The sequence below is a fragment of the Spirosoma flavum genome (genome assembly GCF_042686045.1).
GTDB lineage: Bacteria > Bacteroidota > Bacteroidia > Cytophagales > Spirosomataceae > Spirosoma > Spirosoma flavum.
Window position 1 is genome coordinate 115343 of sequence record NZ_JBHUOM010000023.1, and the last position, 57116, is coordinate 172458.

The following is a 57116-nucleotide window of genomic DNA, read 5'->3' on the forward strand; positions in this document are numbered from 1 at the left end:
TCCGCTTTTTTGAAACGGTTTACCGCCTACTGGCACAAAACCGGCAAAAAAGATGCTCTCGCGGTCTCGATTATAATTATCGCCTTTTTCGCGACGCTCAAAGTGTTTTGCTGGCTTCATGCGCACGGGTTTAACAACATCAGCCGATGAGCCTCATCAATCAGGTTTACGAGATTCACCTGGGGGATTTGTTCGGCCCTAACGCCACGGTGACCGACGTGGAATACGACATGGGGATGATCAATTTCAGCCTCCCCATCCGCGAATCACAGGATTTTATCATGCCGGTCAATTGTCAGATTTCGGGCATTTACGACGGCAAACTAGAATGCCTGATCACCGAATCGGAACTGGAGGCTCAACTCCAATTTAGGACTAAACTCAAGATCTACGCCAAGGATTTTTTCAAAAAACTCGATGAGCAGGACAGCAAAAGCAGCGGAGATCAAGGCTGAACTTATACGACAGCGTCTGATTCGTCAGGAAATTAAAGACTGGTATTTACGCGAAAAAGCAAGAATTTCTAAAGAGGTATAACCCCATGCACAATCCTAAAACTGACCCCAACGCTGAGACCGGCGTGCTACTAACGCTTGGCCTGATTTTAATATCTGGCGGCCTCATGCTGGCCTTAGTGGTCAGCATCCTATGGCCCCGAATTCACGCCCTATTCTGCTAACCTCCCATTATGAGTGAATTCACCGGCATCTGGCTCCCGGCCGAAATCTTGGCTATAGACAAACTCAATCTGACCGAGAGAGTACTGGCTGCGCAGGTAGTCATGCTTTCCCGATCGGGTGAGTGCACCGCGCAGAATGAATACATAGCCAGTCAAATTCAGATGACCGAAACATGTGTCAGCCTTAAGCTAAAAGCGCTTAAAGACAAGGGCTGGATTGAGATTGATCCCGGTAAGGACGAAGGTAATAAACGCCGTATGTACCCCTCTTTAAAAATGTTACAGACCCTCTTTAAAAATATTAAAGAGGGGGTCTCTCACCTTAACCCCTTCTCTTTAAAAATATTAAAGAGCCTATTTAAATATTTTAAAGAGCCTACCCAAGATTTTGAAAGAGGCTATTTAAAAATATTAAAGACCCTCTTTAAAGATTTTAAAGAGTCATATATAAGGAATGAGAATAAAGATGAAAGTAAAGAAGAGAATAAAGATGAAAGTGTTTTACCGGTCGGTACCGCGTCCGAAAAAAATACTGATTCGGTAGACGAAGAAAATCCTAAGGGTTCGCCCCCACCCCCTACCCCCGCCCCCGAATTCCCCAGCTATGGGGATGGCGAATTACAGCAGCAGTGCCTGTTTCATTTTGGCGATAATCCCGGCCTGTATCCGCTGGCCATGTACGCCGGCTTTCTCAAATACTGGACCGAGCCTCAGCCACCGGATGGAAAAGAAAAGTGGCGGCTCGATCGAGGCTGGCCACTGCAAACCCGCCTTGCCAACTGGCATACCAACTACCTCAAAGATTTAGAACGTGAACGCAATGGAACCTCAAAAAAACATGGCAACCGAACCCAAACCGATTTCCTCACTCGTCAGCGCGCAGCCGAACCTCAAAGCATCGACGACTACGGCGACCTCTAAGCAGGTTGAGGAGGTTGAGTTGACACCTGAGGAGATAGACGACGTGTTGCGGGCCGGTCGTCAGGCTAAAGCAAACCGGCAGAAAAACGACGCTTACTGGCAACGGGTGCTGAATCCCGGATCGGCCTGGTCCCCCAGCGATTTAGGCAGCTGGATACTGACCGAATCCAAGCGAAAGGATCCGCAGAATCTGAACCCCCGCTATCTGGGCAAAAAAGGCTACGTGCTGGATGAACACAGCCAGGCCGTGTTTGATCTGCTTTGCATGTACTTCACGGGTCACCCTGATTTTGAAAAGGCGGGTCAGCATTACGATCAGTTCAAGGAGGGCCGATTTTCGCTCGACAAAGGGATTATGATGGTCGGGCCGACGGGCATCGGCAAAACGGCCCTTCTTTTTCTGTTCTGCGATAATCCCCGTCAGAGCTTCACCATTACTCCCTGCAAGGTGGCGGTCGATACCTATGAAGGAGCCGAAACCAGTCAACAGGGCAAAGCGATTTACGACCGCTTCACGGTAAAGTCGGATGTCTACGGTGGTCGCTTCCGGCATGGCCAGGGGGGACGGGCCTTTGATGATCTGGGCAACGAAACCGTACCCGCCGTGCTCTTCAACAAAAAGCGAAACCTGTTGCTCGATATTCTGGAACGTCGCTACGAAATCGGCTCAGAAGATTCAGGACTTACGCACCTGACGACGAACCTGACCTCTCAACAAATAGAGGATCTGTACGGCAAACGAATCCGGAGCCGAATGCGCGAAATGTTCAATCTCATCAAGTTCGACCCCAAAACACCCGACCGTCGTGAGTAATAACGAAATGTCACGCGATGAATACCTACGGTTCATCAAACAAAAGACTGGGCCCGGTGCCCCGGCCAAAATTCAGACGCGGGTCAAATCGCCCAAAAAATCTCAGCCTACTATCCTATCAGCGGCACAGTTCAGAGCCGAACACGTCGATCAGGATGAGCATGACTTACAATCGCTGGGAATCGAATGGTTTGGACTAGCCTATCCCCAGCTGCTCATGTATGCCATTCCCAATGCGGCCAAACGATCCATTATCCTGGCCGCTAAAATGAAAGCAGAGGGATTGGTATCGGGCGTGCCTGATCTGCATCTAGCCTTTCCTCATCACGGCAAACCCGGTCTGTATATCGAAACGAAAACGATCAATGGAAGCGTCTCGGATGCCCAGGCTATCATTCATGCCTACCTGCGAGGCGTCGGCTATACCGTCTCGGTGCCGATCACCTTCGAGGAGTTTCAGGAGGCAGTTATTGACTACTTAAAACCTTAATTCTTACACGTTAACCCCTTACAACTATGTGGTTTCATTCCAAAATTAAGTATGGTGTTCAAGATGCGCTGGGTAAATGGAAAACCTATAGCGAACAGTTTCTACATGATGCCATTACTTACGCAGAGGTCGAACAACAATTAGCTGAATTTCTTCAGGGCCGGGTGTCGGACTATGAATACACAATAACAAAAATCTCCTTTGATGCTGTCTATGATACGTTTATTCAGGGTAGTTTCTACAAAGTCACTTTTGAAGAAAAGACCACCAATGACGCGGGTGCTGACAAAATAACCGTTAAGGCGCATCTGGTAGCCGCTGCGGACGTGACCGACGCGGAACGCCGGGCTACGGATTACATGAAAAATTGGATTACCGATACGACCATTATCGGCTCTGATCGAACCAAGATTCTTGGTGTCTGGCATCCTAAATCAGAGGATTGGAAAAATGACTTTAAAGAACGGATGCTTCGCCTTGCCGAAGTGGGTCAGGAGTCAAACGATTCCAATCAAACGACCCTGTTCAACCGGGACGGAACCGTTAAGAAACCCGGTGATTCAAACCAAGACACTGACGCTCCAGCCAATGAAGAATCCGATTTTTCGAAATGGACTAAGAGTGCTGAAGGTACCCTGACCAAAAAAGCGAAGGGTAAGAAAATTACCTTCCTAAAGAAAAACGGTGAACCGGTCGAGGCATGACCGCTTATCACCCTCTGCGCGGGCCTCCAGCGTCCGGCCTGCCAGCATCAATGAGATTCAAGGCGTCTTACAAAATGGGAGTTGATGCTGGCTTGTTTTTTTCTGCTTCTAAATAATCCCGAAACTGTCCCAGTCGCATTTGTGCCGATTTGTTACCCGCTTTGCCTGCTTCAATCTGAGATTCTATAAAGTGGGCCCCAATCTCCATATAGCCGTTGATCTTGATCGGATAGGCCGGTATCACGGCACTCTCGAAATAGCGTATCAATTCATCCATAAGACAAATTTATCAACTATAACCTAAAACACGATGGGAATTCTCAACACGGTATTAGCCGAAAAGAAAGCAGACCGTAAGCGGCATTTGGCGGCTGCGGAGGTACTGGCTAAGCAGATCAACGATCTGGAAAAAGAACTGGCACCCAAAGCCGTCCCCGCTATACCAGCCGCGAAATCGACAACTAAAAAAATGGCTCGAAAGAGCGTAAAGAAATCATGAGAATCTGGGGCATACACAAAAAATATCCATCTCTCAGCTGGTGGACAAATTTCATGGGGCACTTTGTTACCATTGGCCCACTCACCATTTACGGCGCAAACGCTATGAATTGGACCGCTCAACTGCGTACCAAACGATGGGGCTATGTCTGTTTTACGCTTCCCGTTTTAGCTAGGTGGCAGAAGTGGCGGCATGATGATAAACCCGTTCACCGGTGGCATTGGTATTGCTCTCCAAATGGTACGCCGTGGGCTTGTACTTTTTACATCGGAAATGATAAAAACTAACACATTCGGGCCAAAATCAGAAAGTTGATTTTCGGGCATGGATTTAATGCTGATCAACATTATGATGAGCTATGTGCCATTAATGACAAGTTTGACCGGTTTACGCCTACGGAGGAGGAGGTAGAAAGTAACATGTTGTACAGACTACATTATAACGACTGATAAATGAAGAACCTAATCACAACTATTCCCAAAGGACGCTTCAAAACGTGGGAACTCGCTGAGCGGATCTTACTTCGCTGTGATGGCGAAACCGACTGGGATGAGGTAGATCGGTCCGGCACAAATCAGGGGAAGGAGTGGCTGTGGTTTATTCGGACCTCCCATCCGCCTAAAGACGCGCTGACGGACAGTGTTTGTTACATGATTTACGACGGGGTTGTTCGCGGTTATTTTCATGTAATCGAAAAGGCCGAATCGCAAAAGTGGGTTGACTTAGGCTATCTACTGGAAGACAGGCCATCCCCTTATGTAATCGTATTGGCGCATTGGCATCCGGTAAATAATGGCGTAGAAATGACCGGCTTTCAAGGCTGGCGATATACAGCACTTAGACCATGAAACGATACAGATACATAGGTGATCGCATGACTGATCCCACGCTAAAAGGTCAACGCTGCACAGCAGTACTGCAACTCAATGGCAAGTGCATTCGTGGGCGAAACGGATCCATGCTCGTCGAATTTGAAAGCGGGCGCATCGCCAACGTCATCGGTCGATTACTGAGAAAAGTTGCACCAGAATTGCAGAAAACGGGATAGAAATTGCAAAAAACGTGTCAAACGTTGCAAACCAGTAGAGTTTTTATATGACCTACTTACTCTTTAGCATGTCAAACCAATTATAAGTATGGAAGAGTCATATGAATTAAGTGAAAATGAATTAAGTGATATAACAAAGTATTTAGGTGAACTTCAAAATGGCGCTTACACACAACAATTAATCTCGCAAAGTTTTACATCTGAAGAAACCGATCATCTATTCCCTTTGATTACCAGATTGCTGAATTATGGTCACCAAACGGAAGGGTCTGGAAGTGATCAAAGTGATTCGCCTAATTATAAGGGTATCATTGATGCTATTAGTCTTAATATGGATTATGCTCGCAAGTTGGCATCACAACGACCATTTATATTAACAACATTGATCAGCAAGTATCGAAAAGTCACAAAGGAAAAAAAGCGAAATGATTTGTTAAGTATGAAGATCGTAGATATGACTGGTTATCAATTTCAGAATTACCTTAAAGAGATTGGTTTAATAAAATAAAAAAACGCCGGTCTAACAGCCGGTTTTTTTTGTGCAAAAATCATGAAAAATACTTGCTTAAATACTTGTTTCGTAGCGTAACAAAACCTATCTTTACAGAGTAATTAATCACAACAACATGACACGAAAACAAATTGAAAGTCTCCTTGAAAATTCAATCCTTCAACGAGACAGAGCCCAAAAGATGCTCCGAGAGCACTTTGACGATCTCGAAAAGAGAAATCAACACATCTTCTGGACGAACCTCTACTTAAGCCACAAATCACAAGTAGAATGGCTTAAGAAACAAAAACCAGACGACGAATAAACAAAGGGGGCCTAACCAGCCCCCACAATCTATATAACTAGATATATTTATGGTACAGGAAACGATTGATTTCGACAAGGAGTTAGCGAACGCCCAGCGCGAACATGACGAATCGGTAAAGATTTTAACTCAGCATGGCTACGTCGTAGACATGACCCAGTGGATGACGATTAAAGACTACGCCAAGAAGTACAACGTCAGTACGCAGGTTATTAGCAACTGGATAAGCCGGGAAATTATACCCGCCGATAGTACGATGGTCTTACCTGAACTTAATGATATCAGACTGGTCAAAGATCAGGTCTATAAGTAAACAGTGCTTGTCACTGTTGTTGTGATAATGCCAAAAGCCTGACTGTTCTACGGTCAGGCTTTTTTGTTACTTGTTGACAAAAATGTCCGGTTTCATCACGAACCGGGCATTTTGCTTCAATCCATTTGAGAATTAATGTGCCGTAATGAGTACTAAGAAAGAGTAGATGGCAGGTCAGCTGTAACTTTATAGGCTTTGTTATTTTTAATAAAGTCGAGCCTTTTCATTCTTAATTATTTTATTCACCCTCAAATCTATAAACATGGCTGAACCAAACACGAGCATATCTTCGGATGCTCACGAATTGGAGAAAACTTTTAATGAGTTCAAAAGACACGGACAGGATTGCAATGGCTTTAAGATTAAGGGTGTTAGCGTTACAGATTTTCATGACCCTTTCCTTTTATTTGAGGTTAATTTTACTTTTTTTACGATTCAGGTTCGCCGTAGTATACAGCACGCCCAACCCACTATACACCCTAAATTGCATCTGCAAATTGGCTACACCTATACCGATACCGATCTGTATGGTATGACAGATGCCAAGTTGAAGGAGTTGGCATTCGATACCGTTAAGTTTTTTTCAACAACGTATTTCAGTAATGACCCAACGTACGACCCAGACGTAGTGGATGGGCCAGTAGGAAATTAGGGTTCTCATTACAGCAACGAAACCCGACTATCTACCATTTTGATAAAAAAACCGGCCGTAAAACAGCCGGTTTTTCCTCTATACAACCTAATTAAACTCTACTGTAATCCAGAAAGCCGACTAAAATTGAATCCGTTAGTTTTCGTCGATCCAATCGAAATACGCCGATTCCTTCGCGTGAGCCGCCGTTGTTGCTGTTGCCCTCAATTGTCGTCAATCGAAGGCCGCTAATTTTTTCGACGATGAATGTATGACCCGCGCCCGTATGCGCATCGAGGAGTAAAATTCCGATGCAACCTGGCTTAACCAGGTCAGGCGATTTTCGAGCCTGAGCCGCCGTTATTTTGGCCTTGGCCGGTGCTCTCCTCCAGTGATCGATCACACCACCCGTTTTAATTGCTGGATTTTTAATTTCCAAATCAGTAGCTGCTTTCTGGAAACACCAGTACAAAAACGAAGCACACCACGAATAGCCGGAACCGAGCCCCACCGATTTTAAATACTGCTCCACACTATAGCCCCGATTAGAGCCGGGTGGATCTTCAGTCACACCGATCTGCGTTGTTGCAATGCTGATAACTTTGGTAAGTAAGTCCATGATTTTTTAGAGAATAGTGACTATTTAATAAATCGTTGATCTAAAATGCATTAGAGCATACTGTTGATACGATCACTTGGATACAGTCGGAAATAAGCCTGGATAATCCGGGCTTATTTTTTTTTACCATTTCGCCCTGGCTAAGTGAGTCGTATCCATTTCCTCCAGATCAAAATCAAACCCTACGCCTTTGCCCCGACGACGAGGTTTGGCATCGACAGGAACCGCCTTCACGTCGGGCATGTGGAACTGCGACTGGGGTAAACCTTTGGGGGCGGGGGCGATGTAGAAGCGGGGCCGGGAGTCGATTTTCGGCTTATCGCCCGCGCCACTTCTGAAATTGCGGTCCAGTTTTTTTTCCAGTTGCCTTCGTCCCTCTTTTCCCTCCTGAGCGGCTGTTTGTGCCACTTCAGCGGCTACTTTGGCGCTGGTTTTGGCCTCCTGCGCCATCCCGCTTAGCGTATCGGTAGCCGCCTGAACAGCCCCCACAACCTGGTTGGTAACGGCCTTGATCCCGGATTTAACGACCTGCTGGGTGTAGGTCTGCGATTGTCGGATTGCCTCGGTTTTCGCCCGGTCAGCTTCGGCGATGTAATGCACAACGCGGGTGAAGCCAAACAGCAGGGCGATGGGTAAAAGTATTGCCCCCGCAATGGCCGCATTGCGCCAGCTCATCCACTCCTGCCGGGTAGGGGGCGACTGACCCGTCAGGTACCGGGCCAGTAGAGAGTCGCGCCAGAAAAGCCCGGCCGTGGGCATGTTTTTGGTAAGCGCAGCCTGAAATTGCTGAATGTCCGGAAACAGCCAGTTATCATACCCAAACCAAAGGGCCAGTGAGAACGTAAAGATCGGATTAAACAGATACGCATATTCCTGCGCCCAGGCCAGTACCAACCAAAGGGCAATGGCCGAGAAAACAGCTATTTCACCCAGAATCGAGTGCCCTTTGCTGATCTGACGTGTACGCAGCCAGCGCCAAACCAGAGAAGCGGTCAGGCACCACATGCCCACTACCCGCACCCAGTACCAGAGTTCGACCACAAATGTTTTCATACGTTTTGGCCGGTTTCCGGCGGTTTAGATTCATCTTTATTTTCGGTTTCCTTGCCATTCAAATACTTGCGGGCTGCCAAAAAGCCCCCCAATCCCGACACGTAATTACTCATGCTCTGGGAGGCAAACGCGTTACTCACTAAGGAGCCGCCAAATATGCCCGTCATCCAGCCGACAAAGAGCTGACCCAGCATCCGGCGCGTGGTGACTGGCTTTTCGCTGAATAGCGACAGGACGATAGAGGCCGACAGCGCCCCGAGCCCGGCAATGATGATGCTTTTGAGCAGGGGCGGGAAATTGACCAATGTTGATTCGATTTGATTAAGAAAGTCCTGCACGTTGGTACGGGTTTACTCCGGTTTTAATCTTTTTATTGGTTCAATTCCTCTTCCAGTTCGCTCGCCTTGTCAGCTTTGGCCTTGCTTCGATCGGCACTGTCGGCAACCGCCCGCAGCTGCATTCGTCGTCGATGTCGAATGATGGGTATCCCTCCTTTCATAGCTTCCCTCGCCTGCTGACTAAGCGCCCCAAATCCCTTTCCGGCATCGACCAGGCCGGTTCGCATCCGTTCGGTTCGAGCCGTTAGTAGACCCATAGCCAACGTTTGTTCTTTCAAAGCCTCAGCCGAGGAAGCCTCCCGATCCGCCGTTTTCAGACCTGCCGTAATAACTTTTGGATTGGATGGCTTAAGCTCAATGACCGGACCCAGATTCACCGGTGAGAGCGTTCCGTTATTTAACAGCCTGGCGTAATATTCTAATTCACGCTCCCGATCTGTCAACCGATCCGTTAACGAATCCTTTATGGCCACGCCCCGCATGAACTTGGTTTGCCACTGCGTTCCGTAGGCAATGGCTTTCTGCCACTCAGTTTTTTGCGTACGAATCACCGTATCCCGATTCGCAATCACGCTGTCTTTTTTGGCGATGATGCTGTCTTTTTTAGCCACGACTACCTGCCACCTGGCTACGGCCTTGGTTAGATCAGCCACTTGGTTATGGTAGCCTTCGGCAACATCGTTCCACTTTTCGGGCGTGTAGACAATGTAGTTATACAGCCAAATCAGGAAAGCAATCACGGCAAAACCGCCAGCAACTTTTAGAGCTAGTCTCCACATGGCTATATGGGCGTTTGAGGTTCGGTTGGTTCTTCAGGCGTTGGATTCGGTGGCGATGATTGATTCGTCGTCTTAATTGGATCTTTGGCCTGCGCGTAATCGGTGATGGCTGAGAGTCCCTCCCGAAGCGTCAAAAAGACGATGGCTCCACGAGTAGTACCGTCCAAGATCTGCCCCACCGTTAGGGCGAACATCATGCGTTTGACCACCCAAATCCAACCCAGTATGTTACGATTCCACAGAAAAAACGTGAGTTGCGTTTGTAATTTTTCCATTGATTTGGAGATTAACAGTTGCGCCCGATGAGGGTCTAATAAGGTTCTCTATGTACACGGCCACGGCCTCACCATACGTGAGGTACCGTGTCGTATGCGTATAATCGCCATCTTGCAGAGCGACCTGAAAGGGGTAAGGGGCGTTCCACATAGCCGCTTAGTTCAAGTTTGTAGTTCGCAGACTGTTGCCAATACTGCGCAGGTTATCATTCTGGCCGCTGGTTACATTATATTGAAAATAGTTTTGCTTCAAGATCATCTGATCATTGCCGGAATTGGTATTCAGGGCGTTATCAAGGTTGACCCCGACGTTTCCCCAAAGGGTAGTCCCTAAAATGGCCGGTTGGGTAGCCACATATCCAGACGAGGGGGGGAAGTGATAGCTCAGGAAGCCGTTCGGATAAAAGTCATCTATCTGGGTTGTGAAATTTGGAATACCTCCCGTGACTTTGTTGCCTATGATTTGTGTATTGATCGCCAGATAACCCGTTAAAGCGCCCGCTGATGTTTGGCTTGTATGAACGCCGATGAAGTTTCCGTTGCGCGGGTCAGTCAGGCTCGATAGTTCGTTTCCCTTGACACGAAAATCGTATTGCGGGTTGACCTGAATAAAGCCGGTTCGCTGAATGTGCGCCGGGTTCAGATCAATCGCCCCGGAGTTATTAAGGGTGTTATACTCAAAATTTACGTTTTCTGCCGCACTGAAATACATCGTGAAGCCCCGTTGCATGCGCTCCATGACGTTGAACGTAAACGATACGTCTTTGATCGTCCAGTTGAATACGCTGTATTTCGATGTGGCATCAGGAACTACAGACCAGGCCGAACCCACGGTCAGAGTATTGGCCGTTCGTGACGTAATTGGTTTTGTTTGACCCGCGCCGGTCCCGCCGTAAATCGTTACGACCGGATTCATCTGAAAGGCACCGCTCCACGACTTTGAGTTGTCGGTTAGGGTTGTGGGTGTAGCCGAGGAAACACTGCCCTGGTCCTGATCGATCAGGTCGGGATCTTCCGAAATGACTGCCTCTAAATCGTTTATCCAGAAAGGAGGATTAGCCGGTTTATTACCAGATACAGTCTCGAACGTGTTTTTATGAACCAGGGCGAATTGCGTAAAATCCGCTGTCATAACGTGGTACGTCTTGACGTTGGGGCTGGTTACGTGGCCAAATGATACGTCTTTTAACAGCCGGTTTTGCTCCCAAAGGACATACTTCGTCTGATCAATACCCGGCCCGCCAACGAATCGAAATACGTTACGCTTGGCGACCACGTAGGTAGCACCCGTCAGGGACAAAGGACCGTGAATGTCTTTATTGAGTGTTTGGGTGATCTCGCAGTCAAGTAAGGCTAGCTTAACGGCTCCCCAAAACGCAATGTTATCCGCCTTATACATGTTAAAGCGGACATTCTTCCAGAACATCTCACTACCCCGCATCACGCCGGTATACCAAGCCTCACTAGCAGGGTCAACATTCTGAATCGTAAAATTCATAATGCCATTGGTATTTACGCCATCATCCCGCTTAAAGAGGTCGAACGTTTGTGTGCCGCTGTAGCCAAAGGAAAGGATGGTACTATCCTTGCTTGTGCCCATCAAAACGACCTTAGATTTGAAGGTGATCCCTACGCCACCCGAGCCGCTGCCGGCAATAATTATTTTGTAGGTACCATTCGGAAACAGCAACACACCGCCATTTGTCGAGGCATTTATGATGGTTATAGCGGCATCAATCGCGGGTTTATCGTTTGTGACACCATCCCCCACAGCATGTAGGGTCAGGCGCGGATCATTCATAATATTATAGACGTTCCCAAACAGCAGGGCGTATTTTGCCCCCCACGCCTGACCAATATTGAATACGTCCAATCCCGGCGTTATGGCCGTGACGGTCGTACCAACAAGGGATTCGCCCAGTGCTCCACCCGCCCCATTGCTGACTAAAGCCTGATACGCCTGTCCAACGGTTAAGCCAAGTGGGGCACGAAAGTTGATCCGCTTATCAAAGCTATTCGTTTGATCGAAGGCGGCATACAGGCTGGCACCTCCGCCAACCGGCTGAAAACGAATCGTTGGACGAAAACCGGGCAATAGTAAGTTTGTGCCGCAGAGTTCCATTGGAGCGCCTGAATACACATCGGGCGACGTCGTAAAATGACCCTCCGCCCGGTTGATATACCGGGTCAGACTCTTGGCTCCATTGGCTACAACCGAAATCCCGTAGAGACCCATCGGGTACGATTCGGGTATAAACGTATTCAGGCTGTTGAGTTGCTGATTGGGTCCAATCGTTAGTGAATACGTGGGTGTAGCCTCATTGATCGTCAGGTTAACCGTTGCATTAGCCGGAAATGCGCCTTGCAGAAAAAGAGGTTGCCCAGGGTCAGCCGTTTTAGCAATATGAAAAATATGCAAATCCGTCGATACGGGGAGAACGGTCGAACTCCCCCCCGGTGGCACCGGCACATTGACCAGCACAGATAGCGAGGTCGGCCCGGCGGCTCCTACGCGAACCGTTTTTGCATTTTGCCCCAGCAAGAGCGAGGGCACTAACAGTAGAAGGCTTAGTATCTTTTTCATGGATTAGTAGGAGGATATAACGACCCAACTAGTCGCTGTTAATGCTTTGATGATCATTCCATTCGTGACATTTAGCGTAGCCGCACCCTTGATGGTTTCGCTTCCAGCCGGGTCTATGGTAATGGCATTGGTACCTGCGTCAACCCGCACGAATTCGTAGACTCGACCGATCCGGCCAGCTGCTGTTAACAACGCGATCGTTTTTACTCCAGAGCTGGCATCAATAGCGATTGTATTATCCGTTTCGCTGGCCGTGTAATTGGCGGTTACGCTGACAATTGACGAACTAATTGAGCCTAAAACATTCAGGGTACTGATGCTAGCCGTTGCTCCAGTTCCAATCCCTAGGTTTGTATTCGACTGAAAATTTGAGATTCCCGCTGCCGATTGAATGACGACCGCCGATTGGAAATTATACGTAGGACCTTTCATGTATGTTCCCCCCGCAGTGGCTTCCATAAACGTCGATCCAGCGCGTTGAAACTGAATACTGGCGGCATTACCCCCGATGTAGTTAACGCCAGCCCCGATATATAAGGGGTCACCTACGTTCGTTGTATAGCTGAGAACACCCGACGGACTGACGATGATGTTGGCACTACCGGTAAAGGCCGCTCGAACATCCGTTAGTAATGTTCCAAGTGTATTGTCCCCTTTTCGATACTGCGTTGCATTACCCGTTGTTAGTAGAGGTTGATACAAGGCTAGCAATGAAGGTCTGATGCGCAAGGGACTGGCTGAGGAAAAATCTCCCAGAAAATTCGTTGAGTCAATCGTTAAATTTACGCCTACACCAGCAATGGCCCCCTGCACAAATGAGGTACTAGCCGCCTGACTTGTATTCGTGCCGCTAGTTGCTGTTGGAACTGTAGGCACACCCGTAAAGGCAGGTGAAGCCAGTGGAGCCTTACCCGCAACCGTCGCCTGATCAGTCGTCCTGTTGGTGTTGTAAGTAGTAGTTGAGACAGCCGCGTTCGCTGTATTCTGTGCCGCCGTCGTAGCGGCCTGGTCTGTTGCCCGGTTAGTATTGTAGGTAGCCGTTGGCAGGGCTGCATTCGCGGTTGTTTGAGCCGCCGATGTTGCGGCCTGATCAGTTGTCCTATTTGAATTGTAGGTCGCTGTTGGCACAGCTGCATTGGCCGTATTTTGCGCGGCTGTGGTTGCGGCCTGATCAGTAGTCCGATTGGCAGTATACGTTGTCGTTAATAACCGAGCCGCAAGGTCCGCTGTATGCTGTGTGATACTGGTCGCCAGTGGCCCGGTTACTACATTGATGGCCGAGTTAACCTGCGAACTGTTCAGAAGATTTAAATCATTCGTGAAGCTACTAAGGTTAGTCGGTACGGTTGGAATGGTCAGGTTAACCACTCCAGACTGTCCATTGACTGAACTAACCCCTGCCACCCCGCCAGATCCACCACCTAAGCCAGGTACATTCAGTAAATAAGCGGTCATTGCCAAGGGTACAGTGGATCCGTAAGGGACACCACTCTGCGTTTGAAACTGTGCTGGCGCCAGTTGGAACAGTGGCACATTATCCTGTAAAATATAGATCGACGAACCGAAGCCCCGAACGGCTATCGATGATGATGGATAAGACGTTTGTCCGCCCGGCCCATCCAAGACAATTTGATCGCCAACACGGTACACCTTCAGTGCACCCTGCGCGAAGCCTACCAGCGTAGACAGGAAAAAGAAAGAAATTAGAAGATAGCGTTTCATTTCAGATCTGGTTAAATGCCGTTTTGTTGTGGCGTATTTGTAAGGGTATTCCCCGTTCCTGAATTGGCGTATATGTAGCCATAGTAGGTTCCATTGCTCTGTTTTCCTTGGATCAGCGTCGAGTTTTGAATCGTATTATTCGACCCTTTGACGACTAAGACTTCGTGGGCATACAGACCGCCATTCCCAATCGTGTTGGATGAGGAAATCGTGACGTTATCGAAGAGGTTATTACTAGCGGCTACATCAACCTGCCAGGCGAAGCTGGTACCACCTCCACCAGTACTGACCTTATCCCATACATTCACGGTGAAATTTTTGAACGTACAATTGCTGGAGGTCATGTCTACGCCGTACCTGCCAGTATATGTACCCCCGTTTTGAAAGGTGATGTAGGAAGCCCCGTAGATATAGGCCGGCCGGCCCGTTACGTTCATCGTATTATTTTCGACGTAGATATACTTCGTGCTATTAACTCCGTCGTCGCTGATCCCAATACCTGTAACCACATTGGCTGTATTGACCAGGTAGGTACTGTTCATCGTGATAGCGTACTGAACATTGACTAGCTCATTACAGATGTTACGACAGTTAGTATAAACGTTGCCCAGAAGCAGCACACCCTTGATCAGACCAGATAAGGAGGCTCCAAATCCGTGCTGATCATTCAGGCCCATGTTGGTGAACCTTGAGTTGGTAATAGCTAATCCGAGAATTCGCGCATAATCATAGCCCTGGCTTAACCACTCATTGGACCGACCGACATCGTGTGTATTGATACGGCTCCACCACACGTGCTTAATAAGGGCACCTGAACTTGATCCCGTACTATACTGCGACATTCCGATCGCATTGTAAACACCATTGCCATCTGAGGTAACGTCTAGGTCTGCGATCTCCAGTCCATCCCCACCAACGAGCTCATTGCTGAAAAACATCGGATAGGACGTGCCCGTATAATGGCTGACTATCTTAAAGCCTCCTACTTTGACCCGATTAACTGTGTGCGTATTGGTGAAAACAAAAACGATGCTACCCCCGTCATACCTGAACGTAGTACCTCCTATGGTCTGAGAATGGAAATAAACGTTGTTCCAAATACCCGTCTGTTGCAGTGAGCTGCTTAAAACTAGGTTTTGATCAAGTACCGTTGCATTAACATTCGTCTGATTTGTGGTCAGAAAGCTTCGTATTTGGGCTTCAGTCGTTAGCGTCAGACTTGTCATCGTCGCCAGCGTTATCCTGCCCATCGTCGTATCAGCGTAGAACAGGGCCGTATCACGCGGAGATACCTGAGCATTTCCCCCGCCCGTTGTCGTTGTTCCTGAACTAATCGATGCAACAACCCATTTGAAAGTTGTTCCAGTCGTTGATAACACTTTACTTACGGCAGCGTCCCAACCATCGTATGACTTTAGCCGGTTGTCAACAAGCGTATTTATGTACGTGTTGTTGATGGAAAAGATACCTTCCGACACAGAGTAATTCACGCCCGATGCGCCTGAAACAGCGGATCGAATCGTGCCCGTACTTACTGCAGCAGCCTGGGTCGGAAACAGGATTTTTACAAATCCCGCCGAATCGATCATGTTATTACCCAATCGGATAACCCCGTAATTAAACCGGCTGGCAACCTGAGCGTTAGTAACAAGGCTAACCAATAGCCCTGTTACCAGTAAGAGAATTTTTCTCATTTACTGTTTGATTAAAGAGAATTTGAAGGTTGCCCCGGTGTCATCCTTGCCGTACCACTGATTTGTATTGTAGGGGGCCGCCTGCGTTTCATCGCTGGCGACTTTAACAAAGTAGGTGTTACCCGTTGGCACAGTGAGCGCTGTCAGAGCCGCAAACGTGGCCACATTGACCCGGTAAATACTTGAGGTTAAATTAGCCTTCAAATCAAGCCCCCCTTGTTGAGCAATAGAAATCGGCTTGTTAGCATCGCTGGTATTGTTGATATTACCTAACTGTACATCACCCGGCGCACCGGCGAAAGTGATCGCGCCGGTTGATGAATTCACCGAAAGCGGACCGACACCTGTTAGCGCGGCCCGTGCTCGTGCGCTTGTGAAATACAGGTTCACATTTTCCCCCACATCAGACGTTTGCAGGGTAATAGCCGAACCCGTTTTACTATTCACTGAGGTTACTCCTCCAGCTGTGGCGGCCGTCACCTCGTCGACAAAGGCAAAGCGCCTAAAATAGCCACTAGTCCCTTTTTGCCCTCCCCGACCATCGGCAGCGGCCCCGATATTAACCCGGTTGGGCACTAAGGGACCTAGCGTATCCCCTCTGAACGTTTGCAACTGAGCAAAGGCGCTTACTGATACTAAAGACAAAATGAGTACTCGAAACAGGCTTTTCATTGGATTCGATTAGTTAGAAATTGTTTGAATTGGAAAAAGCAACAGCAGGCGGCCAGGAAAGACCTCTCCAGGCGGACCAAACACATCAACGGCATTGTCGGTGACGATTTGAATCCGCCAAAGCGTATCGATCTGCCCAGTATCATCACGAAAAAAGACACCTTGCACCAGGCGCGTTCCTTTATTGTGGGTGACTCGAAAGCCGGTTGATGGGACATTATTCAGCGTAAAAACCTTGCCGGTAGATCCCGTTTCTGAGAGTTCAGCGACGGGGTTGGCTACGGTAAACGTGCCTGGCTGAGTCACCTTGATTGGGAATTTGCTCACCGTCACAAATGCGCCCTGTTTGACAACTGCTCCAGCTTTTATTTCCAGCCAAAGCCGCTGGCCACCTGGTAGCGATTTCGTTTGTGCAGCACTCCAGCTGATAGTTACCAATCGTCCGGATCGGCTAACTATCGGCTGATTGGGTTGCTCGACAGGTGGGCCGTTTGTGCCGTAATTCAGCACGGACGTAGCTGTGGCCGACGAGTCTACCCGGGTGATGACGATGTTGAGCGCGAAGGGATTGCCCGGATAAATCGTCTGATCAGGGAGGGGCACTACCTGGCCAATTGCTTGAGCTAAGGCCAGCACAACGGCCGCAAACATTAAGAATGCTTTCATTACGAGACTTTTTGTTTGATGGATGGAACGGGTTTTGAGCGCCGAACGCCGAGCGATCGTTTGCGACGTTTGGCTAGACCTCCAGCCAGCAGAGAAGCCATGAGCAGAAGCGACACATCGTTGGTAGCAGGATTGACATTGCCGATGTATGATGGCACAAATGTTTCTGAGCCTGAACTAAAATCAGTCGGGCTATTGGGCTTTAAATCGATATTAGAGATAATACCATCCCAGCCCGAAACACCCGACATATTCACTGCATAGGTATGTTCCGCGCCGTCCGCAATTACGGGAATGGCACCAGTCGAATAGGTGGTATTATTGCCTGAACCCGGCTTTTTGAACTCGATCCGAATGTTTGAAATGTTACCACCGACGAACGTACCCTTGATATAAATCACCGGAATGCTCGACGCCTGCCAGGCACCGAACGGACTACCAAAATGACCTTTCATTTGTGGCTGCTCACCTTGTACGTTGGGATCGGCTCCACGCTTGCCGATATTCCACTCGTAGCGATTACTGCCGTTCAGCCGCGCATACGAGTTTCCACTATGCCACTGATTCGTTTTGCCTGCCGTGAAATTCCAGTTGAACGGAGTCGTTACAAAGTTCTGGCTGTTATAGTAGTTTCTATAATCTGACGTGTTGCCCGTCCAGATTGCGCCCGAAAACGCCCGTATAGATGGCCGGTCGAAATTCTCCAGGATAGCGGAATTGATGTAGCTCGTCGCATTGCTAGATTCATTTCCACCGAATCCCTGTTCCTGTTTGCCACGAAATCTTGTGTTGAAAGGGGTAATTGAGGCAACGATTTTCGAACCGTCTGCACTCATCGCTCCTCCCCAGTACTCCGAGCCCAGCCAATCACCTGTATCGTTGGCGTTAGGGCAACCGGGAGAACCCGCACCCTCGCAAGGCTGGGCTGAGGTAAATTCCGACAATGCCCCCCCTGTCTTCGGAGACGTTCCGGTGTAGGCCATTTTCCTGAAATACGTACCGATGGGAAAAATGAACGGGTTTTCCTGCTCGCGTTCTACATCAAGCGCCTGGTTGTCGGTTCTAAAGTTTTCGACAATGGAGAACCACTTCAATGCCTGTCCATCAATCCAAGAGTACGTGTGTAAATACTGCTCAGCGAGAACATTCTCCATGCCCCATTGATAAGGCTGGACCTTCGTGTATAGCACCTCACCATACCCGGCCACCGTCCGACGTTCGTAAAACAGGATCGGGCTGCGGTGAGAATTACCCATCTGCCCACCGGGAACAGCATTCCAGCCAATTGAACTAGACAGGACATACTGGCCATCTCTATTGGTAGTCCCGAACCTGCCATTGGTTCCCCCATTAAACCCGTCAGGATTGCCGTAACTTGACTTGGCGGCTGCTGACCGACCATTGTCTGGAAACCAAACGCCATTGAAGTTACTGCCCTGATCAGCGTTGGTGTTGATCAGGTTCTCACCCCCATTGAGGCTTAAGTGCGTCCAGCTTGCGCCAATACCAAAGTTTATCCCAACCTTGAGCCCCGATGTTGAGCCGATATACTGGGTTGGATTAAATACGGTCCATGTCGAAACCTGATTATTTGTCGGCACAAAAGGCGCGTAGGCCATCATCTCCGCTAATGTCCCCTCCCCAAATCCGGCCACGAACGATCCGTTCTGAGCGACGGTATTGGTCGTTGGCGGAGTAACCGTCGTCGTCGTTGGCGGTGTCGTCAGCGGCTTATTTGTCCCGACAACAGGCGTAAATGTTACGGCATCAGTCAGCCCATTTTTGGCGAATGTTAACCGAATTGGCACCTGTGGAACGCCCCACAATGTCCAGTCGAGAGGATAAGCACCGTCTCCCGATGGGCCAAAACCCAGCAACGTATTATAGGGAATACTCGAATTGTCCAGGTTGGAAAGCGTCAGGTTTTGGCCAGATACAGTTTCGATTTTCATCTGAAACGTACCCGATCCCGACCCGCGAACCTGAATCGTGCCGCCGTTGGATGCGTTATAGCTATACTTTGAGAGTAAGCTCGTATTGGTCGCTACGAAAACTGAATTCGCGCAGTTTGGTGCAACGAGTGGAGGAACTGTACCGGCTGGAATGATGCAATTTGAACCGACAACAGTAAGCTGAAATGTGCCTTTGGCCAAGTCTGAAGCCCAGCGATTGTAGCCGTCCTGTGTAAGTGGGTAAGTCGTTATGTTACGAATCGTCGAAACCTGATACGGTGTGCCTATGTAGCCAGTCGCCGGCGCAATCGTGACGGTGTGCGTACCCTGTCCGTTTGCCAGAAATGAAACGAATGAGTATAGCGATAACAGAAGTAGGAGCTTTTTCATTAGGCGAAAGCAGGGGGATTTGGGTTAGCGGATAGTTTGGGCTCACGGTAGTCACCGCGCCACGTGATGGTTTCGCCGGTCAGCGCCTGAAATTGGAAATACACATGCTTAGCTTCGAAGTCGGGGAAACTGTCTGCCAGTTGCCAGTAGTCGAGATACGTCCTTCGACCATCGAGCCGAATCTTATAGGCGGGTGATATAGTGCCGTTAACGTTCACCCAGACAATCACATCGGTCACATGATTCATGTCCTGACAGGGCCATTCGCCACGCATCCAAATTGTACGCTTACCCTGATACGTTGCAATGCCGCCCCTTAGAATGGGTTTTCTGTAAAACTGCTCGTCAGCCGTAGCCGCTGACGTAATGCCCTGGTGATTGATCCACAGTTTTGGCTCAATCATCTTATAAGGCGTGTCGAAAATCCAGTTTAAATTGCTGGCTCTTTGAAAGCCTTTAGCGTACATCTCAACACTGGCTCTGGCTTTGGAACCTTTGTTATTATCGGCCCCTAAATCCGTTCGTGGCTGAGAGTCCATCCACCCCCGCAAGTAGTCGGAATTGAGATACATTCGAATCGCATTGCCTTCCGTTTGATCGGGATCAAGCGGCCGGGCATTGAGCATATCAAATTCGGCCTGCATCAGTCCATTGTAGCCTGCTCCCAGTTGGTTGTTGCTGGTGTCGCTTTCCGTATCGAGTCGGAACTGATTTAGAAAACGAACATTTACATAGCCAGCCCCGCGCTGATTTGACATGGGCAAATGGACACTACCTGCCCGGAAAAACCAGTTGGCATAGTCACCCGCTTCGTACCCGTATCGCTTCAGCATCGCCATGAAATTGTCATCTTTGTAGATGACTGATGCCTGACCGCTGATGGTGGCACTTCGCTTGTCAGTTCGCCAGACGAGTTCGTTGTTAACGACTTTTAAGCTGCCATCGCCATTGGTTTCAAACATACCCTGCCCGTCGCTCGTGTGCTGACAGTAGTGGCCCACACCCGCAAAGGCTTTACCGGCTAGCAGTAGTGCGCCCATATCGGTATTAGCCCCTAATGGTGAGCTTTGCGAATTACCCCGGTACGGCTCATTAATTGTGGTATAGCTGAGGTAGCCGGGATAGCCAGTCGCCGGGTCGTTATCTTCAAAGAAAAATGGCCCCGTAGCGCACAGGTTTCCAAAGTCGCTCATACCCGATTTCATATTCAGCCCGTCTACTTCAGAGAGCCGAATAATTTCCTTCGTTATCCAGCCTACCTGACGGTACCACTGCCCGACATAGTTGTAGGGACTATTTGGGTTGGTCTGCCATATTTCGTGGTTGACCGAGAAGTACTCGACGCCAGCACCTTTTTTATCGATCTGCAAAAAATCTAAATACCACTGCTGGGCATACAGCTTACAGGTATCCTCGTCATCGATGAAAATATGGGTACCCTCGAAAGCGGGATTCAGCGTCGACCAGTTATAGAGTTTTTGCTTGGATGGGTGACCATCAGGCAACAGATCAGCGGCCCGTTTAGCCGCTGCATAGTTGGCATACTCCAGTGCCCGTTTGATGCTGGTCGGATACGCGCCCGGCCACTGGGCCGACTCAGAGGTATGTGTCCAACCGTGGCCCATAAAGCCGTTATCGGCATTCAACGTGTAGAGTCCGCCCGGATAAATCAGGATTTTGCTGGCGTGTGGTGCATGTGGGGGAATACGCTCGGGTATAGCCACATTAAGCGCCGTTTGTGGCACAAACGCGAAGTTGTTACCAGTTAATCGTGGTTTGCTTTGTACAACAGCCGTAAGGATGGGCGCGGGTGTAGAGACAAAGGCATGACCAGCATAGTCGGAACCTGTACGGCTAAACGTGTAGGAGGTGTCAAATCCGCTTTCGGTCGTCGATCCACCCCCTCCACCGCCTAACGGCACATAGCCCGAATTATCGCCGATGACGACGATTGGTCCGGTTGAACCGGCCACGCACGTGCGGACTTTAAACCCTTCCGGTTGATCGGGCTGGCTGGCAGCGGTCTTAGCCGGCACATCCATTTGATTAAAGGCAATATCATCATCTGAGCAGGCTGAGCCTACAGGCCGAATCCAGTACAGGACCGGGCCGTACGTGACCACGTTATCAGCGCTCGTTGATTTGGTTTGCCATTTTATACAGGTTCTCATAGCAGTTAATTTGAGACGGGATAAATCTGAGCGGTCGTGTGATCAGGGGCTGAAGCATTGGCCAGGTACGTAGACTGTACCTGTGAATTGGCGACGGATGGCAGTTTAGCCTGGAAGGTTTTGAAGCTGTTCGAAAACAGTTCGTCGTTGAAGTACGTGAAGTGCGAATAGCCGGCCGGGAGTGGATTGTCTCCGCTGTTCTGGCTGTAGTCGAGTTTTTGCATGACCCCGAACGTGCTGTCATTCCTGGACCCCGTGTAGCGAGCCTGAACCGCCAGAGCGGCCCCACCGGGTCCGTTTACGTTGACGAGCAAGACAAGATTTTCAGAAACCGTATGCGACGAAGGCAGAATAGTATGCCAGCCCACGGGATGGAAAATTGTCATTCGGTCGATGACGTTGGTTGCCGCGTTGTTGACGTTTTTAAGCAGAACGTTACCCGTCACCGGTGCACCGCCCGTTGGCGTAAAGCGCAACACAACCGTCTGATCGGCACTGATCGTATTGGCCCCAAGAGCAATAAGAGCTACACCCGTATTGCCGTAGGATAGACTCATACTTGGCGGGTAATTGCCGGTGTACTCAAATACGCCCGGCCCTTCATATTGGGCGCTCGATCCATCGGCGTAATGCGCGATTACGTGGGCAACTGCTGAGGAACCCTCCTGAAGGGGTGTCTCATCAATCGTCAGGCTGGTTATCGTACTGGGTGTGGTGTAGCTCGAACCCTTTAAGTCGATGATGACTCCGTTGTTGAACTGAACAGCCTTCCTTACGGTATTTCCCGAACTGGTATCGAGGACGTAGCCGATGCCAGTCCCCACTTTCGTGCAGTCCGTTAGTGTTTCATAATAGGCCGTTTCACCGATTGCCAGATTTGCCACCTGAAACTGATAGGTTGCCAGATTACCAGGCGTCGTATTATCGAATTTTTGACCAGCCGTATTATTGGCGTCATCGAGCGAGCTAAATTCCCGCGCATTGCCGCCAGTGGGGGCAAAATTCCAGGCGGCTATAAACGTGGTTAAACCCGATGGGCGCTGACAGGCACCGGTCAGCACCTGCACAGTGGCCGGTATGGCTGAGGTTGCCCCAATCGTTGCATTGAGTTGAAGTGAGGTAATAGCGGCGGCATTAGAAGCCGTAATCGTCACCGTCTTGTCTGAATTGGGCGTTATTGTAATACCGGCCGGTGCTCCTTCAGCTGAAAAAACCGGTACCGCATTGCCCGTATATGCCCGACGTGTATCGTTGCTGAGCCGCTCAATAATTGAGGCAGTAATGGTCGCTCCTCCCTTGGTAATAGCGATCGCGGAGGGACTAACCAGATACTGCGCGACGTAAGGCGTGTTGTCAACAGGTGCTGCACAGGTTACTATTTTGGGTTTATTATAGTCAACCTGAAGCAATCCGTCGTGCTCGCCGACAATATCCCACGTATGGGCTAAGCCATCCCGGAAGCGGGCAGGCTTGAACCATTCCACGCCGAAAACCGTGTTGGTCACACCCGCGATACCATCGGTCGTCAGCGCAGTTTTTACATCGACCCGAACAACCTGCGCCGTAACCCAATCGACGACAAAGCCATCGCACCGCATACCAACGACCGGTATTTCATTGGGTCGGTTCTTATCAGCAAGCCAACACGTTATCTTATCACAATCGTTTGTGTCAAAGCCACCTCTATAGTTGTAGGGTAAAATGACAACCGATTCTATTTCCTCGAAATGCTCAAGAATGACAGACGTAACCGTTGGGTTGCCGATAACGACGCCACAACTGGAGACCATTGAACAGAACTTGGCTTTAGCATCGTCATCAGCGGCATTAAGCAGGGAAAGAAGGGCCGAACTTCGCTGAGCCGTGGAGGCCGCGTTGATTAACTCGGTCAGTGTCTTAGCCGGCGTAACAGCATCGATCGCTGCCTGAATAGCATCGGCTACCTGAACGGCCGTTAAAATTCGATTTGACGACTGAAAATGCGCGGGGATATCGTCATCGACGAGAAAGACTTTTCCGGCCTCCTCAGGCGTGGCCATGCCTACCCGGATCGAGTCGAAGACCGTCGAGAGAAGGGCGAAGAAGTTTTTTAAGGGGACGGTGATCTTTTCACCCGAGAACTTGGTAATTGTCAGATTACCGTCAGGCGTCGGCACAAAGGAGATGGGTATCTCTTTGAAGGCATTATTTACCTTCTCTTTGGCTCCGTTTACGAAATCCTCCTCAGTGAGTGGGGTAATTGGCATCGGATCGGTGCGCTGCTGAAAGCGAGAGTCGTATCAGCGGCCGCACCGTCCGGTAGTGGGGCATTAGATAGTCAAAAATAAAGAGTTTCAATCAACTTACAATCAGAGCGGCTGAAAATCACGGAAACGACAAAATCTGTACTTGTTTGGATCGGCCGTGGGATCAATTTCAAACCGTTTCAGCGTGTAATTATAAAACACCTCACAGGTAGGTTCATTGGGGTTGATAGCCGGGCGTTTCTTGCGCAAAACGATGTCAGCTACTTCAGACGAATCTTTATAGGTAATTGACCGTAAAAAGCCACTGACTTCACTTTTGTCAGGGTTTATAATGGTTAGGTACCCACAATTTACCTCATCAGGCCCCTGATTTTTCATGGCCGCAAAGATGGCCCGGCGCATTTTCCGGGTAACCGTGCCTTTTACTTTGATGAGCTCAGGTTGAAATAATTTCAAAAACCCCTCCATACTACCCAAAGCAATGTTTCCCGTTTCGGCAATGTACTGCCGATCGGAATCCCCCGGCAAGGGTGCAACACCTGGCTTTACTTGCGAACTGACTTTACCATTTTGTTTGTAGGCTGTACAGCGCAGTTCGTCGATTGGTTTTTTGTAAGCCAGGCCTGAATTGATAAAGGCCGCATGTCTGCGGAGCATCCGGGAGGGTGAAAGTTCAAGATTAAACGCGGTATCAGGATCCGCTATGCCTGAGACATCCAACCGTTCATTGGTCCGAAGTTTTACCGCCTGCGTGCCTGCCTGCCAACTTCCCGCCAGTGGACCGCCAGCAATTATAGGCTCAGCTGCATCCACTTCGTAGGTGGGTGTGACGGTAAAATTTGCTATCCCAGGATGAATACCGACAATCGTAAATGTCTTGCCATCATTGGGTGTGCCTGTGCCTGAAATGGTCACCTTATCCCCATAGTACAAAAGAACGCCCCCGGATGAACCGTTAATAATCGCGTTGCTAAACTGAATGTAGTGGGCTGTATAGGGCTTTACAGGCGTTGGTCCTTCGACGATAAACCGGAACGTATCAGCCCGACCAAAAGCGATGACGTGCAAAATAAAGCCATCATCATCATACGTCCCGGCGTCGGATGTGGTAGACACCGGAACACCATTGGCATCGACCTGTTTGATACCTAAACGTCTTTCCAGTTCAATCGCTGTGCCGGCCGCGATCAGGGGGCAAAGAATCGGCAGCGTATTTTCCCGACTAATCAGCGGTGTCTGGTAGGTATGTACCGTATTGAACTCGTCAGCTACACCAGCTCCACTATCGGGATACTTTTCATACCCTACTTCAATCTGGTTATAGAGTAGTTCGAGATCGGGTTCTTCACTATATTCAAACACCTCGTCGATGACGGCAATTTCACCTCCGCGATAAAACCAACTGCCCTCCTCGATACGAATGGCCTGAGCGCCGGTGTTGACATCATGTTCAAATAGAATGCCGGCCGCATGCTGACTCCAGAGCGTATCAATCAATGTTTTTGCGTCGAAACTCGGCACTTTATCAATGCCGCGTAACTGATTGCCTGTCGTTACTGCGTATTCAGTCGCATACCCATCTAACGCCTGATCAGCGTGGGCGTTATCAATCAGGCCGCCATACACATTGCCCGTTTTAGCTGGATTCAATGTAGACGTAATGGCACCAATTACGTGTCTGATTGCCTCAGGCATCAGGTACGCTTTTGTCTTGGTTGCCTGCGCCCGCGTTTTACGTTCTATTGAAATGCGCAGGCTAGTCGATTCAATAAAGAATTCTATCTGTTTGATTCGATTTTTGGCAAAGGCAACGATTTTACAATATGTGTAAACCTGAGCGCCAAGGGGCAAATCAAGATCGGCATGATACGAGCCGGCAAACGAGTGTTCGACGCTGTTAGCATATCCTGACCCGGATTTAGGGGGGCAAAGCGGTATAATTTGATCCACAGCACCGGGTATCTTAACAATCACCAATGGAACAAACTCAAGAACGGCAAACTTAGGCGATCCAATTGTTAAGGCGGCTTTTGTCAATACGACATTGATGTGAAACAGCCAGTCAATTTCAATATGATAGTCACCAATGGTATTGGCTTTTACTTCCAATAGGGACGGCGGATCAATATCCGCTGGCGTCACCCCACCGTATAAGTAATTCACTCCCTCCAGATTTGACAACTCCTGAATGGCTGAGGGACTGGCGGCTATTGTTGCGGTGACTGTTTCAGAGGCTGGAAAGTACATTTTAGGCAGTACATAAACGCTAATACCCAAATCAACCCCATCCGTAAACGCCTGACTTTCCGTATATTTCTTCTGGTGACTGAATTCCCCCTGCTCATGAAGGGTCTGGCCAGCGAGCGGTATTTCGGTTGCCGTAGCTGGCGATAAGGCCACATTATCCAGCGTTAAAATGGAATCCAAGGCAATGGGGGATTCAAACCGGCTATTGAACTTCGTATGATCATCGTTGGTGATGATGCTTACCGAGACCTTACCCGGCACGATCAGGATCGTTTCAAAATCTATCTTACCGTCAAAATCAATATACTCAGTGCCGGCCCGGTCCACTTCAATTACCTGAAACCGCACATCTGCGTCAGTCCCGTAGGTATAATATTGTTCAGATAACAGGCTATGCGCCGATTCACACCTAAAATCCAGCTTTAGGGTACCGTCTGAATACGAGGACAGAAAGCCATGATATTTCTCGTCGACACTTCCCGTTAGAGGAACATCAGACCAGCGCACTGGCTCGGCGATATCGGGCATAATCGTGACCGGCTCTGTCACCCCTACCTGTACAATGGCCGTTTTTAAGCGAAAGATAATTTGTCCCATGGTTAGTTTTTACGCCCTAATTGATGCTTGTTTTTTTGTATCAACTTTTTGTGGTGCGCATCATGCTGATGGATGTTGAATCCCTCTTTATCAATCGACAGGCTAAAGGCCGGATGTTTAGCGATTTCAGCCCCAAACGCTTTGCCGATCGCACCAGCTGAGGGCGATCCGTACCCCATTGCGCCCGACATCATCCGCACCTGGTAGCGTTCCCGGTTTTGGTTCATAGCCTCAACGGCCCGGCGCTGATTCATCGAACGATGCAACAGCGAATTAGCCTCCCAGGCCATCTCATCGTTCAGCATCCGCTCAGTAAGATGATTCGGAAGAATAACGTCGTTTCGTTTGACGTTGACGATTGACGGCCGATCGATCAGACTGGCGCGGCCGTTTCGGAAGAGCAGCTCACGTCCGGCCTCGCCTACTTCAGCCGGTCCTTCGTAATTATCAGCTACGTTTTTACCCTCCGCGTACTGCGGTAATGGTTTAGCGAGTACAATGCCGGCTTGCACCGCGCCCAATATGCCAATGGCAACGGCTAAGCCAACATTTGGCAAGGCCTTAACGGCAGCTTGGGCTGTGCTAATGGCGATGTTAAACAATGCCTGGTTTCGGGCCGCGACGTCCTGTTGATGTTGTAGTTGCTTACTTTGGGCTGCGTATTTCTGCTCAATTGCTGCTTTGGCCCCCGCATTATCGCCGACCAGGCTTAACTCATATTCTTTGTTCTTTTCGACCTGCTGAAGCGCATTTTGATTTTTCTGTTGCTCAATCTCGAACAGACCATTGATCAGGGTGGTCCCTACTTCGAAATATTTTTCCTGAATCTCTTTTTTCTTCGATAAGTAATCTTTGTCAGCTTCTGACATTTGGGCGTACTTATCTTTCAACCGCTGTACCTCATCTTTATCGCCTTGCCGTTCAGCATCTTCGATTTCATAGAGAACTGTGAACAAATCAATTTTACGCTGTTCAGGCAGTCCCTTCATATCATTGTTAAAATCATACTCCAGGCGACGACGTTTTGTATCATAGTCGCGCATGATCCCCGTCTGATTATCCAGATTTTTAGTGAGCTCAGCCAGGCGTTTAGCATCGGCCACTTTTACCTGTTCATCATTCAGCGTTTTACCGTTTTTTCCTGTGCGCTCGTCACCAATAGATGTAATGGATTTTAACGGTGTATCGGCTCCAGTAATGGGTTTGCCATAAGAGCCGTTCTCAATTTGTTCCTGAATAAGTTTGATGGATTCGTACTGCTCTTTGAGTTTAGCGACACGAGCCACTAATTCAGGATCAAGGGTCACCAGCCTGCCGGCTTTCAAATCCTGCATGGCCTGCGATTGCAGAGTCTTTTCAATTCCCTCGATCTGTTTATTTAACGTTTCGAGTGTCGAATCATCATTGGGCTTATCCTGTTTTAGCCGATCATTGACGGCCTTATCTTTCGATTTTTGATCAGCATCTAACTTGGAATAAACCTCAATTTTTTTAGCCAGAACTTCGTTTTTTGGATCGGCGGCAAGCTGCTTCTCCAGTGCCAGAATTTCGGCTGTTCGCTTCCTTACTGACTGCTTTTGGAACCGGGCGAGATCAATTTCATTTTTCTCGATAGCGTCTTTATCAGCATTTATTAATTGTCGACGGCTATCTTTCTGTTCAGCGAGTTCAATTTTAATATTCTCGCGCTCCAGTTTTTGCCTCAGGTCACGGGTAATTTTCGCCTTATCGACCTCGCCGAATTCTATCAACGACTTTTCCTCAACTTTAAGATCGTTGATCTGCTTTTTGCGCTGTTTAGGATTCATTCCGGAGAAGGCTGAAGTTGCCTGCTCGGTATCCCGTCGTTGCTGATTTCGATTCGTTAGCGAACCGGATCCAAAAAATGTTACAAGCTCCAGTACCGATCCATCTTTTAACCAGCGTCGGATATCCCCTAAGGAGTTTGAGAGACCATTCGCAATGGCGGAGAAAATGGATGTTACGCCAGTATTATCGTTAAACGCTTTGAGCAAATAGCCCATTTCGTTTTTCAATCGGTTGACACTTGCACCCAGACGGTCAATTTTTTCGCCTTGTTTTAAGCCATACGCTTTGTCTAACGAATCGGCAAATTTTGGCATGACTTCAGTAGCAATTAATTGCCCCTGTTCCATCATGGTGTTCAGCTTGGATTCCGAAACGCCCAACGCTTCGGACATTAGACGAAGTGCCCCTGGAAGACGTTCACCTAATTGGCCCCGTAACTCTTCCGCCTGGATATGGCCTTTGGAGATCATCTGCGTCAGGGCGAGCAAGGTACCCGTTACGGTTTCGCTAGAGAGTTGAAGTTTGGCCCCAGCTGTGGCCACAGCCGAAAACATTTTCTCTGTATTGCGTCCCTCCAGTGCGGTGTCTTTCGTTGCGGCCTTTAATCCTTTGTAGCTATCGACGAGATCGCCATACTCATAGCCTAATTTGTCAGCCAGGCCTGTAAGAAATTGCTGAGAACGGGCAAAGTCAGCACTATCCCGACTGACCGCCTTTAGACCGGCATCATACCGTTCCATATCGGAAATGATACCAACCGCACTTTTTATTCCCTCAAACGCAAGCGCAACGGCACCGGCTATTGACGTAATACCGATTAATTGGCCCCCAATATCTTTTAAGGCATCTTTATACGAACCAACTCTACGGGTATTTACACCCATAGTGGAGTCCATTGTTTTTAAGGCTTTATCATTGGTCTCGATGCGTTTTTGCATCTCCACCGCAGCCCGATTATGTTTGTTGATTTCGCCAGTAAGCGGATTAAACGCACCCGCCAGTCCCTTAAGATCTGATCGTAATTTTTGGGTCTGGATGTCAAGTGCTTTGTAGGAGCCTTCAGCAACAACGACAGCTTGAGCCGCTTGCTTGGTTACAATCGTAAGCGACTTTAGAACGGTAGCTGTTTGCTTAGTTTCCGATGCAATAGCTTTCATTCGGGCCTGAGCATCGGCACCGGAACGATCTATTTTATCGTACTCTACCCGCAGATCGGCCATCCGCTGTTTCATTGCACCAATGGAGGCCGTGTTTAAATCAACGACTGTTTTATTGCGGGAAAGAACGGCCTGATAATCCTGTTCTGCTTTCGTTAATTTCTTAACATCATCTTTCAGGCCTGACAGCCCGGAATCACTCGAACCCTTACGACTACTGAAACTGGTGATCTGCTCACGCAGGCCAGCGGCATCGGCCGCCAGTGACTGCATGGAATTACCGATGCGCTCGTTTTGAGCAACCGCGGCATCTGCAAATTTGGCGTTGGCTGCTTCGAGTTTAGCGATACCAGCCGCGATTGACTTGTAATTGACTAAGTCCTCAAAAAGAGTGGTATTCATGGACGGAATAAGGAGAAGAAAACGCGTTACCCGCACCGTCCGTAATGAGGTAACCCAGAGAAGGAACGGTGGCGGTAAGGTAATTTCCTGTTGAGCGAACCGTCCGGTAGTTCTATTCGTAAAGATAAAAAAAAGACCCAACCAGTTAAGGAAGGGGCTTTATTTATTTAACTGGCAGTATATCACTCCACTTGATTGTGTAGTGAGGTGAAAGACATTTTACCTAATGGTTTTTACGTCAGGAAAATATTTGCTTTTAAATGCTTTATATACTCCAACGGTAGCTACGAAGCACAAACAAGAGCTGCCAACCAAAGGATATACATGCTCAATATCTCCTAGTGTTTGTACCGTAAAATGGTCTCGATTTGAGAGTAACTCCAAGATGATTATTGTTATGGTTTTCAAACTTTTCAAGGCCCCCGCTGTGCCACTGACCAACGCAATAAAGGGTACAAATCCTATGTTGTTTTTACATTTATTGGGTATAGGGAGGATATAAATTATGGCAAAAGCAAATGATACCAAAATGACATGCGCTAACGACAGAAACTCAATTGTTTCTAATAGATAAGGTTTCACAAGGGTGTGGTAAAGAGGAAGAAACTGAGTTAATCTACAGACGTTGTAGTGGGCATGCCATATTCATGGCCTGCATAGTACCCGCTGGGAGAATGTTTGATACGATTATCTATTGCAGATGTGAATATAGTCGAAGCAGAGTGATTGACCTTAAATAGGGCATTCATACTATTCCCAAACAGCGAGAGTATTGTATTTGCCTCTAAGTAAGCCTCCTGTTCGCGCTGGGTCTGATTGTGAAGATCAGCCTGAAGCTTTAGTTGGTCTTGAAACTGTAGGAATAAGTCATTTATGACCAATTGTCTTTCATGACTCATCCGCTGAATCTCTTTCTTATGCCGTTTTTCCTGTTCAAGATAACGTAGCTCTAGTTTTTCTATTAAGTTCTTTTCGCGCGCTGCGTATTCTTCACTTAACTTGTTCACTATTAGCTGCCTAGTGTGCTTATCTGTTTCAAAGCGTTCTAAGGCGAACGTATGAGCAAAAGCTAGAAGAAACCCATTTAGAGCGCCCATTAATGCACCGAAAGGAGAAAAGAAGCTCCCGATAACCAGCCCGAACAACGCTCCAATTACTGGCCTGACTTGAATAGGCGAGAAGAAGAAGTCGGAAAAACGATACATTATAATATTTTTCACGTGTGAAGGTCAAATTAAAATTTAAGTAAACATTGAAAAAAATTAGTTAATAATCACGTACCGTATAATAAAACAATGCCCAGCCTAGTAATTTTTAACGCACATTCCGGTCAATTGTTATTATAACAACACAAAAAGATGGCGTATGTTTTAATCATATATTGATAATTCATAAAGGTAAAGTTCAATTTGTTCTACTGCTGGCGACGATGGTAGCAGGGAAGCAAACATTGGGTTGCCCCATCTATAGTGCAGAAAAGAGAACGGTGAGTGCGAAGTTTGGGCCGCACCGTCCGGTAGTGGGGAAAGCAAAGCTACTAAAAAAAAGGCCCGTAAGAAAAAGTCAAAAATCTGACTTTTCGGTGGACATAGCCGTTTTCAGGCTTTTGAGCAAAGCTAAACTTTCCTCATCAATCATTGTATAAACCTTGATGAGGAAACCCTTTGAAGTGCCTTTGATTGATTCTATTGGCCCAACTATGGTTTTGGCTGTCATAAAAAAATCGGTAACCGTTGCCCTGTATCGACCATCTTTTATCTCAACTGTAATTAAATGATCAATTTGAGTTTTTACAGGAACGCCGATCATAGTGGGGTTAATGACAAAAGTCGCCCTACCCGATAGTTCACCCGTTAGAGAATCATTAAGCTGTAAAACCTTGTTAGCCGAACCGTAACTTTGGACAAACCAACGACGTGCCCGTTGAAAAAGAGCCGATTTATTAGACCCGCTAACCGGCTCAACGACTTGAATAATTGCTTTGCCGTTTTCGCCAATTGGTAAGATACCTCCCAGTTTTCCATTTTCAATTGGCATTTTTTGTCCAAAGACCATTGAAGATGATAAGGACCATGTTAGGAAAAGGAGTAAAATATTATTTTTCATTAGTTGGCTTTTTTCAGCAAAGAAATAAAACCCTACAGATACCAAGTGTCTTTTTGATTTTATGGTCTCAATCTTTTTCTTACCATGGTAAGAAAAAGGGTCAACAGCGATTAATAACGGAGAACTGGGTTTCCCAAACTTGAAAGGTGCCGGTGCTAAGTGTAGCCATCCCTTCTCCTTCTGAATACCCTGTTTTTATAGAAAACGGCCGACCATTGATCAGGATATCTTTATGTGCACATAACGTCCGCCATCCCTCGTGGCCCAGTGCGTCAGTGTTAGGACAAATGATAGGGATGGCAACATGGGTATGCGTTTCAACCGTAACTTTTACCCCGGTTGTTATATTTTCGTATTCCTCACTCTCTGTTTCTGTCTGCGGTATATTTGATACACACTTCAAGCGCAGAATATTCCTAAAGTTGTCAAGCTCGATCAGATCGTAAGCGATTGGACCAACAGGTTTACGGTTTCGATAGCTGAAAACGGCCGACAGACTTGAGAAACCGGACTTTTTCAGCCATAGCCGGTTTGAGTATAGTTTTAGCCCGTTAGTCAGGTTGATTTGAAGGCGATAATACACCTCCAGAATAGTACCAACATTAGCCGGTATCGTGATTGTGGCCGTGTAATGCTTTGGGCCCGCACCGACGTTAATTTGGGTAAGTGAACCGATATTGCCTAAAACAACCGCTTTGGAAACATCGCTCACCAAATCAAGGTTGGCACTGGCCAGCCCCAAACCTACATCGAAGGGTAGATAAAACGAGTAGGTTTCAGCCGGTACCAGAATCACGGATGAGGCACTGGGGGCAAAGGCGTTTCCATCTGGCAACGACAGCAAATCGGGTGGCTCCGGGCCGGTTGGTGAGAAAAGGATGAAACCAAATCTATTCGAGAGACTCATGAGGCAAGGATGGTTTACGTTTATACTTGGATTCTATGGCCGTTAGATATTGCCAGTACTGGAGAGAGGGCGTTTTGTCATCGACGGGTAAACCCTCGAGCTGAAGGGCTATTTTATTGGCCACGTACGTGCTCCGGATTTCCTCCAACTGATTTCCTTTTCCGGTTAATTTGGCCGGTTTCAGCCGTTCCTGTATTTCCAGATTAAACGATTCAATACGGCTCTGTAAACTGGGATCGTCCGGAAAGAAAGTGGTGTCCAACTCAATTAGCAAGGCCTGCTGTTGCAAAATAATACGCTCCTCTTCCCCATCGGGAAAACGTAGAGGAAAGGCCTCGTTTAATTCGTCGAAGACTTTTTTTTTAAAGGGCCCCACTGCTCCAGCAGCAGTTCGTCGGTCAACCCTTTTTCTGACAGGATCCGGGATAACTGTTCAACACCTTCGGGAGAGTAATCCGACCAGGGCACGTCGTCTATGGTCTCGACAATACAACAGAATGCCAGCGATCGGGCCGAGTACTGTTTACCAAGCAGGTTAGCAAATAAAAACCGTGTATTGTTGATAGCCGTAACCTGAGCATCCAGATCGTCAGACCCGACCAGCCCCAACTGTACGTCGAAATGACGATCGATGTCGTCCTGTGACGAACCGACATTGGATTCGATCAGCGCATAATAGTCGTGTTCCGTTCGGCGCGATTCAGGCAGAGTGCGCGGGGAATCATGACAATTCAAGATGGCTAGTGGGAGCGTTAAAGTTCTCATTTGAATAAGTCTGACCCTTCTGTCCAAGTTTCACTAATGCAATCATACATCTCAAATGAATCTAAAAACTCAAACTTTAACAGATGCTCTTTTATAGCCTCAACTGATTCGAAAGATCCTTCAAACAGGCTGCTAGCTGAAACATTATCCCCGCCTGCGTCCTGAAATAGTAAATACTGTTTCATTGGGTTAAAACTTTGGTTCAGGTAAGCCAAACATTACCGTTATCTTGTAGACTTCTTCTTTTGAAAATTCCATCTCACCGTCTCTTACTTTCTGCAATAACTCAGCCCCCCCTGGTACCGCATTCACGTCTATCTTATCAGAGTTTAAATCAATAGTAATCTCCTCTTTGAGATAATTCACACGTTCCTTTATTGTAAAAATCGTTTTACTCATAGCTTTCTTTCGCCCATTTTAACTAGGAATACCTGAATAGGGATTGCTGCTAGTGGCACAAACAAATATAACGTAAATGGTATAAATGTTAGAAATAGATAAGCTACTAACCCAAACCAAAAACCCCGGCATAATAAGCAAGCCTCAGCAGGCCAGTACCTGCTCCAGAACGTGTTGGTATTCATATAATCGTCGATGGCCCATTTTTCAAACAGGATTACGCCAGTGGCCCCCATCAGAGCCGTAAGGATTAAAGTCAGTAGCATAAGTCTGCAAATTTGGTGACGCATTCCACTCGAAATGCACCATAGGGATAGGTATTATAACGGTCCTCCAGTCCTGATACATCGAAGCCAGGGTAAATGGCCGTTGTTCCGGATGTCGTCTGATCTTTCGTTACCGTAAAGGACAGAACACAATCCAAATCACGAAGCACCCGCCACACCTCACGTTTGAGCATTTCCGTACTGGGCGTTTGAATGCCTAGTTTTTGCAGATTAACCCAGATAATAATGGAGACGCTGCGCGTTTGATAAATCTCTTTATCGGGCTGTTCATCATCATGGGCGTAAATACACGAGAAGGATTCTAGCGTATCGTTGGGATAGGCTCTATAATATTCCGCATCATCTTTGTAAATCCACGGCTCCGTTTTGCCATCAACAATTTTAGGATAGACACGGCCTAACGATTGATTTAGCCAGGTTAAACCCACCAGCGCATACTGAATAGTGGTAATAACCAGATCGACGCCAATCGGCTCAATATTGGTATTATATGTGGGTGGTTTCAGGGCTTTACTCATAAACCTATTTCGGCTTTTAGTTTGGCAATAAACTGCGGTTTAATATGGGCAATCAGTTTGTCTTTTGATTCAGGCGTCAGACCAAACAGATTGCCGTATTTAGCCACTAAGGCCGGCACTTTAGGATCATCGGCCTCCAGTTCAAACGAATCAGAAAAGACCTGTGTAAAAATCGACTCATAGACAGCGCCGGTGTCGCGGATGGTCACCCGATCGGAGCGCTGACCCTTTTCTTTTTTCAGAAAAACCGTAACTTCAGTATAGTCCGGTGTGATATCCGTACCATCGGCCCGTTTGCCATCAAAGAGTTGCGCCCGGTTAAGATTTTCGATAAATGCACTATTGGCCTCAACGACTTCAGCCATTACCCGGTTGATCAGATCGGGCGTGATCAATAGCAAGGGTGCGACAAAACAGGTGCGCAGGTCCGTCGATTTACTGGCCATTAGTCAAACATTGATTCAAACCGAATACCACGACGGGGAGCCTCAACTTTGCCGCAGTCCGTTGAGGCCATAGCCCCTTTGAGTTCTGCCAGTGCATTGTTTCGCACCGTTGACAAAGCCCCATCAGTTACTTTACTGTTAGCTTGGCCGTACAAAGCGATATAGGCTGAATTGCGAAGCTGAGCACTTATGCCGTTTAGCCGATCGGATGTACTTAATTCCTCCAGCACGTCGCAGGCAATCATATAAAGCAGTGTATTGGCCAGTAATTTTGTGCGATCACAATGCACCTCGATGATCAGGTTAAGACCCCATGTTTGCAGAGCAACCGAATTTTCATCAGCCCAATCCATCACGCCGGGCGTATCGGCATCGTCGACGTAAACCGGCTCAATCGTTACGTATTTCTGACGATTAGCCGCCAGCGCATAATCGGCCCCCTGGCAGCTGGAGCAACTGGCTGTGGCAAAACTGCGCTCACTGCCAACCGCCTGAACACCCACCGGAAGATCGGATTCGAAGTAGCCTAACAAATAATAACCGTCGGATTGCTTCAGCAGGAAATTAGGCGAGTCAGCCCAAATGGTGCGTCCTGATGTAGTGCCGGTGAGATAAGCAACGGCGACTGGTACGGCACTGGAGGAGTGAAACAGGTAAATCGGCACATTAGCGGCCGGCCCGGTGAGTTGAAGGCCCGAACGGGCAATATTGAAAAGTACACCAGTCTTCTGGATCCTGATACGCCAACCGAGAAACCGTCCGTTTTTGCCAATTGCCCCCTGTAGATTACCCTCCCTGTTGAAGATAGCCTGACGGCTTAAAACAGCTACACCCGATGGCGTTCCGGCAAGAGCCAAACTCAATTTGGCAATAGCGCCCCGTTCTATCTGAGAATACCAGGCTGACAAAACCGTTGTTTTTTGCCAATAGGTAGCATCGCTTAGCGCATGGCCGCTATTTTCAGGCGTTACGCTTTGATAGACGACATCACTGTCATTGACCAGTTCAAACTGGTTATAGGTCGCATCCGCATCATAGGGTTGGGGAGAAACACCCTCCACATAGGGACCTAAGGCGTTGATGATATCCGGGCGCAACAGTTTATGCGCATCGGATAGGTGAACAAGCGGCCGGCTGATCTTTACTTTATCAGAGCCGGCATCAAACCCGGCATATAGGGCAACTTTGCCTGACAGCTGGTTTGTGAGTGTTTCCGTGTCGAACATATTGCCTTTTATAAAAAAAATCCCCTCTCAGCTGAGAGAGGATTTTTGAGTAAACCACTAAACTACACTAAACCCTATTTTTAGTACGTAATACCAGCCACGTCAACACGTTTGATTGGCGACTCGCCAGCGATGCTGGTAAAGTCACAGGCAAACATAAAGTCGGCCGAGAATTTCACTTTATACAAAATCGTTTCGTCGACGCAGACCAGTTCCTGCAGCACGCCCCAATCCCAATCGTTAAACACTTCATCCGGTGTTTGGCCCCATGCCTTCAATTCGGTTTTGTTGGCAAAGCCAGACCACTGATCCATGTCGTCACCAGAGCCTAAAACGGGCTTATCCTGATACACCAGGTCAATCATGTTCAGTACACCAATCGACCCAACCGGCGCGATGTAGTGAACCGGCATCATTACTCCGGGAGCAATACGGTTCGAATAATCGAACTGGGTAATGCCGGCACCAGACATAAGAGCCGTTGTGTCGAGCAGGGCACCGTTACCCGGATTGCGCAGGATATTCTGTTCAGCGAGTGCTACGGTGTTGGCGATGTCGAGGTAAGGACCATCAATATCTAATTGCTCCAATACCGTTTGCAGGTAGGCATAGAACTTAAGCGAACTAGGAAATTCAATGGCTCCTGCTTTACTTTTAAAAAGCGGGTTAGCATTGGGTGTTGCGCCACCCGGATCGACTACCATGGTCGTATCCTTGTTGAGGTCGAGAAACGTTGACGACATCTCATCAAGCTTTTTGTAAACAGCCTTTTTGGCCATAACGTAGCGATGTTTGAGCGCCTGATCAACCTTAGCTAAGTTGTTCTCGTAGTCGGTTGGATTGATACAAATATCAATAGCCAGGTGAGTACGGGTAAGCGTCTTAGTGCGTGTGTTCACATTGTTGCACTGAATGTCGCACGAGCGAGCTGTCAGTACCGTGTGATCGTACTTGTCAAAAATGGGAATTTTTGCAGTACGTGTAAACGGCAATTTGCGCAACTCGGCAATCAGGGCCGGGCCGAACAATTTATTGGCGTTGTTGTAAAACATGTTAATCCCACCATAATTGGACTGGCGTTTTTCAAGCTGTCCGAATTCACTGCCATTGTCGATGTTGGCAATCATATCCGGAAGAGTCGTGGCAACAATTGACATTTTGGTAATGGTTTAAAATGAATAATTAAACATCAATGCAACCCGTCCGGTAGATTAGCACTTGGAAACTTAAACACAGGTTTACTTCAACTTTTCCTCTTCACCTTTCACAAATTCTTTCCAATCTTTGGAATGCATACGCAGTCCCTTATCACTGGCGGCCCGGTAGATATCGGCTTTCGTGCTCACACTACCACCAGCCGCTCCACCACCCGTACCGCCACCATTTTGTTGATGCCCCTTAGCGGCAAATAATGTCGGGTATTCTTTTTTCATAATGTCAAGGGGGGACATTGGCTCTCCCGTTGACGTGTCCATGATGGCATCGGTAGTACCCTTTTTTCGGAAATACATTACCCCTTTATCATCTTCGGCGGCTTCGTATACCGAATCAAAAACTGCCTTCACCGTAGCGATACCTGATTTCTTGGCATTTTCTTTAGCCGCATCATCCTTAAGCGTTGGGTCGACCGGAACGGGCGCGGTTCGAAAAGCAGCGGACACAATCTGAGCAACCGTGTTGCTGAATTTTGTTTTATCCTTAGTTTCCTGAGACGTTTTATAGTCATTCAGTTCTTTCAGATATTGATTGGCCAGTCCCTGCTCTGTTGGGTTTAGTGGCTCTCCCTTGATAGCCTTATCAATTTTCGTCCACTGCTCAGGCGTAAACGGTAGTTTGCCTTCAGCTGACAGTTTTTCAACCCAAACGCGGGTTTTCATTTCGGGCGGTTTGGGAAGACCGGCCGCTGCCAGCATACGCTCCATCGAGCCGTAAAACTTAGGGGCTTCGCTATCGGCGAATTCTTTTTGTTTCGTTGTCAGGGCCGCGTTGAACTCGGTGTCGTATTCAGTTTTGGGCTTAACAACATGACCATTATTGGTCAAATAAGAAGTGGCACGAGCCGCTAATTTGGGCAATAAAACGGCTTCGATTTCTGGGGTAATCTGTTCATCGGTGAGCGCCGTAACATCTTCAAGTGAAAAAGCCATTGGTTTATGTCCGTCCGGTAGACGTGTTAAGGATTATGAAAAGCCTGCCGATAACGCATCGGCAGGTAATGATTGTTACTGTTTACTGGGGTCGTGAACCACGATTGGATCGACACCTAACATGCTGTAGGTCGTTGAACCCGTTTTTTTATCAGGCGTGATCTGGGCTTTATGGGCGACGGGATCAATGGGCTGAATCAAGCTGTTCTTTACATCAAAGCCGATTTTGTTACCCGCACCATCAACATTGTATTTGGCCAAGACGATGACAACTTTATCGGCAGGCAACTCTGTCCAATTGGTCATGAGGCTAAGGTCAAATACGTTTTCTTTGTCCTTATTGCCATAAGGCCATGTGGTGGCCACTACTTTAGCTTTAGCCGCATTTAGTGCCTTTTGCGCATTTTCCTGTGCCCGCTTTTCGGCAAGATCCGCAAGCTCTTTTTTTTCGGCCTCCTGCTGTTGATACAGTGCTAAACCTTTAGCAATGCCATCAGCGATACGGGCATCAATTTCATCATTTGTTAGCCCCGCTGGCTGGCTTGCCTCGTTTTGGATTGCCGGCTGGTTTGCGTCCGGCTGGATTTGATTTTCCCCCTGTGGGGTCGCCGGTGGGGTCGATGACGTTGCCGGTTTCGATGGGTTTGAGTTCACTGACATACTCTTTTATAGCGTCTAAAATTGTGGTAACTCGAATTGAATAAGGTGTTAAAATGCCGAACCGCTCGATGGGTAGTTGATTTTCCCGCTCAAAACGTTTGACAAAACCTAGTAAGCCGACCGACAGCCCAAAACCTTCCGGATCGGATGTGTTGATACCAGCCGCGTACAAATCCGCTGGCGACAGAAAGGGGTACGGATTGAGGTCAGTGAGCATCTGAAAGCGCAGGCCTCGGGACGAATCCCCATGGGCGTAATAATCCTGTTGCAGATTATCAATCTCTTCCATCAGCCAGATGGACCCGTTCGTTTTAGCCATTTCGGCTAACTTCATGAGCAGATCAGCCGACAGGGCCGAAAAGCGACGGCCGTAATTGACTGTACAGCCAACATACGAAGAGCCATACCGAAGAGTCAGAATGCCATCCAGAATCCGTTTGTGCAAAATCTCGAAATATTCAGCCAAGTACTCGCCAACCTGCCGGGCACTTTCCAGAATAGAGAGGATCTGCGATTCGTTAAGTGCCTGGTCATTTTGCGGACCTCCCTCAGAGCCGGTTGCTGTCCGACGAATCTTGGCGCGGAGTTTCTCAACCTTTCCCTGAATGTATTCAAGACTTTGTATAGGGGCATCGATCCAACCGGCAGGAACGCGCCAATCAGCATCCTCCTTTTTCTGCGGAGCCGGTATCGGAATCACACTACCCGGTCCACCCCGTGCCCGTCGTTTTGCACAGACCGGACAGGGCTTCTTGATTGGTGCCATGTCGGGTGTGTAATTACCCATCTCGTCGGTACCGGCATACAACAAAATTCCATCCTGACAGGATGGCCCTTCCGGCACTGTGTAGCCGCAGCTACTTGGCTCCTCCTCCAGATGCCAGAACATGGCCAGAGCCGCTTTCAAATCGTTACTGTGTTCGGCGGCATCCCAAAAAACGTAACGGTTCAACAGCCCCAGACTAGGCCGGATCATTGTATTGCTGACCAATGGATTTCCCGGATCCACATCAGCCCAGAGTTTGAAGGCAGGGCAGAACGGCAGGCCGTGTGGCTCTTTGAGAATCAAACTCCAGTCTGATTCGCCGGCAAGCTTTTCGTACACCTGAAAGTCTATCGTGTCAAACAACGCTCTGCGTTTAGGCTGTTTGATGTTGAAATAGGCAAACGAGAGCAGGCCCGAATTGTCGGCTCCATCCATTCCATCAGCCGCCACAATGGAGGAACTGGGCAGCAAATAGACGTAGGGCTCGGGAAAATCAGTATCCTGTTCAGCCGGCAGGTCGATGACGACGATCGAGTTAGGCGCGGAAAACAGGCCATTATGACATTTACGGGAAACAAACCCATCTACATCGATGCGCTCAATGTATTCTTCCGCATCAATTTGTAGCTTTTCGTCTGTCAACTCAATAGAAATATACCGATCCTGTGCCCCATGAACAGCCGCAGCGGAATCCGATATATCATCGACGAGTTCGTTAGAAACCAGTGGGAAGACGATATCACGCATCACTTGATCACGAGTGGCCTTGGCTGGAATGGTCGGCACCAGGTACTCGTTTTCCCAGATTCTAAAATACGGTGACGCCGAAGCCGCATCGGTAGCAGCTTCGGCGTGTAGCCGGTGGCGTTGATCTTCCAACTGTGCCTGACGCAACTGTTTGGAATTAGCCTTTTTAACCTGGGGATCGTTGGGCGTGAGCATCTACTCGGCTGGCGTTACTAAGGAAGATTCGGTGACCACTGGCGACAACTCATACCCGGCCGTTGTTTTTGTATTCTTGCCAACTTCTTTCCAGCAGACGGTTGCGCCCCCTGTTTGAGCGGCTAAGATGTTCTCAGCGTGTTCATCAACGAACTCCTGAACGATCGCCAGATCGGCACCTTCAGCGGGTGGGGTCATTTGTAGTTTTCTCATGACTACAACAGGTCGTGGTTAAAGTTGAGGGTAACGACCATCACATCCCGGAACCACCCCTTATTCAATTCCATCTGAATGTTAAACTGGGTCAGATCATGCAGCTGCATGCCGGTAGGATCGCCAATGAAGCCGGCATTGAAGGGAATGGGGCCAAACGTTTTCGAGCACATGAACTGACGTTGACCCAGATACGCCACAAAGCCCATTGTGTTGAAGTCGGCCGACTTGTTACCCCGAGCGAAAATGTCCTCAAAATCTTCAAATTGCTGAGGAGTCAACCCCGTATACTTAGCAGTAAACATGGGTACTGTCTGACCACGAACGATAGAACGGCCATCGGGTGTCGTGTTATCGTTTGAACCCACCTTGACAGGTTCAGTACCGGCGAGTTCAGGCGAATACAGTTTAGCTTTGGGTAACGATAATTTGGTGGTGTCAACGGCCGCCATCCGAGCGGTATGGGCCGCCTGTCCCAAAATAGTAGCCTGGTCGCCCAGTGGAACAGCCTGTGGCCAGTCGATATAACCAAATCGTTTGGCCTGTTCGAGCAGCAACATACAGTCGCTCGCTGTAACGGTTTTAATCACGCCGGTGATGGCGTCACACGTCAGAAATTTCATAGACGGTTTGGTGATTAACTTGTCAAAGTCAATGGCCACACCGTCCGGTAGCGTAGCAGTAGTTAGCAAAAATAGAAATAATCTATATCATAACAATTGATATAGATTATTTCTATGAGTTATCAAATCCGCCGAACGCCCGACGGGGTCCAATTAATTCAAAATATTCGCGCATCATGATACAATCAGCAAAATCGGGTGACCATCCGCCGAGCAATATCTTCTGGGCTTCCTTGGTATTTATCTGTTTCTTTCCCTCAATATCAATCTTGTCTTTACGAATGGCCCGTAATTGTTGCTTGATGACATCGCGGACATCGACCACCTTTGTACCCATCTTGGTTCGGCATCCTTGTGAAATTATATGATTTAGCCCCCCTGAAGCAGCCGGGCTGGTTTCATAAACAACAACCGTATCGTTGTTAAGCGTTACTTTGATGCCACCGGCATTAAGTCGCTCAGCATTCCGATAGTAACACTGGGTTTTCAGATTTTTATAGTTCTCCTTAACGCGGGTTACCGGATCGGGAAGAGCCGCTGCGTTATTTAAAAAACCTTTATAGTCAGACCGAAGCTGAAGTACGGATCCACCCACGCCATTTTGGTCAACAAGCACGTTATGGGCCATGACGCGCCATTTTGACCTTAATTTTTCAATAGCCTTTACCGCTTCAGGCGAATCATTCTCTTTCATCACAACGCATTCCAACACCTCCCATCCTTTCCAAACCAGTACAACAGTCCAGTCATGGCCAAACCGGGCAATATCGGCCGTAATGAATGTGGCCTCCCCACCAGGTGCGTAGTTCGTGAAGATCGACCCAACAGACGCTGGATCATACAGGGCCATGCCATCACTACGCACTTTCCAGTTCCCATCCAACAAGCGTACTTTATCTTCTTTAGGCAAAGCCATTAAATTGCCCAGATAGTCCGGGTTTTTGGCCAGAAAGATTTTGTTGCCGAAGATATCGCCGGGCACAAACGTTATGGATTTCGGTTTAACGTTAACCATCTCACCGGTAAACATGTGAGGAGCCTTGTCAATCACCTCCTGCATGGTATTACCCCACACGAGCGTATCATTGTCCCGGGTGAAATAGCGAAGCAGGCCCGACCTTTCAGCAATCGGGAATCCATACCGTGGATTCGGGGAGCCGTCAGTCAACTTTTCCTCCTGATCGATCCACCACTCAATAAGCGTAGCGACAAAACTATCCGGATCCGGATTGCAGGTACCGCGCATAATGGGTTTTACGCCCGAAGAAGACCGGTTACGACTGAGCATATACCAAAACATGCCTTCACTAAACTGCGTCAACTCATCAAAGCCAATGTAAGCCAGTTCCGAGCCCTGCCAGTCATACACATTTTTTTCATGCTGCATGTGACGAAAGGCCAGCCAGGATCCACCCGGAAACAACCAGTCAGCATCTCTGGAGTGTGCCCCCATCATCGGATACAGTTCGCGTGCTTTTTCCCAGAGTCCACCAGGTGCCATCACCTGGGGATAGGTCCGCCGGAAAAGAACGCCGGAATAAAGCGGATTAGCCCGGTGACGGGTAGCTTCATACGTTAACACCCAGGATTTACCGCCACCAGCCGCACCGCCACCGATGGCGATATCCGCTTTAGAGGACATAAACTGTTCCTGAAAGCCGAGTTGAGGTTTTATAATCTGGGGCTTACTCATCCGGTTTAGTTTCGTCCCGGCCGTTATCGGGCATATAGAAAACTACATTGGGTAGAGCTTTGCCAGCACTGGTGACGTCGCGTCGCTGGATGATACGACCATGCACCTCCAGTATTTTACTAACAGCCGCCAAGGGGTCATGTAGCTTTATTTTGGTCCGCACCGTTTCGGTCACGCCACTTTCACTCGTATGCGTTGTTTTAAACTGCTCAACCTCTTTTAATAAATGAAGATTTTCCTTGGCCATTGGCAAAGCTAGATTAATCTCCCCTCCAACTAAAAACGGATGTACGGTACCTCGGCCCCATTGAGATAATAACTGAACGGCTTCGGCCGCTGACATGGATTCAGCATCCATAAAGGCATCTATAGCTGCCCGAATGTAAGGTTTTGTCAGGTTTTCGTGCGCTTGTTGCCGGGCACTATTCTCATCATATCCCGCCCTTCGAGCGGCCGCAGCACCGTTTTGGTCTTTAATATATTCTTCGACGAATCGTCGCTGTTTATCGGTAAGCCCATCATGCCATGGCTTTGACTCATTGGCTTCTTCGCTGGCTGATTGCTCATCCATATATGAAATATTATTTCTAATAGACAAATTCTATAACACAAACAAAGATATAGAAAAGGTCTATATTATCGATTGGGCATAAAGAAGCCCAATCACTTATTAAGAGATCGGGCTTTTTTTAATGATCAGATTCCACTATCCAAACATATCGCCTTTTTCATAGTCGGAAGGTGAAATTCCATGAACGGGTTGACCCGTCACGTTTCTTATGGCCTCCTTAATTTGATCATAGCTCTCTTTAAAGTGCTTTGAATTTTCATTAGTTGCCCACCAAATATTCGAACATTCAGACTGATCTAGTGGCGATTTAGAGGTCGAAATTCCAGCTATTTGGGTAACATTGATTATAACAGTATCTCCTTCTAAGCTTGTGAGTTCGATAAACATTGTTGACCAATTTTAGTGATAAAACACTAAGCAATTGTGGCTTATATTCTACCAGCCGCAAACGGCAACGACCAGCGGTCGACGTTTGGGGCTTCGTTTACACTGGATTAACTGAATGGCTATAATCGATAGAAATAGCAGTAACAGCGGACGTTTTAAGGTGTAGATGAGTTTGAAGAGTTGTATCATACTGTTTCAATTAGTTTGCGTTTGTAAATCCACTGTTTACGTTCTTCCAAGGTTTTTACGACATCTAACCAAGCGGCCTGCTCATCGAGCGTGGCGGGGAGGAGGTGTAAGGCATCAATGTAAACAGGACGGCGGTTGTCGGTAACCCCATCCTGATCAGGAGCATTCAACAGGGTGTACCAGTTCCGAAAGGGGATTTTCCCGGCGTATTGCCAGATCGTCACTTCCCAATCAGTCGGAATATAAATCACGGTACCCGGCTCAAGAGCTTCAAGTTCCTGCGTAGTCATTTGCCGTTCTGGTTTCGGGTTTTCAATAGCTTCTGCACACCTAAGATTTCAGTCAGCGTGACAGCTGTTTTTTTTCGCATCACGGTTGACTTGATCAGTTGCTCGGCCCCCAGGTCAACCAGAAACCGAATGGTCTCCAGCTGACGCTCATCAACAAGGGTGATGGTCTTTTTCATGAGTGAATCAGCTCTAATTGCTGAAGGGCGTTACTGACAACCTTCTTGAACTTTTCAGCATCAAAGGGTCTCATTTCCCTTCCGTCCGCGATTTGCATTTGTATGAAACTCTCCCCTAACAGATTAATCATAATCGGGCTTATGTTGACGTGTAAAACGAACGTCTCTTTTTGCTGATAGAAATGGTTATTAGGGCTGAAAAAACAGTCACCGATGTTAATTGAGGTATCAGGCATGAGTATAAAAGTTTATGCCCGCTGGCGCGTTACCAGCGGGCGGAGGTTAATGGAATTAAGCAGGAGCAAGATTTTGAAGATGCTTTTCTTCGAGAATTATCACGTCGTTGACGGAACTACCCTTATTGATCTTGATGACCAAAGCATCCAACAGCCGTTCGGCCCAGTTGGGTATATATTTATCCGTCGTTTTAATCATGACTTTGGGATAGTTGTAAAGCCCCCTACCCAGCCCGAATTGAACCGCGCACCGCTTCATCGAATCGGACACACCGCCTTTGACGGGTTCGACATTCGTGCGACCGGCGGCATCGGATTTAGACACCCGTTTGCCTTCGGGTGTGGTTACCGTGATGGTGCAAACGAATCCATCCACTACCTCATCAAAGGTATTTTCCCAGCCATCCCAGCCGAATTGAGCATCAAACCGTTCCATAACGGTTCGATTTGTTAAATAGGGAACAACAATGATCTTTTGCGCATCCTTCGTTTGCTGAGCCACGCGCCACTCAATTTCCTCTGGTCGTATCGGAGATAATAATTTGTCAACATTCATGATAAATAAACGGGTTGAAATATGATTACCATACAAATATGAGAAATATATTTCTATTTTAAAAGTATTTGAGAATAATATTTCTATATTTGAGTAAAATATTTCTCATACGCTTATGTTTACAGAAACGAAACGCCGAGTGACCAAAGTAAAGAGTGCCGTTCAAGGCAAATGGCTAAGGGAAATTATTGATGAGTTGGGAATTTCCGTTGCGGACGCTGCTCATAGCATGGGCATTGACCTACCGCGCCGACTTCATCAACACATCAGTGATAAGAGCCATATTGGAAGTGGTTTTCTAAATGCCTTTAAAGCGGCCTACCCCCGCATAAATTTAAACTACGTGCTTGCAGGTGAACAGCCCCGCCTGCTACCCAAAGAAAGTGCCGATAATTTAACCGACCTGACCGATGACGTTAGAGCTACCTATGAAGCCAGTGGGCGGGCGCTCAAACGACTAACCGGCGAGTAACTGAAACAATCCAAACCGGGTGCCGTTTACACCGGGATTAGAGACCCTTTTCACGCACTGTTGTACTACTGATAACCCAATAGTTCAAAAATACGCGTTAACTAGCTTATTATCAGCATACTTACTAAATACATTATTTTCTCAGTAGCAGAAAATACTTTTGTAAAATTACGCTCCGGCTCCAATATCCAGACTTATGAAAATACTGAACGTCGATCAAATTCGTTCCCTTGACCAATCAACCATTCAACATGAACCCATTGCTCCTATCAATCTGATGGAACGGGCCGCGCTCACGTTTGTCGATTGGTTCGTGGACCGTTTTACGCCCACCACCCCGACTAAAATTTTCTGCGGGTTGGGTGATAACGGGGGCGACGGATTGGCAATTGCCCGACTACTACTGGAGCGAGAATACCCGATAGAGGTTTACGTGGTACGGTACGCGCCCCGCGAGTCAGACGATTTTATGCACAATCACCGACGGCTCAAACTCGTCTTTGATAGCGTTCATTATATTGAACTAACGCACGATATTCCAACCATACGTCATAACGAAGTTGTCATTGATGCGATTCTTGGGTCGGGCCTGTCGCGCCCGTCCGAAGGCATCGTTGAAGATACAGTCAAAGCTATAAATCGTGCGCCCGCTACGGTTGTATCAGTCGATATTGCCAGTGGCCTTTATCCCAATCAGCCCAATGGATCGACCGACGTAATCATTGAACCCGATTACACTGTCACGTTTCAGTTGCCCAAGCTGGCCTTTGTCCTACCTAAAAACGGTCGTTACGTTGGCGACTGGCATATTCTGGACATTCAGTTACACAAGCGCTATATTGACCTGGCTCCAACATCGTACTATTTCACCCAACCACGAGAAGCCCGGCTGTTACTTCGCAAACGTGATCGATTTTCTAACAAAGGCTCGTTTGGTCATGCGTTGCTGCTGGTAGGTAGTTACGGAAAAATCGGTGCGGCTATACTCGCGGCCAGAGCCTGTTTGCGGTCGGGAGTGGGATTGCTAACGGTTCAGGTGCCCCAATGTGGCTATACCATTTTGCAAACAGTTGTGCCCGAAGCCATGTGCCGACCAGATGGCAATCAGAACGTGTTGACTGGAATTGCCCCGGCAGACCAGCCAGGCAAACAGGGTCCGGCCTTGACCGACTATTCGGCGATAGGTATTGGTCCTGGAATTGGTAAAGCACCCGAAACACTGGTAATGCTAAAAAACTTACTACCAACGCTGAAAAAGCCCATTGTAGTGGACGCTGATGCATTGAACTTACTCTCCGAAAACCGTGAATTATTGAACCAGCTTCCGCCAAATAGTATCCTGACTCCTCATCCTAAAGAGTTTGAACGATTAACAAAAAAGTGGGCTAATGATTATCAGAAATTAGACCTCCTTCGCGAATTTGCTCAAAAGTATCGAGTGGTTGTCGTTTTAAAAGGGGCCTATTCTGCCGTTGCTACACCGGACGGTGATATCCATTTCAACTCGACAGGAAATCCCGGTTTAAGTACCGGCGGTACTGGCGATGTGCTGACTGGCATTTTAACATCTCTGTTGGCGCAAGGATACGACCCGGTCGAGGCAGCCGTATTGGGAGTGTTTGCCCATGGCCTTGCTGGCGACCGGGTAGCCGAACAGCGTGGCCCTATCGGCATGACTGCTTCAGACGTGATTGATGCACTACGTTGGGAATAAATTTCACCAACCAGTGTAGATTTTATTCCACATATATGCAAAGTCAGTCAAAAATGTGCTTACTAGTAATTACCGCTTACGAAATAACGAAAACAAATTCCTACAGGTAATAATGGGTAGTTATACGCATATGGCAGATTCCGGGTTTCTCCGCTATTTTGGTTCAGCATAAGGCCTCAAATTTGTGCCACCATTACCATACCACGGCGCACCATGAAGCAAACAGCACACCGAGACTGGCGCGTTAACCGCCCCTCACGTAAAAATCGTACTATATTTGATCAGACTACAGCATTAGGCGGTCTTACTCTAGCATTATTTGCCTACATTGTCTACTACTTTATTTATCCGATGGTTGCTAAAGGATTGCTTTGGTAGGCACGCTACTTCATGAGTTGATACGTAGCAAAGGCAGCTACGTAGGCTAATGCCATCATATAAACTAACTGCACGGCTGGCCATTTCCAACTTTTTGTTTCACGCTGGGTAGCCGCTAAAGTACTCATACACATCATTGCAAATACGTAAAAAATCAGCAGCGACCACGCCAGAGCGGGCGTATACATGGGCCCCCCCGTTTCAGGATTTTTTTCTTGCCGAAGTCGTTCGCGTATGGTAACACCTGTATCGTCAGCTCCGCTACCAATACTATAAATCGTGGACATCGTACCAACAAATACTTCGCGGGCGGCAAATGAACTCAACAGGGCAATGCCGATTTTCCAATCATAGCCAAGTGGTCGAATAACAGGTTCAATAAAGTGCCCGAAATTGCCGGCGTAGGACGATTCGAGTCGTTCAGATGCAATGCGGTTCTGTAACTTTTCGGATGAAAGTGCCGAATTTTGCTGCCGGACACGGGTCTCTGCCTGATCCATCGAATTGCTGGGTCCGTAACTGGCCAGCACCCACAACACAATCGAAATAGCCAGAATAACCCGTCCTGCTTCCCACACAAAGGCTCGAACACTCTCCCAAACTGTTAACCCGACATGATTCCAGCGGGGCAGTTTGAACGTTGGCAACTCCATAATAAAATAACCACGCTCTTTAGTTTTGAGGAGTAGTTTCAACACGTAAGCAGCCAACAGCGCACTAATCAGGCCCAGCAAGTACAGACTCATCAAGGCAAAACCCTGAAGGTTGAAGACGCCCAGTACGCGCTGACTCGGCACGACTAGAGCAATTAAAATGGTATAGATTGGTAGTCGGGCCGAACAACTCATTAGAGGGGTCACCAAAATGGTGATGAGCCGGTCACGCCGGGTGCCGATACTGCGAGTCGCCATAATAGCGGGAACGGCGCAGGCTACCCCCGAAATGAGCGGTACTACACTCCGGCCATTCAACCCAAATTTGCGCATAATGCGATCCATAATGACCATCACCCGCGACATGTAGCCTGATTCTTCGAGCAGCGCAATCAGCAGAAATAAGAAAGCAATCTGTGGAATGAAGACAAGTATACCGCCAATTCCGGCCAGTATGCCATCGGTGAGCAGGTCTGTAAGTGGACCCGCCGGCAAACTTTCTTTGAGTTGCCCGTTAAGCCAGGCCACACCTGTATCGATAGCATCCATAAATGGTTGCGCCCAAGCAAAAATGGCCTGAAAGATCAGGAGTAAGACAAAACCGAAAATGGCATAACCCCAAATCGGATGCAGCAATATCCGGTCAAATTTCTGGCTCCATGTAGGCTGATTGGCCGGACGTTGGTCAACAACGACCTCAGCCACAACAGTTGCAATGCGTTTGTAGCGTGTAATGGTTTCGCCTGCCTGAAACGTTGGCTCACTAAATTGATATTTGTCAATGATAGCATCTAACCCAACCCGCTGCGGTTGATTTAGAAACGAGAAACCATCGTGCTGAATAATATATTGTAAAGCGAGGTAATTATTATTGAGTTGGTATTGAGCTTTTGTGTCGGCAATCAGGGCAGCGGCATCATCTACCGGGTCGAAGAAGAGTTTACCGGGTAATGTTGGGGCATGAATTTGTTCCAGGACGGCCTTTTTTAAATGATCAAGTCCCTCACCCGTACGGGCATTAATGCGCACAACAGGCACTCCCAATCGCATAGCCAACCGTACAGCATTGACTGTTTTTGTTTGCTGATGGGCTACATCAAGCATGTTCAGAGCCAGCACCGTTGGAACGCCCAGGTCTGCTACCTGCGTAAACAGCAACAGGTTACGGTGTAGATTTGAAGCATCCACCACCACCACAGCAACATCAGGATAATCTGGGTGATTGGGATTAGCCAGAATATCGGTGACAATCTGCTCGTCTAAAGACTTGGGATAAATTGAATAAACACCAGGGAGATCAATGACGGTGACCGTATTCTGTGTGTCAATGGGCCACGTTCCGGATTTTTTATCCATCGTGACGCCGGGAAAGTTACCCGTTTTCTGACGCAGGCCGGTCAGTTGATTGAATAAAGACGATTTACCGGCATTGGGGTTGCCAACGAGGGCAATTATAGGAGACAATTTCAAGACAAAAGCTAAGACGAGGCTGCCCGTAGAATGATAGTAATGACGGAGGCACCCGCACGGTTAAGAACAGTTCTTCTTACTTCTCAATCAGTATAGTAGCGGCTTCAGACTTGCGCATGGCTAAGCAGTAGCCTGCCACGTTCAGACAAATTGGATCACCAAGTGGTGCTTTGCTATGTAAACATATTTCAGCACCGGGCAAACAACCCATTTCGAGCAATTTAAGCGACATTAACTGATTGTTAAACGATTCAATAGTGGCTCGTTCTCCAACTTTCAGGTCTGCTACGCTACGTTTACTCATGGTATCAGAGACGCTAATCTTTATTTAGATTCAGTTTAATTAACGCAAGTTTACAACGGAAAGTTTGTTGATGCAAATCTACTTTACCAAATCCCACGCAAACCGGACAATGGTAGCTGCGATTAGTAATAGAAAGAATACCCGGATAAAGCTATTGCCTTTCAAAATCGCTAATCGCGCTCCAAGGAAAGCGCCAGAGAGGTTGGCAATGGCCATTGGCAAAGCAAAACTGTATAAAATTTTGCCTTCGTTTAAGAAAAATAAAGTGCTGGCAAGATTAGTTGACGCGTTAACTAATTTAGCGTGAGCACTGGCTTTAAGAAAGTCGAAGCCAATGAGTGCAATGAACCCTAATACCAGAAAACTTCCCGTTCCAGGCCCAAAAAAGCCATCGTAAAAGCCAATTCCAGCACCCATAAGCCACATACGCGTCTGTTGTTGAGCTGTTGTTACAAACTTTTGCGATACCTGCCCGAAGTCTTTTTTGGTGAGTGTGTAAATAAACACGCCTATCAGAATAATCAGTGCTAGGGGTTTCATGAAACTGTTCGGTACCTGGGTGAGCGTCCATGATCCAAGCCAGGATGCACCGAAGGCAATAGCCATCATCGGCCCAATGAACCGACCAATCACGGCCACATGTCGGCTGTACTGGAACGCACCCATCAGGCTGCCAAACAACGAAGGGATTTTGGTTGTGCCAATAAGGGTTGGGATTGGGTATTGTGGTAGGCTAAACAACAGGGCAGGTGTTTGAATCAGCCCACCTCCGCCAATAATAGCATCAACAAAACCAGCAAGAAATGAAAAACCACAGAGAAGCAGAACAGTAGAATACGCCATTAACAGGTGTGAGTGGTGTGGCAAAAGGGTATATACGAACGGCAACTTTCGAGTAGACAGAAACCATTTGTATGTAAATAATATATTTTAGACACAAAAACTACGGGTGAAGAAAAATCAGAACGCAAAACTATTTCTTTTCCGCATCAGCATTGCGCTGTAAATTTGCAGAATTAGAAGAAAGAGCATGGCAGAATCGGTACGGCAAATGAGCGCGTTGATGCGGAAGGAATTTCTGCTGGAGTGGCGGCAGCGTTACGCGCTCAACGGTATGCTGCTGTATATTGTGGGAGCCGTGTTTGTGTGTTACCTAAGTTTTAACGCCCGGCGTGGTCAATTGACGCCTATCGTTTGGAACACGTTGTTCTGGATCATTTTGCTGTTCACGGCCATTAATGCCATAGCCAAAAGCTTCGTGCAGGAGCGTGCCGGACGGCAATTGTATTATTATACGTTAGCCAGTCCGCAGCAAATTATCCTTTCGAAAATTCTGTACAACACGGGTCTTATGCTGGTGTTGGCCTTCCTGGGATTTGGTGTATACGCTTTTGTATTGGGGAATCCGGTCAACGATGTGCCTCTTTATTTACTAACATTATTGTTGGGAGCGATTGGCTTTGCCGCTTCGTTGACGCTTGTATCAGGCATTGCCAGTAAAGCCGAAAACCCAGCCACGCTGATGGCGGTACTGAGTTTTCCGATTATTCTGCCACTGTTGCTGATGCTGCTGAAAGTCTCAAAAAATGCGCTTGACGGTCTGGACCGGAGCGTAAGTTGGGATGAAATCGGAACGATTCTGGCTATTGACGCCATCGTTCTGACACTATCGTGGTTATTATTTCCGTTTTTGTGGCGGAGTTGAGTGTGTCAATGAGCTATCCGCCGTTGTGAGGAAGCCTGTTTTTGTCGTTTATCACTGCGGGTTTTTACCTGCCTTACAGTATGAAAAAGAATTGGTGGAAGGCCCTCGCGGTCTTAATTTTCATTTACGTCATTTTTCAGGGAATGCTGGGCACGGTTCCCCGGCTACCGATTCTGAACGAGAGTATTCGGAATGTTTATTTCCACGTACCGCTCTGGTTTTCGATGATTATTTTACTGGTTGCCTCTTTAGTTTATGCCGTTCGGTATTTGCGGAAGGGGCGAATTGATGATGACCGGATTTCGGTGGAGTTTGCCAACACGGCCATCCTATTCGGTGTATTAGGTTGCTTGACCGGTTCAATGTGGGCTAATTATACGTGGGGTGACCCCTGGCCAAACGACCCGAAACTGAACAGTGTTGCCGTGGGTATGTTGCTGTACTTCGCTTATTTGATTCTACGCGGCTCATTTGACGACGAACAACGGCGCGCCCGTATCTCATCGGTTTATAATATTTTCGCCTTTGCCGTTTTTATCCCGCTGATTATCATTTTACCCCGTCTGACGGATTCATTACACCCTGGCAACGGCGGCAATCCAGCTTTCGGCGAATATCAAATGACGGGGCAGATGCGGTTAGTGCTTTACCCAAGCGTTATTGCGCTTACCCTTATTGGCGTTTGGATTACCGAACTGCGGGTTCGGTTGCGTCGCCTGAAAGCATCTGTGGAGGAATAAATTCTATAGATGGTTTTCGGAATGATTCAGCTTATTTTTGCGTTATTTTTATAACTACTTCGTATCACAATGCGACTGTCTTCTGGCTTACCCTATTTAATTACTTTTCTTCTGCTTAGCCAAAACCTCATGGCGCAACAACCCGTTGCAGATGGTATCGAAATGGCCGACAGGCTTCGTGCCGACGGCAAAATATGGGTGGTGGTGGCCGTTATTGCGGTTGTTTTTGCCGGTATCATTATCTACCTCATTCGCCTTGACCGGCAAATCGGGAAGTTGGAGAAAGAAATAAAGGAACAAAAACGTAGCGAGCAGGGCGTGAAACTCTTGTAGTTTTTTCGCTCGGTTTTGTAGCGGTTAGCCGCTCTGACGACTCGGTGTCACTTATCTACTATCAATTTCGGTATCGCTCCGGCGGCCCGGTCTTACACTCTTTAATACAATGAAACTCTCTCATATTTTCGGCATTGTTGTAATTGCTCTAGCCATTGGCATCATCGTTGCCACGGCGGGCGATGCGAGTTCCTATGTTACGTTTAAGCAGGCTTCCGCACTTGCTCAGGATGGCGACGAAAAGCTGATTCATGTTGTCGGCAAAGTTCAAAAAGACGCTCAGGGCCGGATTACAGATATGCTGTATAATCCAGCGATTGACCCAAATCATTTTGAGTTTACGCTCATAGATAATGATAATCGCCCTCAGAAAGTCGTCTTTAACAGTCCTAAACCGCAGGATTTTGACCGGTCGGAACAGATTGTTGTAATCGGTGCTATGCAGGGCGACCATTTTCAGTGCAACAAGATTCTGCTGAAGTGCCCCTCGAAATACCAAAACGACAAGTTGGAAACAACCGAACACGAAGCAAAAACAGCTCAGATATAAAACGACTGGGTGATTGAGTGATTGGATTCGCTCAGTTACCCATTCAACTATTTACTCATCAATCAATGATTCACACAACAGTCGGACAACTCGGCCACTTTTTCGTCATCCTGTCGTTTGTAACAGCATTGGTGGCAACTGTCGCCTATTTTTTATCGGCGCTAGGTCGGGGCAATGCCGTTCAAGCCGAAGCCGTTGAAGAGCCTCAATTAGCTTATGCTGGTGAAGCCAGTTTCGGGGGCAAAGTCGCTAAACGTAAACGTCCATTACAACAACTTAACCAACAACCACAAGAAAAGAAAGACGACTGGCGAACGCTGGCGCGGTGGGCGTTTTATATACACGGCGCAGCCGTGATTGGTGTGGCGTCAAGCCTTTTTTACATCATTTACAACCATTACTTCGAGTATCACTACGCCTGGAGTCACTCGTCGCGGGCGTTACCGGTCCAATACATGATTTCGTGTTTTTGGGAAGGTCAGGAGGGGTCATTTCTGCTCTGGTTGTTCTGGAACGCAGTATTGGGCGCTATTTTAATTCGCACCAGCGGAAAACAATGGGAAGCGCCCATGATGGCTATTTTTGCCTTAGTACAGGCGTTTTTGGCCTCCATGATTCTGGGAGTGATTTTCGGAGATTCATTTAAAATTGGCTCTTCGCCGTTTCTGTTACTGACAGAAGCCATGCCTGATGCACCAATATTCACAGCTGACCCAAACTTCGTTCCTAAAGACGGTAACGGCCTGAACCCACTGCTTCAGAACTACTGGATGGTCATTCACCCACCTACCCTATTTCTGGGCTTTGCTCTTACCCTTGTGCCTTTCGCTTACTGCATTGCCGGTCTATGGCGAAATCAACCATTAGAATGGATTCGCCCTGCTATGCCCTGGACACTTATCGGCGGTATGGTATTGGGCGTGGGGGTCATGATGGGCGGCTATTGGGCTTACGAGACACTCAATTTTGAAGGGTACTGGAACTGGGATCCGGTTGAAAATGCGGTGTATGTCCCCTGGTTGGTGCTCGTGGCTGCGTTGCATACAATGCTAATCGCCAAACGCAGTTCGACGGGCCTGAAAATGGCTATTATACTTACTATCAGTACCTTTATCCTAATACTGTATTCTACGTTCCTGTCGAGAAGTGGCATTTTGGGGAATGCGTCCGTTCACTCGTTTACCGATTTAGGCTTGTCGGGACAGTTATTATTGTATCTGCTGGTTTTCGTAACATTGGCTACCGTACTGGCGGCAAGCAAGTGGAAATATATTCCGTCCGACACTGAAGAAGCGTCGGTATACAGTAAAGAGTTCTGGGTATTTATTGGCGCAACGATACTGTGTTTGGCAGCATTTCAGGTTATTGCCACAACATCTATTCCGGTTTATAATAAAGTTCTGGAGTCATTCGGCAAAGTTTCGAATCTGGCTCTTCCTGCCGATCAGGTCTCACATTACAGTAAATTTCAGATCTGGTTCTTTGCGCTCATTGCCCTTGTGACTGGTGTCGGTCAGTATATGTGGTGGCGCAAGTTGGAGAATAAAAAGTGGGATGCTCTTATTACACCCGGTATTCTGACATTGCTCGTCAGTGCAGCCCTGATTGCGTTCGGTCAAATGAAGAATCCGGTTTACATGGTTCTGTTAGTTGCCTCAGTCTTTGCCCTGATGACCAACGGAACAATTTTACTGGGTATTATCCGGGGTAACTACCGGCTATCGGGTGGGGCTATTGCTCACATTGGCATGGCGTTGATGCTCATTGGCATTCTCTATTCGTCGGGTTATACGAAAGTTATTTCAATCAATAACAGTGGTCTTCTGATCTCGAAGCAGGAAGAATTTACGAAAGACAACAATAGGCAAAACAAAGAAAATACACTATTGTGGCTCAACCAGCCTGAGCACATGGGCCCTTACCAGCTTACCTATCGCGGGCAGCGCATTGAAGCCCGTGAAGTGCCGGGTTATATACCGCGTAAGGATGTAGAGGTAATAGAAGGTGATTTCCACGGTATTGCTCAGCGTGATATTGTACAGAATGGAAAGGTCTATTATAAGAAAGGAGACACGCTAGCCCTGTATCCAGAAAATACCTATTACGACGTTGAGTACCGAGAACCGAACGGAAAAATCTTTAATCTGTATCCTCGTGCTCAGGTGAACGAACGGATGGGCTTACTGGCATCACCCGACATCCGTCACAAGTCGGACCGAGATATGTATACCTATGTGTCGTCGGTGCCAGACCCAAGTGCCGAAAATACGTGGGAGAAAACCGAGACATACAGCGTTGCGATTAAAGACACATTTTTTCTGAACGATTACGTCGCCATTCTTGATGATGTCGCACGGACAAACGAGGTGGAAGGTATGGAAGTTGGGCCGACCGATGCAGCGGTGCG

General features: G+C 47.8%; 62 protein-coding genes (2 of these 62 running past the window's edge). 20 read left to right on the forward strand and 42 right to left on the reverse strand.

The features are described from left to right. From ACFS25_RS21045 to ACFS25_RS21075, 7 genes are all read left to right on the forward strand, one after another. On the forward strand, positions 1-150 hold the 3' portion of the coding sequence (locus ACFS25_RS21045; RefSeq protein WP_381504944.1) for a hypothetical protein. 90 nt of this gene lie to the left of the window's left edge; 150 of the gene's 240 nt are visible here — the last part of the coding sequence; its start codon lies beyond the left edge, outside the window; its stop codon occupies positions 148-150. Further along, entirely contained in the window at positions 147-455 is a 309-nt protein-coding gene (locus ACFS25_RS21050; RefSeq protein WP_381504946.1) for a hypothetical protein, read from the forward strand. Before ACFS25_RS21045 ends, ACFS25_RS21050 begins: the two co-directional genes overlap by 4 nt. A gap of 86 nt (positions 456-541) precedes the next feature. Then, entirely contained in the window at positions 542-679 is a 138-nt protein-coding gene (locus ACFS25_RS21055) for a hypothetical protein (protein ID WP_381504948.1), read from the forward strand. A gap of 9 nt (positions 680-688) precedes the next feature. Continuing rightward, positions 689-1600, forward strand: coding sequence for a hypothetical protein (locus tag ACFS25_RS21060; protein ID WP_381504950.1), 912 nt, complete (start codon positions 689-691; stop codon positions 1598-1600). Beyond that, positions 1500-2414, forward strand: a complete 915-nt coding sequence (locus ACFS25_RS21065; RefSeq protein ID WP_381504951.1) for a hypothetical protein — start codon at positions 1500-1502, stop codon at positions 2412-2414. The genes ACFS25_RS21060 and ACFS25_RS21065 overlap by 101 nt, the downstream gene beginning before the upstream one ends. Then, positions 2407-2904, forward strand: a complete 498-nt coding sequence (locus ACFS25_RS21070) for a VRR-NUC domain-containing protein (protein WP_381504952.1) — start codon at positions 2407-2409, stop codon at positions 2902-2904. Before ACFS25_RS21065 ends, ACFS25_RS21070 begins: the two co-directional genes overlap by 8 nt. A gap of 26 nt (positions 2905-2930) precedes the next feature. Continuing rightward, positions 2931-3608 carry a DUF4494 family protein gene (locus tag ACFS25_RS21075; protein WP_381504954.1) on the forward strand — a complete coding sequence of 226 codons (678 nt, stop codon included), beginning with the start codon at positions 2931-2933 and terminating at the stop codon, positions 3606-3608. Positions 3609-3675: 67 nt separating this feature from the next. Here ACFS25_RS21075 and ACFS25_RS21080 read toward each other — a convergent pair whose 3' ends face one another. Continuing rightward, positions 3676-3885: a hypothetical protein gene (locus tag ACFS25_RS21080; RefSeq protein ID WP_381504956.1), complete on the reverse strand. Its 210-nt coding sequence runs from the start codon at positions 3883-3885 to the stop codon at positions 3676-3678. Between the two features lie 33 nt (positions 3886-3918). Here ACFS25_RS21080 and ACFS25_RS21085 point away from each other — a divergent pair, with 33 nt between their 5' ends. From ACFS25_RS21085 to ACFS25_RS21110, 6 genes are all read left to right on the forward strand, one after another. Further along, a complete protein-coding gene (locus ACFS25_RS21085; RefSeq protein ID WP_381504958.1) occupies positions 3919-4107 on the forward strand; it encodes a hypothetical protein in 189 nt (62 codons plus the stop codon). A gap of 452 nt (positions 4108-4559) precedes the next feature. After that, positions 4560-4955 (forward strand): hypothetical protein, encoded by a 396-nt coding sequence (locus ACFS25_RS21090; protein ID WP_381504960.1) that lies wholly within the window; start codon positions 4560-4562, stop codon positions 4953-4955. Next, positions 4952-5155, forward strand: coding sequence for a hypothetical protein (locus ACFS25_RS21095; protein WP_381504963.1), 204 nt, complete (start codon positions 4952-4954; stop codon positions 5153-5155). The genes ACFS25_RS21090 and ACFS25_RS21095 overlap by 4 nt, the downstream gene beginning before the upstream one ends. 88 nt (positions 5156-5243) lie before the next feature. Further along, a complete protein-coding gene (locus ACFS25_RS21100; protein ID WP_381504965.1) occupies positions 5244-5663 on the forward strand; it encodes a hypothetical protein in 420 nt (139 codons plus the stop codon). A gap of 356 nt (positions 5664-6019) precedes the next feature. After that, a complete protein-coding gene (locus tag ACFS25_RS21105; protein WP_381504966.1) occupies positions 6020-6283 on the forward strand; it encodes a hypothetical protein in 264 nt (87 codons plus the stop codon). Positions 6284-6545: 262 nt separating this feature from the next. Then, positions 6546-6935 (forward strand): hypothetical protein, encoded by a 390-nt coding sequence (locus tag ACFS25_RS21110; protein ID WP_381504968.1) that lies wholly within the window; start codon positions 6546-6548, stop codon positions 6933-6935. Positions 6936-7026: 91 nt separating this feature from the next. On the opposite strand, the gene ACFS25_RS21115 is transcribed toward ACFS25_RS21110, so the two are convergent. The 38 genes from ACFS25_RS21115 to ACFS25_RS21300 form a co-directional block, all read right to left on the reverse strand. Next, positions 7027-7533 (reverse strand): CHAP domain-containing protein, encoded by a 507-nt coding sequence (locus tag ACFS25_RS21115; RefSeq protein ID WP_381504969.1) that lies wholly within the window; start codon positions 7531-7533, stop codon positions 7027-7029. 123 nt (positions 7534-7656) lie between these two features. Further along, complete coding sequence (locus ACFS25_RS21120; protein ID WP_381504971.1) at positions 7657-8586, reverse strand: hypothetical protein; 930 nt, start codon at positions 8584-8586, stop codon at positions 7657-7659. Further along, positions 8583-8924, reverse strand: a complete 342-nt coding sequence (locus ACFS25_RS21125; protein ID WP_381504972.1) for a hypothetical protein — start codon at positions 8922-8924, stop codon at positions 8583-8585. The genes ACFS25_RS21120 and ACFS25_RS21125 overlap by 4 nt, the downstream gene beginning before the upstream one ends. 32 nt (positions 8925-8956) lie before the next feature. After that, positions 8957-9703 (reverse strand): hypothetical protein, encoded by a 747-nt coding sequence (locus ACFS25_RS21130; protein WP_381504974.1) that lies wholly within the window; start codon positions 9701-9703, stop codon positions 8957-8959. A 2-nt stretch (positions 9704-9705) separates the two neighbouring features. Beyond that, the gene (locus ACFS25_RS21135; RefSeq protein ID WP_381504975.1) at positions 9706-9978 is read right to left on the reverse strand and encodes a hypothetical protein; all 273 of its coding nucleotides are present in this window, start codon (positions 9976-9978) and stop codon (positions 9706-9708) included. Positions 9979-10135: 157 nt separating this feature from the next. Then, positions 10136-12562, reverse strand: a complete 2427-nt coding sequence (locus tag ACFS25_RS21140; protein WP_381504977.1) for a glycosyl hydrolase family 28-related protein — start codon at positions 12560-12562, stop codon at positions 10136-10138. A gap of 3 nt (positions 12563-12565) precedes the next feature. Then, a complete protein-coding gene (locus tag ACFS25_RS21145; RefSeq protein WP_381504979.1) occupies positions 12566-14284 on the reverse strand; it encodes a hypothetical protein in 1719 nt (572 codons plus the stop codon). An 11-nt stretch (positions 14285-14295) separates the two neighbouring features. Next, positions 14296-15978, reverse strand: a complete 1683-nt coding sequence (locus tag ACFS25_RS21150) for a hypothetical protein (RefSeq protein ID WP_381504981.1) — start codon at positions 15976-15978, stop codon at positions 14296-14298. Further along, a complete protein-coding gene (locus ACFS25_RS21155) occupies positions 15979-16650 on the reverse strand; it encodes a hypothetical protein (protein ID WP_381504984.1) in 672 nt (223 codons plus the stop codon). It abuts the gene before it with no gap. Positions 16651-16659: 9 nt separating this feature from the next. Next, entirely contained in the window at positions 16660-17316 is a 657-nt protein-coding gene (locus ACFS25_RS21160; RefSeq protein ID WP_381504985.1) for a hypothetical protein, read from the reverse strand. Next, the gene (locus ACFS25_RS21165) at positions 17316-19658 is read right to left on the reverse strand and encodes a hypothetical protein (protein ID WP_381504987.1); all 2343 of its coding nucleotides are present in this window, start codon (positions 19656-19658) and stop codon (positions 17316-17318) included. The genes ACFS25_RS21160 and ACFS25_RS21165 overlap by 1 nt, the downstream gene beginning before the upstream one ends. Next, positions 19658-21829, reverse strand: a complete 2172-nt coding sequence (locus tag ACFS25_RS21170; RefSeq protein ID WP_381504989.1) for a hypothetical protein — start codon at positions 21827-21829, stop codon at positions 19658-19660. Before ACFS25_RS21170 ends, ACFS25_RS21165 begins: the two co-directional genes overlap by 1 nt. 5 nt (positions 21830-21834) lie before the next feature. Further along, a complete protein-coding gene (locus tag ACFS25_RS21175; protein WP_381504991.1) occupies positions 21835-24075 on the reverse strand; it encodes a hypothetical protein in 2241 nt (746 codons plus the stop codon). A gap of 102 nt (positions 24076-24177) precedes the next feature. Further along, positions 24178-26919: a hypothetical protein gene (locus ACFS25_RS21180; RefSeq protein ID WP_381504993.1), complete on the reverse strand. Its 2742-nt coding sequence runs from the start codon at positions 26917-26919 to the stop codon at positions 24178-24180. Positions 26920-26921: 2 nt separating this feature from the next. Beyond that, positions 26922-30287 carry a tape measure protein gene (locus ACFS25_RS21185; RefSeq protein WP_381504995.1) on the reverse strand — a complete coding sequence of 1122 codons (3366 nt, stop codon included), beginning with the start codon at positions 30285-30287 and terminating at the stop codon, positions 26922-26924. Positions 30288-30898: 611 nt separating this feature from the next. Next, positions 30899-31507 (reverse strand): hypothetical protein, encoded by a 609-nt coding sequence (locus ACFS25_RS21190; protein WP_381504997.1) that lies wholly within the window; start codon positions 31505-31507, stop codon positions 30899-30901. A 343-nt stretch (positions 31508-31850) separates the two neighbouring features. After that, positions 31851-32393: a DUF4468 domain-containing protein gene (locus ACFS25_RS21195; protein ID WP_381504999.1), complete on the reverse strand. Its 543-nt coding sequence runs from the start codon at positions 32391-32393 to the stop codon at positions 31851-31853. 100 nt (positions 32394-32493) lie between these two features. Further along, a complete protein-coding gene (locus ACFS25_RS21200) occupies positions 32494-33300 on the reverse strand; it encodes a hypothetical protein (RefSeq protein WP_381505001.1) in 807 nt (268 codons plus the stop codon). Then, on the reverse strand, positions 33284-33676 hold the full coding sequence (locus tag ACFS25_RS21205) for a hypothetical protein (protein WP_381505003.1): 393 nt from the start codon (positions 33674-33676) through the stop codon (positions 33284-33286). Before ACFS25_RS21205 ends, ACFS25_RS21200 begins: the two co-directional genes overlap by 17 nt. After that, a complete protein-coding gene (locus ACFS25_RS21210; RefSeq protein ID WP_381505005.1) occupies positions 33640-34065 on the reverse strand; it encodes a hypothetical protein in 426 nt (141 codons plus the stop codon). The genes ACFS25_RS21205 and ACFS25_RS21210 overlap by 37 nt, the downstream gene beginning before the upstream one ends. Further along, the gene (locus ACFS25_RS21215; RefSeq protein WP_381505008.1) at positions 34062-34250 is read right to left on the reverse strand and encodes a kelch repeat-containing protein; all 189 of its coding nucleotides are present in this window, start codon (positions 34248-34250) and stop codon (positions 34062-34064) included. Before ACFS25_RS21215 ends, ACFS25_RS21210 begins: the two co-directional genes overlap by 4 nt. 4 nt (positions 34251-34254) lie before the next feature. Then, positions 34255-34464, reverse strand: a complete 210-nt coding sequence (locus tag ACFS25_RS21220) for a hypothetical protein (protein ID WP_381505010.1) — start codon at positions 34462-34464, stop codon at positions 34255-34257. A gap of 256 nt (positions 34465-34720) precedes the next feature. Beyond that, on the reverse strand, positions 34721-35269 hold the full coding sequence (locus tag ACFS25_RS21225; RefSeq protein WP_381505012.1) for a hypothetical protein: 549 nt from the start codon (positions 35267-35269) through the stop codon (positions 34721-34723). After that, positions 35266-35715, reverse strand: coding sequence for a hypothetical protein (locus ACFS25_RS21230; protein WP_381505014.1), 450 nt, complete (start codon positions 35713-35715; stop codon positions 35266-35268). The genes ACFS25_RS21225 and ACFS25_RS21230 overlap by 4 nt, the downstream gene beginning before the upstream one ends. Then, positions 35715-36941 (reverse strand): hypothetical protein, encoded by a 1227-nt coding sequence (locus ACFS25_RS21235; protein ID WP_381505016.1) that lies wholly within the window; start codon positions 36939-36941, stop codon positions 35715-35717. Before ACFS25_RS21235 ends, ACFS25_RS21230 begins: the two co-directional genes overlap by 1 nt. Before the next feature lie 80 nt (positions 36942-37021). After that, positions 37022-38098, reverse strand: coding sequence for a hypothetical protein (locus tag ACFS25_RS21240; RefSeq protein WP_381505018.1), 1077 nt, complete (start codon positions 38096-38098; stop codon positions 37022-37024). A gap of 81 nt (positions 38099-38179) precedes the next feature. Further along, the gene (locus tag ACFS25_RS21245; RefSeq protein WP_381505020.1) at positions 38180-39088 is read right to left on the reverse strand and encodes a hypothetical protein; all 909 of its coding nucleotides are present in this window, start codon (positions 39086-39088) and stop codon (positions 38180-38182) included. Between the two features lie 75 nt (positions 39089-39163). After that, complete coding sequence (locus tag ACFS25_RS21250; protein ID WP_381507040.1) at positions 39164-39673, reverse strand: DUF2956 family protein; 510 nt, start codon at positions 39671-39673, stop codon at positions 39164-39166. Further along, on the reverse strand, positions 39606-41456 hold the full coding sequence (locus tag ACFS25_RS21255; protein ID WP_381505022.1) for a hypothetical protein: 1851 nt from the start codon (positions 41454-41456) through the stop codon (positions 39606-39608). The genes ACFS25_RS21250 and ACFS25_RS21255 overlap by 68 nt, the downstream gene beginning before the upstream one ends. After that, a complete protein-coding gene (locus ACFS25_RS21260) occupies positions 41457-41669 on the reverse strand; it encodes a hypothetical protein (protein WP_381505024.1) in 213 nt (70 codons plus the stop codon). A gap of 2 nt (positions 41670-41671) precedes the next feature. Then, positions 41672-42292 (reverse strand): hypothetical protein, encoded by a 621-nt coding sequence (locus ACFS25_RS21265; protein WP_381505026.1) that lies wholly within the window; start codon positions 42290-42292, stop codon positions 41672-41674. A 112-nt stretch (positions 42293-42404) separates the two neighbouring features. Continuing rightward, complete coding sequence (locus tag ACFS25_RS21270; RefSeq protein ID WP_381505028.1) at positions 42405-43985, reverse strand: terminase large subunit domain-containing protein; 1581 nt, start codon at positions 43983-43985, stop codon at positions 42405-42407. Further along, complete coding sequence (locus ACFS25_RS21275; RefSeq protein ID WP_381505031.1) at positions 43978-44556, reverse strand: terminase small subunit; 579 nt, start codon at positions 44554-44556, stop codon at positions 43978-43980. The genes ACFS25_RS21270 and ACFS25_RS21275 overlap by 8 nt, the downstream gene beginning before the upstream one ends. A 135-nt stretch (positions 44557-44691) precedes the next feature. Beyond that, entirely contained in the window at positions 44692-44943 is a 252-nt protein-coding gene (locus ACFS25_RS21280; protein ID WP_381505033.1) for a hypothetical protein, read from the reverse strand. 48 nt (positions 44944-44991) lie between these two features. Continuing rightward, complete coding sequence (locus ACFS25_RS21285) at positions 44992-45132, reverse strand: hypothetical protein (protein ID WP_381505035.1); 141 nt, start codon at positions 45130-45132, stop codon at positions 44992-44994. After that, the gene (locus ACFS25_RS21290; protein ID WP_381505037.1) at positions 45129-45422 is read right to left on the reverse strand and encodes a hypothetical protein; all 294 of its coding nucleotides are present in this window, start codon (positions 45420-45422) and stop codon (positions 45129-45131) included. Before ACFS25_RS21290 ends, ACFS25_RS21285 begins: the two co-directional genes overlap by 4 nt. After that, the gene (locus tag ACFS25_RS21295) at positions 45419-45598 is read right to left on the reverse strand and encodes a hypothetical protein (RefSeq protein WP_381505039.1); all 180 of its coding nucleotides are present in this window, start codon (positions 45596-45598) and stop codon (positions 45419-45421) included. Before ACFS25_RS21295 ends, ACFS25_RS21290 begins: the two co-directional genes overlap by 4 nt. A 291-nt stretch (positions 45599-45889) precedes the next feature. Next, entirely contained in the window at positions 45890-46390 is a 501-nt protein-coding gene (locus tag ACFS25_RS21300; protein WP_381505041.1) for a Rad52/Rad22 family DNA repair protein, read from the reverse strand. Positions 46391-46505: 115 nt separating this feature from the next. Here ACFS25_RS21300 and ACFS25_RS21305 point away from each other — a divergent pair, with 115 nt between their 5' ends. Both ACFS25_RS21305 and ACFS25_RS21310 read left to right on the forward strand, forming a co-directional pair. Next, a complete protein-coding gene (locus ACFS25_RS21305; protein WP_381505043.1) occupies positions 46506-46862 on the forward strand; it encodes a hypothetical protein in 357 nt (118 codons plus the stop codon). 196 nt (positions 46863-47058) lie between these two features. Continuing rightward, positions 47059-48576 (forward strand): NAD(P)H-hydrate dehydratase, encoded by a 1518-nt coding sequence (locus tag ACFS25_RS21310; RefSeq protein ID WP_381505045.1) that lies wholly within the window; start codon positions 47059-47061, stop codon positions 48574-48576. A gap of 383 nt (positions 48577-48959) precedes the next feature. Here the strand turns inward: ACFS25_RS21310 and feoB are convergent, their stop codons facing one another. From feoB to ACFS25_RS21325, 3 genes are all read right to left on the reverse strand, one after another. Further along, positions 48960-51077, reverse strand: coding sequence for a ferrous iron transport protein B (feoB, locus tag ACFS25_RS21315; protein WP_381505047.1), 2118 nt, complete (start codon positions 51075-51077; stop codon positions 48960-48962). A 76-nt stretch (positions 51078-51153) separates the two neighbouring features. Further along, complete coding sequence (locus tag ACFS25_RS21320) at positions 51154-51381, reverse strand: FeoA family protein (protein WP_381505049.1); 228 nt, start codon at positions 51379-51381, stop codon at positions 51154-51156. A gap of 78 nt (positions 51382-51459) precedes the next feature. Beyond that, entirely contained in the window at positions 51460-52224 is a 765-nt protein-coding gene (locus ACFS25_RS21325) for a sulfite exporter TauE/SafE family protein (RefSeq protein WP_381505051.1), read from the reverse strand. Between the two features lie 187 nt (positions 52225-52411). Here ACFS25_RS21325 and ACFS25_RS21330 point away from each other — a divergent pair, with 187 nt between their 5' ends. From ACFS25_RS21330 to ccsA (ACFS25_RS21350), 5 genes are all read left to right on the forward strand, one after another. Next, positions 52412-53086: a heme exporter protein CcmB gene (locus tag ACFS25_RS21330; protein ID WP_381505053.1), complete on the forward strand. Its 675-nt coding sequence runs from the start codon at positions 52412-52414 to the stop codon at positions 53084-53086. Between the two features lie 80 nt (positions 53087-53166). Continuing rightward, positions 53167-53826, forward strand: coding sequence for a cytochrome c biogenesis protein CcsA (gene ccsA, locus ACFS25_RS21335; protein ID WP_381505055.1), 660 nt, complete (start codon positions 53167-53169; stop codon positions 53824-53826). Positions 53827-53895: 69 nt separating this feature from the next. Beyond that, positions 53896-54159, forward strand: a complete 264-nt coding sequence (locus tag ACFS25_RS21340; protein WP_381505057.1) for a CcmD family protein — start codon at positions 53896-53898, stop codon at positions 54157-54159. A 109-nt stretch (positions 54160-54268) separates the two neighbouring features. Then, positions 54269-54709, forward strand: a complete 441-nt coding sequence (locus ACFS25_RS21345) for a cytochrome c maturation protein CcmE domain-containing protein (RefSeq protein WP_381505058.1) — start codon at positions 54269-54271, stop codon at positions 54707-54709. A 65-nt stretch (positions 54710-54774) separates the two neighbouring features. Next, positions 54775-57116, forward strand: the 5' portion of a protein-coding gene (gene ccsA / locus ACFS25_RS21350) for a cytochrome c biogenesis protein CcsA (protein ID WP_381505060.1). Its footprint extends 322 nt past the window's final position; only the first 2342 of its 2664 coding nucleotides appear in the window; the start codon lies at positions 54775-54777; its stop codon lies off the right edge, out of view.

What these genes read in the sequence shown, in the direction of transcription:
- ACFS25_RS21105 (WP_381504966.1), top strand. Translation starts at nt 6,020, where the DNA reads ATGGTACAGGAAACGATTGATTTCGACAAGGAGTTAGCGAACGCCCAG.
- ACFS25_RS21160 (WP_381504985.1), bottom strand. Translation starts at nt 17,316, where the DNA reads ATGAAAGCATTCTTAATGTTTGCGGCCGTTGTGCTGGCCTTAGCTCAA.
- ACFS25_RS21195 (WP_381504999.1), bottom strand. Translation starts at nt 32,393, where the DNA reads ATGAAAAATAATATTTTACTCCTTTTCCTAACATGGTCCTTATCATCT.
- ACFS25_RS21180 (WP_381504993.1), bottom strand. Translation starts at nt 26,919, where the DNA reads ATGGGACAAATTATCTTTCGCTTAAAAACGGCCATTGTACAGGTAGGG.
- ACFS25_RS21305 (WP_381505043.1), top strand. Translation starts at nt 46,506, where the DNA reads ATGTTTACAGAAACGAAACGCCGAGTGACCAAAGTAAAGAGTGCCGTT.
- ACFS25_RS21340 (WP_381505057.1), top strand. Translation starts at nt 53,896, where the DNA reads ATGCGACTGTCTTCTGGCTTACCCTATTTAATTACTTTTCTTCTGCTT.
- ACFS25_RS21270 (WP_381505028.1), bottom strand. Translation starts at nt 43,985, where the DNA reads ATGAGTAAGCCCCAGATTATAAAACCTCAACTCGGCTTTCAGGAACAG.
- ACFS25_RS21285 (WP_381505035.1), bottom strand. Translation starts at nt 45,132, where the DNA reads ATGATACAACTCTTCAAACTCATCTACACCTTAAAACGTCCGCTGTTA.
- ACFS25_RS21060 (WP_381504950.1), top strand. Translation starts at nt 689, where the DNA reads ATGAGTGAATTCACCGGCATCTGGCTCCCGGCCGAAATCTTGGCTATA.
- ACFS25_RS21225 (WP_381505012.1), bottom strand. Translation starts at nt 35,269, where the DNA reads ATGAGTAAAGCCCTGAAACCACCCACATATAATACCAATATTGAGCCG.
- ACFS25_RS21050 (WP_381504946.1), top strand. Translation starts at nt 147, where the DNA reads ATGAGCCTCATCAATCAGGTTTACGAGATTCACCTGGGGGATTTGTTC.
- ACFS25_RS21130 (WP_381504974.1), bottom strand. Translation starts at nt 9,703, where the DNA reads ATGTGGAGACTAGCTCTAAAAGTTGCTGGCGGTTTTGCCGTGATTGCT.
- ACFS25_RS21140 (WP_381504977.1), bottom strand. Translation starts at nt 12,562, where the DNA reads ATGAAAAAGATACTAAGCCTTCTACTGTTAGTGCCCTCGCTCTTGCTG.
- ACFS25_RS21330 (WP_381505053.1), top strand. Translation starts at nt 52,412, where the DNA reads ATGGCAGAATCGGTACGGCAAATGAGCGCGTTGATGCGGAAGGAATTT.
- ACFS25_RS21085 (WP_381504958.1), top strand. Translation starts at nt 3,919, where the DNA reads ATGGGAATTCTCAACACGGTATTAGCCGAAAAGAAAGCAGACCGTAAG.
- ACFS25_RS21115 (WP_381504969.1), bottom strand. Translation starts at nt 7,533, where the DNA reads ATGGACTTACTTACCAAAGTTATCAGCATTGCAACAACGCAGATCGGT.
- ACFS25_RS21280 (WP_381505033.1), bottom strand. Translation starts at nt 44,943, where the DNA reads ATGTTTATCGAACTCACAAGCTTAGAAGGAGATACTGTTATAATCAAT.
- ACFS25_RS21110 (WP_381504968.1), top strand. Translation starts at nt 6,546, where the DNA reads ATGGCTGAACCAAACACGAGCATATCTTCGGATGCTCACGAATTGGAG.
- ACFS25_RS21255 (WP_381505022.1), bottom strand. Translation starts at nt 41,456, where the DNA reads ATGCTCACGCCCAACGATCCCCAGGTTAAAAAGGCTAATTCCAAACAG.
- ACFS25_RS21240 (WP_381505018.1), bottom strand. Translation starts at nt 38,098, where the DNA reads ATGTCAATTGTTGCCACGACTCTTCCGGATATGATTGCCAACATCGAC.
- ACFS25_RS21295 (WP_381505039.1), bottom strand. Translation starts at nt 45,598, where the DNA reads ATGAAAAAGACCATCACCCTTGTTGATGAGCGTCAGCTGGAGACCATT.
- ACFS25_RS21210 (WP_381505005.1), bottom strand. Translation starts at nt 34,065, where the DNA reads ATGAGAACTTTAACGCTCCCACTAGCCATCTTGAATTGTCATGATTCC.
- ACFS25_RS21220 (WP_381505010.1), bottom strand. Translation starts at nt 34,464, where the DNA reads ATGAGTAAAACGATTTTTACAATAAAGGAACGTGTGAATTATCTCAAA.
- ACFS25_RS21120 (WP_381504971.1), bottom strand. Translation starts at nt 8,586, where the DNA reads ATGAAAACATTTGTGGTCGAACTCTGGTACTGGGTGCGGGTAGTGGGC.
- ACFS25_RS21090 (WP_381504960.1), top strand. Translation starts at nt 4,560, where the DNA reads ATGAAGAACCTAATCACAACTATTCCCAAAGGACGCTTCAAAACGTGG.
- ACFS25_RS21300 (WP_381505041.1), bottom strand. Translation starts at nt 46,390, where the DNA reads ATGAATGTTGACAAATTATTATCTCCGATACGACCAGAGGAAATTGAG.
- ACFS25_RS21095 (WP_381504963.1), top strand. Translation starts at nt 4,952, where the DNA reads ATGAAACGATACAGATACATAGGTGATCGCATGACTGATCCCACGCTA.
- ACFS25_RS21325 (WP_381505051.1), bottom strand. Translation starts at nt 52,224, where the DNA reads ATGGCGTATTCTACTGTTCTGCTTCTCTGTGGTTTTTCATTTCTTGCT.
- ACFS25_RS21245 (WP_381505020.1), bottom strand. Translation starts at nt 39,088, where the DNA reads ATGGCTTTTTCACTTGAAGATGTTACGGCGCTCACCGATGAACAGATT.
- ACFS25_RS21310 (WP_381505045.1), top strand. Translation starts at nt 47,059, where the DNA reads ATGAAAATACTGAACGTCGATCAAATTCGTTCCCTTGACCAATCAACC.
- ACFS25_RS21135 (WP_381504975.1), bottom strand. Translation starts at nt 9,978, where the DNA reads ATGGAAAAATTACAAACGCAACTCACGTTTTTTCTGTGGAATCGTAAC.
- ACFS25_RS21165 (WP_381504987.1), bottom strand. Translation starts at nt 19,658, where the DNA reads ATGAAAAAGCTCCTACTTCTGTTATCGCTATACTCATTCGTTTCATTT.
- ACFS25_RS21265 (WP_381505026.1), bottom strand. Translation starts at nt 42,292, where the DNA reads ATGAAATTTCTGACGTGTGACGCCATCACCGGCGTGATTAAAACCGTT.
- ACFS25_RS21215 (WP_381505008.1), bottom strand. Translation starts at nt 34,250, where the DNA reads ATGAAACAGTATTTACTATTTCAGGACGCAGGCGGGGATAATGTTTCA.
- ccsA (WP_381505055.1), top strand. Translation starts at nt 53,167, where the DNA reads ATGAAAAAGAATTGGTGGAAGGCCCTCGCGGTCTTAATTTTCATTTAC.
- ACFS25_RS21235 (WP_381505016.1), bottom strand. Translation starts at nt 36,941, where the DNA reads ATGTTCGACACGGAAACACTCACAAACCAGCTGTCAGGCAAAGTTGCC.
- ACFS25_RS21185 (WP_381504995.1), bottom strand. Translation starts at nt 30,287, where the DNA reads ATGAATACCACTCTTTTTGAGGACTTAGTCAATTACAAGTCAATCGCG.
- ACFS25_RS21260 (WP_381505024.1), bottom strand. Translation starts at nt 41,669, where the DNA reads ATGAGAAAACTACAAATGACCCCACCCGCTGAAGGTGCCGATCTGGCG.
- ACFS25_RS21345 (WP_381505058.1), top strand. Translation starts at nt 54,269, where the DNA reads ATGAAACTCTCTCATATTTTCGGCATTGTTGTAATTGCTCTAGCCATT.
- ACFS25_RS21275 (WP_381505031.1), bottom strand. Translation starts at nt 44,556, where the DNA reads ATGGATGAGCAATCAGCCAGCGAAGAAGCCAATGAGTCAAAGCCATGG.
- ACFS25_RS21150 (WP_381504981.1), bottom strand. Translation starts at nt 15,978, where the DNA reads ATGAGAAAAATTCTCTTACTGGTAACAGGGCTATTGGTTAGCCTTGTT.
- ACFS25_RS21230 (WP_381505014.1), bottom strand. Translation starts at nt 35,715, where the DNA reads ATGGCCAGTAAATCGACGGACCTGCGCACCTGTTTTGTCGCACCCTTG.
- ACFS25_RS21170 (WP_381504989.1), bottom strand. Translation starts at nt 21,829, where the DNA reads ATGAGAACCTGTATAAAATGGCAAACCAAATCAACGAGCGCTGATAAC.
- ACFS25_RS21100 (WP_381504965.1), top strand. Translation starts at nt 5,244, where the DNA reads ATGGAAGAGTCATATGAATTAAGTGAAAATGAATTAAGTGATATAACA.
- ACFS25_RS21290 (WP_381505037.1), bottom strand. Translation starts at nt 45,422, where the DNA reads ATGACTACGCAGGAACTTGAAGCTCTTGAGCCGGGTACCGTGATTTAT.
- ACFS25_RS21320 (WP_381505049.1), bottom strand. Translation starts at nt 51,381, where the DNA reads ATGAGTAAACGTAGCGTAGCAGACCTGAAAGTTGGAGAACGAGCCACT.
- ACFS25_RS21175 (WP_381504991.1), bottom strand. Translation starts at nt 24,075, where the DNA reads ATGCCAATTACCCCACTCACTGAGGAGGATTTCGTAAACGGAGCCAAA.
- ACFS25_RS21075 (WP_381504954.1), top strand. Translation starts at nt 2,931, where the DNA reads ATGTGGTTTCATTCCAAAATTAAGTATGGTGTTCAAGATGCGCTGGGT.
- ACFS25_RS21080 (WP_381504956.1), bottom strand. Translation starts at nt 3,885, where the DNA reads ATGGATGAATTGATACGCTATTTCGAGAGTGCCGTGATACCGGCCTAT.
- ACFS25_RS21155 (WP_381504984.1), bottom strand. Translation starts at nt 16,650, where the DNA reads ATGAAAAGCCTGTTTCGAGTACTCATTTTGTCTTTAGTATCAGTAAGC.
- ACFS25_RS21055 (WP_381504948.1), top strand. Translation starts at nt 542, where the DNA reads ATGCACAATCCTAAAACTGACCCCAACGCTGAGACCGGCGTGCTACTA.
- ACFS25_RS21065 (WP_381504951.1), top strand. Translation starts at nt 1,500, where the DNA reads ATGGAACCTCAAAAAAACATGGCAACCGAACCCAAACCGATTTCCTCA.
- ACFS25_RS21145 (WP_381504979.1), bottom strand. Translation starts at nt 14,284, where the DNA reads ATGAAACGCTATCTTCTAATTTCTTTCTTTTTCCTGTCTACGCTGGTA.
- ACFS25_RS21200 (WP_381505001.1), bottom strand. Translation starts at nt 33,300, where the DNA reads ATGAGTCTCTCGAATAGATTTGGTTTCATCCTTTTCTCACCAACCGGC.